Genomic DNA, 56,772 nt, shown 5'->3' on the forward strand with positions numbered 1-56,772 from the left:
GGCGACCGGCGAACGCGCTCCATTTTGCGACGTGAATGCGCGCGGCCAGCTCGCAGGCTTGAGCACTGCGACCACGCCGGCCGACCTCGTGATGGCGGTATGCGAATCCGTCGCCTATGCGGCCCGCCATTGCATCGAGGCCGCCGGCCTGTCGGGGCGGCTGGCGATCTGCGGCGGCGGCAGCAGTTCCGCCGCATGGACCCAAATGCTCGCCGACGTCTTGCAGAGGCCGCTGCACATCGCCCCAAGGCCCGAGGTGGGCGCGAGGGGCGCCTGCATCGCCGCGATGGATGCGTTGGGACTGCAATACGATGTCGGGGCTTGGACAAGCGCCGAGGGCCTGATCGAACCGCGGCGCAAGAGCGCCGAGCGTTACGCCGGCGGCTACGCCCACTATCTCGAAACGATCTCCGCCGCGCGCCCGCTCTGGCACAGCCCGCACCGCAGGCCGCGCGCCGTGGCATGACGCCGGCGAACGCTCAACCGAACAACGTGCATCGAGAGAAACCCGCCATGGCGAGAGACCTGACGATTCCCGAACAGCGCCACCCGGAAAAGGCGCATCGTCCGCACACCCCGGACCTGGAGAAACCGGCCTGGATCCGCGTGAAGGCGCGGGTCGGCGACAGCTACAGGGCGACACGCGACATCGTCCAGGCGCATGGCCTCACCACAGTCTGCGAGGAAGCCGGCTGCCCCAATATCAGCGAATGCTGGAACCAGCGCCATGCCACCATGATGATCATGGGCGACATCTGCACGCGCGGCTGCACCTTCTGCAACGTCGCAACCGGCCGCCCCGACGCGCTGGACCCTTTCGAGCCGGCACGGGTGGCCAACGCCGTCAGGAAGCTCGGCCTTGCGCATGTCGTCGTCACCAGCGTCGACCGCGACGACCTGGAAGACGGCGGCGCCGATCATTTCGCACGGACCATCCGCATGATCCATCGGCACGCACCGGGCACGACCGTCGAGATCCTCACCCCCGATTTCCGCCGGTGCGGGCCATCGGCGCTCGAAACCGTCGTGGCCGCGGGGCCGGACGTCTTCAACCACAATCTCGAAACCGTTCCCGGGCTCTATGCCGAGGTGCGCCCCGGCGCGCGCTACTTCACGTCACTGCGACTGCTGCAGCGCGTCAAGGAACTCGCCCCCGCAATGTTCACCAAATCCGGCATCATGGTCGGGCTGGGCGAAACGCGGCGGGAGGTCCTGCAGGTGATGGATGATATGCGCGCGGCCGACGTCGACTTCCTGACGATCGGCCAATACCTGCGCCCGACGCCGAAACACCACACGGTCGCCCGCTATGTCACGCCGGAAGAGTTCCGGGAATATGAGGCAATCGCCTTCGCGAAGGGTTTCCTGATGGTATCTGCGACACCCCTCACGCGGTCGAGCCATCACGCCGGCGACGATTTCGTAAAACTGAAAGCTATGAGAAGAGAACGTTCGGAGCATCTATGAGACCTATAGAATCGACGCCTCTGTGCTGTGAACCTATTACTTTGGTGTGATTCAGGCTCTCCCTTGATGCCGCAGGCAGGTTGCCATTCGGTTTTGCGACAGAGACAGCACGAGCAGGCGAAGCCGCACGGCGGCGTTCCTCCGGCGACAATCACCGTTGTGCGGAAACAGGTATCATCCGACGCTCTGGAGAACTTTTGCCGGGTCCTTGGCCTTCACGCGGAGGATGAAGTCGAGCGCCGCGTCGAGATCGGTGACGCCCGCCTGACTGCCGAGGCCGCTGGCATTGAGGGCGGAGGACGCCTGGGCCAGCCGCATTGTCTCTTCGGGATTCATGCCCCTGATCAGCCCGGTGGCAAAGCCGGCGTTGAAGGCATCGCCGCACCCGCAGGTGCACACGACGTTGATGTCGAAGGCAGGCATGTGAAAGCGTGTTCCGTCGCGGTGGTGGTAGTAGGCGCCTTCAGCGCCCATCGTCATGACAATGCAACCGACACCGAGGTCGACAAAGTGGCGGCCGATGTCCTCCTTGTCGGTTAGACCGGAAAGCGCCTGCGCCTCCTCGATGGAGGGAATGAAGTAATCGACATTCGGAAGAAGCCCGGCGACATTCGCCATATCCTTCTTGTCCGCGGCGAAGACATCGAGCGTGGTGATGCACCCGCGCCGGCGCGCTTCGGCCATCAGCGCGAAGCTCTTCTCGCCGTCCATCAGGTCCATGAGGCCAGTACCGCCCATATGAACGATCTTCGCGTCCAGCACCTGGTCGAGATGCTCCGGCCTGACGTCGAAGGCGCCAGTCGCCCCGCGCATGTGGAGCGCCGGGCGTTGCCCATCGGGTCTCGTTGTGACGATGGAGGAGGAAGTACCCACATTCTTGCAGAGTTCCATTCGAGAGGTGTCCACGCCGAAATGGTTGAGGCGGTCGATGACCCATGCCCCCATCAGGTCGTCGCCGATGCCGCCAACCGCGAGCACTTTTAGGCCGTACTTGGCGGCGACGATCGCCGCCGCGCCGGCCGCACCGGAGACGGCCATGGTGATTTCCTCGACGAAGTATGTGTTGCCGCCCGGCGGAATGGCCGTCACCGGCCTGCCGAGGCAATCAAAGGTGTAGAAACCGATGGAAGTGTAGTCGTATGTCGTCATGGTCTTCCTCCCGCACCGCCTTCCGACGGTGACCTCAAACTGACGGTATTAGGCGTTGCGCTTGCGGGCAAAAGCGACCGCAAGGATGATGATCGCGCCCGAGATCATCATCTGCTCGGAAACGTCGAGCCCCATGATGATGAGGCCGTTGTTGATCGTGCCGATCATCAGCGCGCCGGTGAAGGTGCCGATAATGGTCGCCCGGCCGCCGAACAGGCTGGTGCCGCCGAGGATCACCGCCGCGATGACCATCAGCTCGGCGCCCTCGCCGAAATTGTAGCGGGCCGTCTGCATCATGCCGGAATAAAGCAGGCCCGCGAGCGCGGCCGCCGACGCCGTCAGCAGGAAGGCGAGGAACTTGATGCGACGCGTCTTTACGCCGGAATATTCCGCCGCCAGGCGATTGCCGCCGGTGGCGAGGATCTGCCGGCCGAAGGAGGTATAGCGCAGAACCACATGGCCGAGCGCCGCCACGATCACCGACCAGAAGAGCAGCGAGGGAACGCCCCAGAGGCTTCCCGACCCGAACAGGCTGTTGAAGGTCGCGTTGGAGATCGAGATCGGGTTGGTGTAGGTGACGCGCATGTCGAAGCCGCGAATGAACTGCATCATGCCAAGCGTCACCAGGAAGGACGGAATGCCGACCACCGTGACGAAGAAGCCGTTGAGGCAGCCGACGACGAGGCCGGCGCCGAGCGCCGCCGCCACCGCAAGTCCCCAGCCATAGCCCGCCTGCATGACGAGCGCGCAGACGAGGGCGGAGAGCGCCGCGGTGGAGCCGACCGACAGATCGAGCTCGCCCGCGCCGATGACGAAGGTCATGGCGGTCGCCATGACGACGATCATGGCGGTGGTCCGCGCGATGTTGAACATGTTGCGGACGGTCAGGAAGCCGCTGTCGCCGATCATGATCGCGAAGTAGAGGAAGACCGCCGCGAAGACGATATAGACGATGTAGTCCTGCAGGGCGCGAATCTTGAACATGCCGTCAAGCCGCGGCGCCTGCAGGGGCCGCTCCGAGACGATGGCCTTGGATTGCATGATGAAGCTCCTCCTCCGAGCCGATATCCTGACGCCGCACGTCCTGGAATATGCGCCCGTTGTGCAGGACGAGCAGCCGGTCGCTGACGGCCAGCAGCTCCTCCAGTTCCGATGAGATGATGACGACCGCGACGCCTTCGTCGGCCATTTCGCGGACGACGCGGGCGATCTCCGACTTCGCGCCGATATCGACGCCAATGGTGGGCTCGTCGAGGACGAGCAGGCGCGGCCGGCGCGCCAGCCACTTGCCGAGAACGATCTTCTGTTGGTTGCCGCCCGACAAAAGCCGGGCCGGCTTGTCGGCGCTTTCCGTCTTGATGTTGAGCGCATCGATCATCCGGCGGATCATGCGGGCCGCGCCGCGGTCGTTGACGAAAGCTCCGGCGGTAAAAAGGCCGAGGCTCGGCAGAAGCATGTTCTGGCCGACGGAATGCTCCAGCACGAGGCCCAGACGGCGGCGATCCTCCGGCACGAGCGCGATGCCCTCGGCGATCGCCTGCGCCTGGCTGGTGACCGGCTTCCCGTCGATCAGGATTTCTCCAGCGGCCAGCGGCCGGCGCCCGAAGATCGCCTCGGCGATCTCGGTGCGTCCCGAACCCATCAGCCCGGCAATGCCGACGATCTCGCCCGCGCCTACGTCGAAGCTGACATCGTTGATGCGGGGCGGCAGGCTGACGCCGCGAAGCGTGAGAAGCGGTGGGCCGGAGCTCCGGTAACCGCGGTCGTGCCACTTGAAGCCTTCCACCTCGTCGGATCCCAGCATGGTCTCGACCAGCTCGGCCATGCTCACCTCGCTGCAGGGCGCCGTCAGGCGCACCCCGCCGTCGCGCATGACGGTGACGCGGTCGCACACGCTGAATATCTCCGCCATGCGGTGCGAGATATAGATGATGGAAATGCCGCTCGCCTTCAGCCGCCCGACGAGTGCGAAGAGCGCTTCGGTCTCGGCTTCGGACAGCGAGGCGGTCGGCTCGTCCATCACGAGGATCTGTGCCTGGCGCGACAGCGCCTTGGCGATTTCAACCATCTGGCACTGGCCGACGCTTAGTTCGCTGACGGGCACGCGCGGATCGATGTCGACGCCGAGCTCGTCCAGGATTCGGCGCGCGCGGCGCACGGCTTCCCCGTCACGGATGAAGATTCCCTTCTTCGGCTCACCGTTGAGAAAGATGTTCTGCGCCACGGAGAGCGTGGGCACGAGGCTGAATTCCTGGAAGATCATGGCGATCCCGGCGCGCCGGGCGCTGATGGCGTCGCCGAAGGCGACCTCCTCGCCCTCGATCCGGATGGTCCCGCCATCCTTTTCGTAGACGCCGGACAGGATCTTCATCAGCGACGACTTGCCGGCGCCGTTGCCGCCCATCAGGGCATGGACTTCGCCGCGGTTCAGCGTGAAGTCGACCTTGTTCAGCACCTTGTTTTGCGCAAAGGACTTCTCGATGTCGCGCATTTCGAGAACGGCTCGATCTTGCGGCATTGGATCGTTCTCCGGTTCGGGCGAGGCTGGAGAGGAGCGCTACCAGCCAGCGCCCCTTTGCTTTATCGGTTCTTTTACTGCGAGAGCGCCGAGCTCATTTCCTGCGGCAGATCGATCCGGTAGATCGTCTTGTAGGAGTCCGGCAGGTTGGCGCGCTTCACAGCGAGCGGCGGCACGACCACATAGGGCGGAACCTTCTCGCCGATCAGCGTCAGCGCGCCGATCCTGGCTTCCGCGGTACCCTGGTCATAAGGGCGCTGCGAGGAAATGCCGGCGATGAAGCCGTTCTGGGCCATGTTGAGCGCGACGATCTGGTCGAAGTTCTCGTTGACGATCTTGAAGTCGGACGGCGTGCGGCCGTTGACGTTGGCAGCCGTCACCGCGCCCATGGCCGGAATCGACCAGCTGGCATACATGCCGTCGATATCGGGGTAGCGGGCAAGCACGCCCTGCGCCACTTCCTGGCCCTTGTTCGGGTCGTCGTGGCCCGCGGCGGCGACGAGCTTGACGTCCGGATACTTGGCGCGCAGGCGGGCGATGAAGCCTTCATAGCGCAGGTTCGTCACGTAGAAGTCGTTGGCGAAGTAGAGCGCCGCGACATTGCCCTTGTAGTTGATCGATTCGGCCAGAAGGTCGGCGAGATACATGCCGAGCGCCAGATTGTCGGACGAGATGATCGCCGCATAGTCCTTGCCGGGATCCATGCCTTCCACGGCCTGGTCGATAAAGACCACCTTGGTGCCGGCTTCCGAAAGGCGCTTGTAGGCGCTGGCCGTCGTCTTGCCGTTGAGCGGTATGGAGACCAGAAGGTCGGGCTTCAGGACGGAGATGGCCTCCAGGTCGGCGATCTGCTTGGCGTCGTCCCAGTTGGCATTGGTCTCGGCAACGACCTTGATGCCGAGCTTCTCGAAATTTTCCTTGAGGCCGATGAGCTGCTGGGAGGCCCAGTCGTCGCCGAGCCAGCCCATGGAGATGGCGACGGTGAAGTTACCGGCCTTGATCTTGGCGAGCTGCTCGTCGGTGATGGCGATCTTGGAGGCCGGGAAGCCTTCCTCGCCGCGCTGGCCGTCGGAGACCACCACGTCGGTGAGGTCGTCGATCTGGGCGAGCTTCATCGTCTTTTCCGACGGCTCCTTGTACCAGAGCGGGTGCTTGACGCCCTCGGTGTTGTCGGCGAGCGCCGCCATCGGCAGGGACGCAACCACCATGGTCGCGAGGGCTCTCTTCAGGACATGCAGGGACATTGCTTGGCTCTCCTCCCAAGGTTACAGCCGCCTCTCATTGAGACAGCAGAAAGAATGCTGGCATGGGGCCGGCTTGCCGGCCCTTCGTCATCCGTGTTCGCGGATGAAATCGAGCAGCGCGGCCGCCAGGCGGTCAGGCGCCTCGAGCGCAAGACTGTGGCCGCATTCCTCGAACACGTCGGATTTGACGACGCGCTCGGCGACGCGCTCCATCTGGTCCTTGACCAGCTCGCCGAAGAATTCCGGGGCGCCGATGGTCATGACCGGCATCTTCAGCTTCGTCTTGATCAGTTCGTCGTTGATGCGGGCGTTCTTGAGGCCGGCCCGGTAGGTCTCCAGGCAGCCGCGAAGGCCGCCGGGCGCCGAAAGGCGGGCGATCCATTCGGTGATCGCCTCGTCGGCGATGGCATTCGGGTTCCAAGTCTCCGCCTTGATCCAGAATTCCCAGAACTCGCGCTCGCGGCCGGAGATCAGCATTTCCGGCAGATGGGGGATCCAGAAGAACGGGATGTGCCAGAGCCAGACGCCCGCCATGCGGAACTGGGACGACACCTTCTCCGGCGTGAAGTTCGACCATTCCTCCAAGCCCTGCCCCGACAGGAGCATCTCGGCGAAGGAGAGCGTGCGGACGCGATCCGGCTCGCTGGCGGCCAGCGCATAGGCGAATTCCGCGCCGCGGTCCTCGCCGTGCAGGTGGAAGGTCTCGTGCCCGAGCTGCGTCATCAGCTCGGCCATGTCGCGGGCGTTGGTGCGGCTGTCGTAGCCCTCCTCCGCTGGCGGCTTGTCCGTATCGCCGAAGCCGCGCAGGTCGGGCGCCACGATGCGGAAATACGGGGTCAGGAGCGGGATGAGGCGGTACCAGTAGAAATGCGTCTTGGGCGTACCGTGCAGAAGAAGCAGCGGCTCACCCTCCCCCGCCGTCACATAGTGCATACGGATACCGTTGACGCGGGCGCGCCCGTGCTTCACCGCCTTGCCATCATGATCATAGATCTCGACCAAGCCACCACCCTCCCGATCTGCTTGAACATTCATGAGTTATCATTTACAACTGTACAAACAGATTGTCAATGGCTTGCAGGAAAAGTTCGCCCTGACGGCAGGAATTGCCTGAAACCGGAAACCGCCGAATCCAAGGGGAAGAAAGATGTATTTCGTTAAATTCAATAGGGAATTTTAAAACTTAGAGCTACTACGGCACGCAAAGCGGCGGCGCACGAAAGCAATCAAATACGTACTTTTGATTACAGTTATTAGTTTTTGTTCGTTCATATGAAAACATACGGAAAGCGGGAAATGGTTTGCCATGAGACACCAGAACTCTTCATCTTCGACTGTGACGGCGTGCTCGTGGACAGCGAGATCCTGTCGGTGCGGGCCTATGTGCGGGCCTATGCCCGCCACGGGCTCGCCATTGCCGAGAGCGACGTTGCCCGTTGCTTCGGGATGAAGCAGGCCGATATCTTCCAGTCTATCGGCGCGGCGACCCGGCAGGTTTTTCCGCCCGAGCATGCGGGCGACCTGTGGGAGGAAATCCGCACGCTCCTCGAAGCGGAGCTCGTCGCGATCGAAGGGATCGACAGGCTTCTCGATACGCTGCCGGCAAAGCGCTGCGTTGCCTCCTCGTCGGCGCCGGAGCGCATCGCGCTCAGCCTTTCCCTACGGGCCTGGCGCAGCGCTTCGGCGAGGCGGTGTTCAGCTCGACGATGGTCAGGGCGGGAAAGCCGGCACCGGACCTTTTCCTCCACGCGGCCGCCTGCATGGGCGCAGCGCCGGACCAATGCATGGTTTTTGAGGATTCCATCTACGGGATCGTCGCGGCCCGGGCGACCGGCATGCACGCCATCGGCTTCACGGGCGGACGCCATCTTCCACCCGACCATGGCGCGCGGCTGCTGGAAGCCGGCGCCCATCGCGTCTTCGGAAGTTGGCAGGAGGCGGGCGAAGCACTCGGCCTTGGCGCCGTGATGGAGCGCGTCACTCCTCGATGAGGCGCTGGGCGATCTCGATATCGGTCAGGACCACATGTGGCGACAGCAGCTTCAGCGCGCCGCGGAAGGCCGCATATTTATGCCAGCCGCCGGAGGCGAGCACGACCTTGCGCGCCGTGCGCAGCGAGCGCGGGTCGACGGCTACGACGCGGCGGTTGACCTCGTGGTCGATGATCTCGCCATCGGCATCGATGAAGCGGCAGAGTATGTCGCCGACCGCACCCGCCTTCTGCAGCGAAATCAGCTCGTCGCGCTCAAGCAGGCCGTAGCGGCTGAAGGTGGAGCCGGGCGAGAGGTCTCCGACGCTGACGATGGCGACGTCGAGGTTTTCCGAGCGGCGGAAGACCTCGCGGATGCCGGGATGGGTTAGCAGCGCATCGCGGGTGCGTTCGTCCGGGGCGAAGACTGGCGCGGCGATGAGGTAGGCTTCCGCGGCGAGACGGTCGCCGAGGCGCCAGGCGAACTCGGAAGGATTGAAGGCGCTGACGCGGGTCAGCCCACCCAACAGCGACACGACGGAGATATGCGCATCCGTCTGCTGAGGGATCGCCGGAAGGCAGGAGCTCAGCGTCTTGCCCCAGCCAAGGCCGATGATCATGTTCTCCTTGAGCAGATCGGTGACATATTCGCCGAGCACGCCGCCGATGATCTCGGGAAGCTGCTCCGTCTGCTTGGGAACGGGCACGACGATCGCCCGCTCCAGATTATATTTCTTCTCCAGCTCTCGTTCCAGCGCGACGCAATTGCTCTGCTTGGACAGGACGCGGATCTGCACCGTGCCGTCGAGGCGGGAGGCGGCCAGCATGCGCAGCACCTTGGCGCGGTTGAGGCCGAGCTCCTGCGCCACCTGGTCCTGCGTCATGCCTTCTTTGTAGTAGAGCCAGGCCGCCCTCGTGCGCAGATCATCGGACAGGTCGGACACCAGCGTCGCTTCTCCAAGACATCAGATGTCCCACCTATAGAGCAGGCCCGGACGTTTTTCCATGCGCCGCGAGGGCCGGTTGCCAACAACCCTCAGTTTTTACGCCGGAAGAGATCGACGAGGACGGCGATCAGTACTACGCAACCGACGATGACCCGCTGCCAGAAGCCGGAGACGTTCAGCAGAACCGTGCCGTTGGCAAGGACCGTCAGCAGCATGGCGCCGAGCATCGTGCCGACGATGGAACCCTGCCCGCCGCGCAGGCTCGTGCCACCCAGAATTGCGGCGGTGATGGCGCCCATCAGCCAGCCTTCGCCCACCGAGGGCTGGCCCGCATCCATGCGGCTTGCAAAGAGAATGCCGGCGAGCGCGGCAAACATGCCGGCAAGCCCGAAGACCAGGAACTCGACCAGCTTGACGCGGATGCCGACGAGCACGGCCGCTTCGCGGTTTCCGCCGACGGCGAAGATGTTGCGGCCGAACCGCGTCTGGGTCAGCATCCAGATGAGGACCGCGCCGGCGAAGAGAAAGACGAGAACAGGCACCGGGACGCCGAGGATCTCGCCCTTGCCGAAGAATCCGAACTGTTCGCCGAGCGGCCGGATCGGGTAGCCCTTGGTCAGCACCATTGTCATGCCGGCGAAGATTTCCCAGGTCGCGAGCGTGACGATGAAGGGATTGAGCCTCAGGCCCGCGACGAAGAAGCCGTTGATGAAGCCGAGCGATAGGCCGAAGAGCATCGTCAGGGGAATGACGAAATAGGGATGGATGCCCAGCATGTTGAGCATCATCGCGCCGACGATGGCTGAAAGCCCGGCCGCCGCGCCGACGGAAAGGTCGATGCCGCCGACCAGCAGCACCAGCGTCTGCCCGAGCGCCACGAGGCCGACGAAGGCCGCCTGCCGCGCGACGACGGACATGTTGTAGGACGAGAAGAAGTTGTCGGTCGCCAGCGACAGGACCACCATCAGCGCGATCAGCGCCACGGTGATGCCGCTCGCCTCCCAGCGCCAGAAGCGTGCGACAAGGCTCGGCCGGCGGTCGTTCTTGCGGATCGCACCATCGGACATCGTGTTCTCACTCATGGTCGTCAACCTTTTCTGTGTGCTGTCGCGCCGGCTCAGCTCATCGCAAGCTGGAGCAGGGATTCCTGGGTGGCCTCGGCAGCCGTGGGCATCCCCTTCACGCGGCCCTCATGCATGACGAGGATGCGGTCCGAGACATCCAGGACCTCCTCGAGCTCGGAGGAAATGAAGATGATGGACAGGTTCTCCCGGTCGGTGAACCGGCGGAGCTCCTGCTGGATCTCGAACTTGGCGGCGACGTCGATCCCGCGCGTCGGCTCGTCCATGATCAGCACGCGGGCGTTCTTCATCAGCCAGCGGCCGATGATCACCTTCTGCTGATTGCCGCCCGAAAGCGACGTGATCGGATCGCGCGTGGACCCGAGCTTGATGCGCAGGCGGCTGACGAAACCGTCGACCTCCTTCATCATGTCGCCGTTGCGCAGGCGCAGGAGACCGCCATAGCGCCCGAGCGAGGGCATCGCCATGTTCTCCGAGATGGACAGCAGCGGGAAGATCCCCTCCTGCTTGCGTTCCTCCGGCAGGTAGACCAGGCCCTTGGCGATGGACGCCAGCGGGCTGCGGTTGTCGAGCCGCTCGCCGAACAGGTCGACGCTGCCCGCATCCGCCCGGGTGAGGCCGAAGATGCATTTGGCGACCTCGGTGCGCCCGGCGCCCACGAGGCCCGAGACCCCGAGGATCTCGCCACGGTGCAGGTCGAAGGACACGTCCTCGAACTCGCCCTGGCGCGTCAGTCCGCGCACGGAGAGCACGACCTCGCGGTTTTCCAGGTGGACATGCGGCGCCGGGTTGCCCTTGCCGATCGCCCGGCCGGCCATGGCCTGCACCATCTCCTCCTTGGTCGTCGTCTTCGGGTCGAGCTCACAGACGAAGGCGCCGTCGCGCAGAACGCTGATGCGGTCGGAAAGCTCGAGGATCTCGTCCAGCCGGTGGGAGATGTAGAAGATCGAGCCGCCGGCGGCGCGGAAGGCGCGGATATAGGCGAACAGCTTCTCGGTCTCGCGCGAGGTGAGTGTCGCGGTGGGTTCGTCGAGGATGAGGATATCGGCCGAGGTCGCCGCCGCGCGCGCGATCTGCACGAGCTGCTGCTGCGCCTTGCTGAGCGCGGAAACCCGCGTGGCCGGGTCGATGGAATGATCGATCTTGAGCAGGTGCTCGGTCGCCAGCGCGCGCGTCGCCTTCCAGTCGATGCCGAGCGGGCCGCGCCTGTGCGCGCCGAGCATGATGTTTTCGGCCGCGGTGAGGTCGGGAACGAGGTTGATTTCCTGCGGGGCGATGGAAATGCCGGCCTGCTGCGCATCCAGCGGCCGGTGGAACTGGACAGGCTTGCCGTTGCGCCGCAGCTCGCCCGCGGTCGGCGGGGCCTTGCCGCAGAAGATGCTCATCAGCGTGGACTTGCCCGCGCCGTTCTCGCCGATGATGGCGTGCACCTCGCCGGCCCTGATGCCGACGGAGACGCCCGTCAGCGCCTTGATGACGCCGAATGACTTGGCAACGTCTACGGCCTCGAAAATAGCTATGCTCACAGCCGTTCCTCCCAAAGCGGAAAATGCGGGGCCGAAGGCGGCCCCGCATGATCGCCTGCATGCTTACTTGCAGTCGTCCTTCGTGATGAAGCGCGAGCCGGTGTCGTGGAACATCGGATAGGTGTGGTTCTCGTTCATCGCCACGAGATACTTCACCGTCCAGTAGCCCATGTCCCACTGGCGCTGGGCTTTGAGGGCGGTGATCGTCCCGTCGCATACCGCATCAACGGCTTCCGGCAGGTCGTCCATGCCGACGATGGCGACCTTGCCGGCCAGCCCGGCATTCTTCACGGCGCGGGCCGCGCCGATCGGGTTGGAGGCGTTCGAGCCGAAGATGCCGGCGATGTCGGGATTGGCCTGCAACGCGTTCTCCGTCAGCGTGACGGCATCCTCGAGCACGTCGTTGTCGGGCTGCTCGAAGACGATCTGCATGTCTGGATGGCTTTCCAGCGCCTTCTTGAAGCCCTCGATGCGCTGGACGTGGTCGGAGGCCGTCAGGCTGCCGGCCAGAATCCCGATCTTGCCCTTGCCGTCGAGCGTCTTGGCAAGGAACTCGCCGAGGTCAAAGCCGTCCTGGTAGCTGCTCTTCGGGCCTACGAAGGGGAAGGCGTCGTCGCAGAACGAGTTGAAGGTGATGACATTGACGCCGGCCTTGCGCGCTTCGCCGAGGAGCTGCACGTTCGTCGCCTGGTCGAGGCAGGCCACGGCCAGGCCGTCGGGCTTGCGGCCGATATTGGTCTCGATGCGCTGGTTCTGGTCCGCCACGTCCGCCTGCGGCGGCTGGTCCCAGATGACGTTGACCTTGATGCCGGACTTCGCAAGCTCCTCGGCGGCGAATTTCGCGCCTTCGGCCACGACGTCGTACCAAGGATGGATGACCTTCGGGATGTAGACGAAGGTCAGTTCCTTGTCGATCGGCTTGATCAGGTCCTGCTGGCTCTGCGCCTGCGCGGCACCCGAGGCCGCGAGCGAGAAGAGGGCAGCGCCCATCAGCATTCGGTTCAGTTTCATCGATAATCCTCCCAATCTCGATTCGCCGGCCGACAGGGCGTCCGGCACCCGTAAACCACGTTTGCACGGAACGTCGCCGAGAACCCCGAACGGATTCGCCCGCATGCCCGTCGAGCCCGAAGGTCGAATTCGAACATTTATTCCGATATTTTTATCTTTGTGCATTTCCTTTTGTCTGTCAACGGCGAAGCGTGCGGCTAAAAGGCTTCGCATTTAAAAGGTTGTTTTTCCTTCAGCTTATTTGCTGCTCCCGTCAAACTAGCCGCCCAGCGGAACGCCCAACTGCAACATTTCCCCTCACAGGGCTGGACAAATAGTTCTGTATTTTTGTAATTATAATTTTATTATTGTGCATTCACGGAGCGGAAACGATGAAGGCTGGACTATTGAAGGCGCCGAACCGGCTGGATTTCGAAACGGTCGGCGATCCGGCCCTGAAGCCGGGCGATCTGCTGATCCGCGTGAAGGCCGCGACCGTCTGCGGCACCGACATCCGCATCTTCCGGGGCCGGAAGACGGCCGGCATCCGCTACCCCTCGATCCTCGGCCATGAATTCTCCGGCGAAGTGGTGGAGAACGGCGGGCACGGCGGGTTTTCCTGCGGTGATGCGGTCGCTGTCTGTCCGGCCATACCCTGCGGGCATTGCGCCCATTGCATCCGGGGCTACGAGAACATCTGCAAGAACCAGATCGCGATCGGCTACGAGATCGACGGCGCCTTCGCCGAATATATCCGCATTCCCGAGCAGGCGGTCCTGTCGGGCAACGTATTCAAGCTGCCGGCGGGGCTGTCGTGGGAAAAGGCGGCGCTCATCGAACCGCTGTCCTGCGTGCTGAACGGGCAGGAGCGCATCGGCGTCGGCATTGCCGACCGCGTCGTCATCCTCGGCTGCGGGCCGATCGGCCTGCTGCATGTGAAGCTCGCCCGCCTTTCCGGCGCCGCGCGCATCATCGTTTCCGAGCCGAGCGCCGGGCGGCGGGCGGCAGCGCTGGCGGCCGGCGCGGATGTCGTCGTCGATCCGGCATCGGAAGACCTGAAAGCCATCGTGATGCGCGAGACGGACGGGCTCGGCGCGGACAAGGCCATCGTCGCGATCGGCGTGCCGCGGCTTGCCAACGACGCGATCGGCCTCGTGCGCCACCGCGGCGCGGTCAGCCTGTTCGCCGGCTTCTCCGCGGGGGAAACGGCGACGCTCGACGTCAACGCCATCCACTACAACGAGATCATCATCACCGGCTCCTTCGGGCTCGACCGGCTGCAGTTCGAAAAGGCGCTGGCCATGATCGCCTCCGGGCGGCTCGAGGTGGAAAGCATGCTGACCCACCGCTTCGCGCTCGACGAGATAGCCACCGCGCTGGAGACGGCCGAACGCGGCGATGCCATCAAGGTCGCGATCCTCAATGCCTAACACCGCCGCGCGCCTTCTCAGCCTGCCGGAGCATGCCACGGTCCTCATTCTCGGCGGCGGTATCAACGGCTGCGGCCTTTTCCGCGATCTGTGCGAGCAAGGCGTCGACGTCCTGCTGGTGGAGAAGGGCGATTTCTGCTCGGGAGCGAGCGCGGCCTCCTCCCGGCTGATGCATGGCGGCATCAAATATCTGGAGACCGGAGAGTTCCGGCTCGTCGCGCAGTCGGCGCGCGAGCGCAACCTGCTGCTCTCCAACGCCGCCCATTACGTCAAGCCTCTCGAAACCGTGCTGCCCGTCAGCTCGCTGTTCGGCGGCATCATTCCCTCCGTCCGGCGCTTCCTCGGCCTCAAGGCGAAGCTTGCCGACCGCGGCACGCTGATCACCCGGGCGGGGCTGCTGCTCTACGACCTCTTCGGGCGGCATTTCCGCACCATGCCCAACCATCGCATGCTGGGGCGGCGCAAGGCGCTCACCCTCATGCCCGAGCTCAACCCCTCCTTCCGCGCCGTGGGGCTCTATTACGAGGCGCACATCACCCATGCCGAGCGGCTGGGCCTGGAACTGATCCTCGACGGCGAGGCCGCCAATCCCGCGGCGCGGGCGCTGAACTATGCCGAAGTGGCGCTCGTCGACGGCCGGCTGCGGGTCAGGGACCGCATCAGCGGGCTTTCCCGCGACGTGAGCGCCGACATCGTCGTCAATGCCGGCGGCGCGTGGATCGATAAGGTCAATGCCGCCCTCGGCATCCGGTCCCGGCACATGGGCGGCAACAAGGGCTCGCATCTGGTGGTGCGCAACCGCCGCCTGCACGATGCCCTGCGCGGCCGCATGGTCTATTTCGGCTCGGCCGACGGGCGGGTGAACCTGCTCTATCCCTTCATGGGCAATGTGCTGATCGGCTCGACCGACATTCCCGAACCGGACCCGGACGCGGCGCGCTGCAGCGAGACGGAGATGGCCTACATGGCCACCGTCATCTCCGAGGTCTTCCCGGACATTGCCGTCACGCCCGACCAGATCGCGCTCACCTGGTGCGGCGTGCGCCCGCTGCCGCGCTCGGAAGGGCTCGCTCCCGGCGAGGTCAGCCGCGACCATTCCATCGCCGAAGACCGCATTCCCGGCCTCGGCCTGCCCGTCCTGTCGCTGATCGGCGGAAAATGGACTACCTTCCGCGGCTTTGCGGAGGAGGTCGCAGACCGGATCCTCGCCATGACCGGGCAGGAACGGCGGATCGGCACCGAGCGGCTCGCCATCGGCGGGGGACGCGGCTTCCCTGCGCAACCGGACGCCTTCGAGGCGGAGGCGGCAGAGCTTTCGGCCCGGTTTTCCGCGCCGCTGGAAACCTGCCGGAGACTACTCGTCCGCTACGGCACCGGCGCGCGCGCCGTCCTCGTGGAGACCGGCGGGCGCCTGACACCGCTCGCCTCGCTTCCCGCCTATGCCGTCGAGGAAATCGCCTTCCTTTGCCGCCGCGAGAAGGTCGAGACACTGGAGGACGTGCTCTTCCGCCGGACCGATATGGCCCTTTCGGGCGCGCTGACGGGCGAGGTTCTCGACGAGGTGGCGCATGTCGCCGGGCAGGCCCTCGGCTGGGACGATGCCCGCATCCTCAGGGAGGGTGAGGCCAGCCGCGCCGCCGCCGCCCGCAATCACATCGCCCTCTGATCCTCCGTCCCCGCCGGCCGTCATCGCAGCCGGCGGGGAACCGCGCCGTCAAGCGTTCAGTGCACGCCCATAGGCATCGAGCACGCTTTCCTTCAGCGTTTCCGAAATGGTCGGGTGCGGGAAGATCGTGTGCATCAGCTCCTCCTCGGTCGTCTCGAGGTTCATGGCGATGACGAAGCCCTGGATGAGCTCGGTCACCTCGGCGCCGACGAGGTGGGCGCCCAGAAGTTCGCCCGTCTTCTTGTCGAAGATCGTCTTGACGAGGCCCTGGTCCTCGCCGAGCGCGATGGCCTTGCCGTTGGCGACGAAGGGGAAGCGGCCGACGCGGATGTCGCGGCCCTGCTCCTTGGCCTTCGCTTCCGTCAGGCCCACGGAGGCGACCTGCGGATGGCAATAGGTGCAGCCCGGGATCTTCGCCTTGTCCATCGGATGCACGTTCGGCAGGCCGGCGATCTTCTCGATGCAGATGACGGCCTCGTGCTCGGCCTTGTGGGCGAGCATCGGGGGACCTGCGACGTCGCCGATCGCATAGATGCCCGGCACGTTCGTCTTGCCGTAGCCGTCGATGGCGATGAAGCCGCGGTCGGTCTTCACGCCGAGCGCCTTGAGGCCGATATTCTCGATGTTCGCCTGCACGCCGACGGCCGAGATCATGCGGTCGGCGGTGATCTTCTCCACCTTGCCGTCCTTCATCTCGACATGGGCGGTGACAGAGTTGGCGCCCTTCTCCACCTTGGCGACCTTGGCCTCCAGATGGATCTTCATGCCCTGCTTCTCGAACTGCTTCTTGGCGAGCGCGGAGATTTCCGCGTCCTCGACCGGCATCACCGTCTTCATCACCTCGACCACCGTCACGTCGACGCCGAGCGTGCGGTAGAAGGAGGCGAACTCGATGCCGATGGCGCCCGAGCCCATGACGAGCAGCGACTTCGGCATTTCCTCCGGCTTCATCGCTTCAAAGTAGGTCCAGATCAGCTTGCCGTCCGGCTCGATGCCAGGCAGCGCGCGCGGGCGGGCGCCGGTGGCAATCACGATATGCTTGGCCTTGTAGGTGCCCTCGGGCAGGACGTTCTTCGGCAGCGGCGCCTGCGGCTGCTGGATCGCCTTGCTCGTCTTGGAGACGACGATCTCGCCGGGCTTGGTGATCTTGGCCTCGCCCCAGATGATGTCGACCTTGTTCTTCTTCATCAGGAAGCCGACGCCGCCGTTCATGCGGCTTGCGATGCCGCGCGAGCGGGCGACGATCGCCTTCAGGTCCGGCGTCACCGTGCCCTCGATCTTCACGCCGTAATCGCCCGGATGCTGGGCATAGTGGAAGATCTCGGCCGAGCGCAGCAGCGCCTTGGTCGGGATGCAGCCCCAGTTGGAGCAGATGCCGGCGAGATGCTCGCGCTCGACGATGGCCGTCTTCAGGCCCAATTGCGCCGCGCGGATCGCGGCGATGTACCCGCCCGGACCCGAACCGATAACGATGACGTCGTAGGAAGAAGCCATGGATGTTCCTTCAAAAAAGAAGGGGAAGCGTCACCGCCTTCAGGCGCATGGCCACTTCCCCAAGTCACGGGAGGAAACGCTGTCCGAAGGTCGAAACGGCTAGACCAGCATCGACATCGGGTTTTCGACGAAGGCACGGAAGCGGCCGATCAGTTCGGCGCCGAGCGCGCCGTCGACCGCCCGGTGGTCGGTCGAAAGCGTCACGCTCATCACGATGGCGGCGGCGATGCTGCCGTCCTCCGCAACGACCGGCCGGCGCTCGCCCGCGCCGACGGCGAGGATCGTGGCGTGCGGCGGGTTTATGATCGCCGCGAATTCCCTGACGCCGAACATGCCGAGATTGGAGACGGCGCCCGTGCCGCCCTGATATTCCTCCGGCTTGAGCTTGCCGGCGCGCGCACGGGCGGCGAGATCCTTCATCTCGTTCGAGATGGCCGAGAGGGACTTGGCCTGCGAATGGCGGATGATCGGCGTGATCAGCCCGCCCGGCACGGAGACCGCGACGCCGACATCGACGAAGCGATGGCGGACCAACTGCTCCTCCGTCCAGGAGACGTTGGCGTCGGGCGTTGCGGCAAGCGCCAGCGCATAGGCCTTGATGACCATGTCGTTGACGGAGAGCCTGTAGGCGGGGGCCTCGTCCACCGACGGCGCAGCCGCGTTCAGCTCCGTGCGCAGCTTCAGGAGCGCATCGAGCCGGCAGTCCGCCGTGAGATAGAAATGCGGGACCGTGCTCTTGGCCTCCACCAGGCGGCGCGCGATGGTGCGGCGCATGCCCGTATGGGCCTGAAGCGTATAGGACTCGTCCGGGAAATGCTTGAGCGCGGCGTCCGGGCCGGGCGCGGGCGTGGCGGCCGGCGCCGGAGCGCTTCGAGCGGCAGGCGCTGCGCCCGCGGCGAGCACGTCGGCACCGACGATGCGGCCATGCGGACCGGAACCGGAAAGGCCCGCAAGATCGACGCCCTTGTCCCGGGCGAGCCGGCGGGCGAGCGGCGTCGCCCTGACGGCACTGTCGGCCTTGGCCGCGACGGGGGCGGCGGATGGGGCATCAACCGGAGCGGCGGCAGGTTCCGCCTTCGCCTCCGCCGGGGGCGACGCGGCTGCATCCGGCACGTCCTCGCCGGTGGCGACGATCCACGCGACGAGGGAGCCGACGGGTATGTCGATCCCCTCCCTGCCCGTCACGTTGCGCAGCGTGCCATCGGCCTGTGCGTCGATCTCCATCGCCGCCTTGTCCGTCTCGATCTCGAAGAGCACGTCGCCCTTCTTCACCTCATCCCCTTCGGAGAAGAACCATTTGGAGATCTTTCCGGTCGCCATGTCCATGTCGACCTTAGGCATGATCACTTCGCTCGCCATGTCAGCGCACTCCCCTGACGAGGTCGCGCGCGGCTGCGAGGATATCCGGCATCTGCGGCACGGCGGCCTTTTCCAGCTCCGGATTGTAGGGAATGGGCGTTTCCGAGCCGCCGAGGCGCACGATCGGCGCATCGAGATAGTCGAAGGCCTCGCTCTCGGCGATCATGGCGGAGATTTCCGCCCCGACGCCGAGCGTCTTCACGCCCTCGTAGACGCAGATCAGGCGGGACGTCTTCTTCACCGAGGCGATGACCGTCTCGCGGTCGATGGGGCGGATCGAGCGGAGGTCGACGACCTCGACGCCTATGCCCTCTTCGGCAAGCTTTTCCGCCGCCTCGAGCGCCTTGTGCACCATGATGGACGTCGCCACGATGGTCACGTCGCCGCCCGCGCGGCGCACCTCCGCCTTGTTCAGCGGAACGGTGTAATAGCCCTCGGGGACCGGGCCCTTCATCTTGTAGAGCAACTTGTGCTCGAAGATCATCACCGGGTCGGGATCGGCGACCGCGGCCAGCAGCATGCCCTTCACATCGTGCGGCGTCGCGGGCTGGATGACCTTGAGGCCGGGCACATGGCCGAGCCAAGCCTCGATGCTCTGGCTGTGCTGGGCCGCCGCGCCCGTGCCGGACCCGGCCGGAAAGCGCATGACGACCGGCACGGAGACCGCGCCGCCCAGCATGTAGCGCATCTTGGCCGCCTGATTGACGATCTGTTCCATGGCGAGCGCCGCGAAATCCGAGAACTGGAATTCGAAGATCGGCCGCAGGCCCGTCACCGCCGCGCCCACCGCGACGCCGGCGCCGCCGAGCTCGGAGATCGGCGTGTCCATGACCCGGTCCGGCCCGAAACGCTCGATCAGGTCGCCCGTCACCTGGAAGGCGCCGCCATAGACGCCGATGTCCTCACCCATCAGGATAACGCGCTCGTCCGCCTCCATGGCGAGCGCCATGGCCTCCTGGATCGCCTGCGAGTAGCTCAGTTCCCTCGGCACCGCGTTCATCTCACGCCCCTTCGGTGTAAACATTGTCGGCGAGGCCGGAGATTTCCGGCATCGGGCTTTCCTTGGCGAATTCGATGCCGGCGGCGATTTCCTGCCGGACCGATACGCGCACCGCCTCGATCTCCTCGGGCGAGGCGACGCCGAACTCCTGGAGCTGCGCCTCGTAGCGGGCGATCGGATCGCGGTTGGTCATCCAGTCCTCGATCTCGTCCTTGGTGCGGTAGCGGTTGCGGTCGCTCTTGGAATGGCCGCGATAGCGATAGGTCTTGGTCTCGATCAGCGTCGGCCCCTCGCCCCGGCGGGCGCGCTGGACGGCGTTGTGCGTCGCTTCCGCGACGTCGGAGAGCACGTTGCCGTCGACGATCACGCCCGGCATCCCGTAGGCCGGCGCGCGGTCGGCGATGTTGGCGACCGCCGTGGAGCGGGCGGTCGAGGTCGACATGCCGTAGCCGTTGTTCTCGCAAACGAAGATGACCGGCAGCGACCAGACCGCCGCCATATTCAGCGATTCGTGGAAGGCGCCCTCGTTGTTGGCGCCGTCGCCGAAGAAGCAGACGACGACCTTGCCGGTCTTCAGCCGCTTGGCGGTCAGCGCCGCCCCGACGGCGATCGGCAGGCCGCCGCCGACGATGCCGTTGGCGCCGAGATTGCCGGTCGTCACGTCGGCGATGTGCATGGAGCCGCCGCGGCCGGCGCAATAGCCCGTGGTCTTGCCGAAGAACTCGGCGAACATGCGCGCCACGTCGGCGCCCTTGGCGATGCAATGGCCATGGCCGCGATGGGTAGAGGTGATCTGGTCCTCCACGGTGAGCGGCATGCAGATGCCCATGGCGCTCGCCTCCTGCCCGATGGACAGGTGCATGGTGCCGTGGATGAGGCCACGCATGTAGCTTTCCTCGGCGCCTTCTTCGAACTGGCGGATGAGATGCATCTTGCGCAGCGTATCCATCAGCTGCTCACGGCCGTATTCACGATAGATGAAGGGCAGATTGCTGCTGTCGGGTTCAGCCTTCAGTGCACGGGCGTGGTCCGCCATGATCAAGCCTCCTTGCCGTAGACGAGCGCATCCTGCCGGGCGCGGAGCGCCGCGATGCGCGAGCCCGGCGCCACGGAGGCGTTCTGGTAGGTGATGAGGTCGCCCTTGCGGATCGGCGCGGTGACGACTCCGCCCTGCAGCAGGCCGCAGGGAATGGCGTTCGCGCCGCGGGCTTCCGGCGCGGTCATGATCCAGGCGCGGTAGCAATATTCGCCGATGGCATCGAGGCTTTCGCCGGGGGCCATGTCCTTCTTGGCGACCGCGCAAACCTCCGCAACGGGCTTTGAGAGTGGCACCATGTCCGGCTTGCCGTAGAGCACCACGCGGGCGCAGGTGAGCGGCACCTCGAGCGAGGTGAGATGGTAGGGCCGGTGGAAGGTGAAGTACGGGCCCTTGCCCATCTTCAGGTCCTCCATGCGCTCGGAAATGCGCGGATGCGACATGTCGGCAACGACGAACACGCCTGGCGCGACGCCCTTGCCGATGGAGTAGTCGACGACACCGACCTTCGAAAGGACGCCCCCGTCCTTCTGCGGAACAAGGGTTGAGGAGAGCTGGTCGAGCGTGGCCGCCGGGCCGTGCATGCCGGGCTTGTCGGGCACGAGGCCGGTCGCATTGGCGATCGCCGCCATCTCGACCATGGTCTTCGAACCATCGACGAATTCGACCAGCATGCGGACATTCATGTTCCGGCGGTCCGCCTCCTCGGCATACCCGTCCGGCGTCGCGTCGACATTCAGCGGATTGTTCTTGCCCTTGCCGGCGGCGACGATGGTATGGCCCATCGCCGTCACGAATTCGATCAGCTCCATGCAGGAGGACGGTTCGTCGCCCGCGCCGAGCGAATAGGTCACGCCGAGGCGCTCGGCCTCGCTCTTGAGATAAGCGCCGATGGTGACGTCCGCCTCCACGTTCATCATCACCAGATGCTTGCCGTGCTCCATCGCCGACAGGCCGATCTCCGCACCGACGGCCGGCACGCCCGTCGCGTCGATCACCACGTCGATCAGGCCGCTGTTGAGGATCGCGCCGGAATCCGAGGTGATCGCGACCTTGCCCTGCTCCATGGCCGCGTTGAGCTCGTCGGCGCCGGAAGCGTCGCGGTGATGGCCCTGCGAACGGTAGGCGATATCCACCGCGCCGCGGGCGCGGGCGACATTGAGGTCGCAGATCGCACCGATCTCGATGCCCGGCATGTGGGCGACGCGCGTGACGATGTCGGTGCCCATCTCGCCGCTGCCGATGAGGCCGATCCGGATTGGCTTGCCGGTATCCGCGCGCGCCAGCAGATCGCGCGCAAGACCCGTGGGTGCGACATTAATGGACATTCCATTCCTCCCGATTGACTTTGCTCTCATGTACTGCACATTTGTGATGCTGTCAATATTAATGTTCTGAATATAGCGGCAGACGAAGAGCTGCTCCGCATTGCCAGCTCCCGGAAATTTCTCTATTTATTCAACGTGAATCCACATAGGTGGCGCTTCCGGCAACGATGTAACTCCGGGACGGTCCTCTCAAATTCGTTTGCACAAGGCTGATTTTATATTTCTTTTTGTTCAAGCTGCGATACAAAAAATCGGCGCGTCCGGGAAGGCCGCGCCGGCTTGGGGATTTACAGGGTCGGATCGGAACGGCCTATCCCGCCAGCAGGGCGCTGGCCGTCTGCTCGTCCGTGATGAGGGTGGTCGGCGCGACGGTGCGCAGCGCGGCGCGAATGGCGACGCGCTTTTCCCTGCCGCCGGAGACGAGGATGCGCTCCGGCGTCCGCCGCAGGCGCGGCAGCGCGACGGAGATCACCCGCTGGTTCACCTCGTGATCGAGCACGTTCCCCTCGGCATCGATGAAATTATAAAGGACGTCGCCGACGGCGCCGGCCTCGACCAGAGACCGGCGGTCGGCCTCCGTAAGGTAGCCGGTGCGATAGCTGGTGGTGAGATTCGCGATCCCGCCGACGGAGAGCAGCGCCACGTCGAGCTTGTCCGCCATCTCGAAGATCGCCGCAAGGCCGCACCGTTCCAGCAGGGCATGCTTGGTCTCCGGGCTGTCGACAACGGCGGGCGCGGGCACGAGATAGCCCTCACCGCGGAAGAGCTCGGCGAACTGCCAGGCGAATTCCGCCGGGTTGAAGCGCCGCGCGGCGGAGATGCCGCCGAGCAGCGAGATCACGCGGAATTCCTCGAGCGCGCCGCCGGTAATGAAAGGAAGCGTGTTGTAGAGGGTCGTTCCCCAGCCCACCCCGACGCTCATGCCGGGCGCCATCAAGCCGGCGATATGCGCGCCCGCCGCAGCGGCGATCACCTGTGCAGGATCGCCGTCCTCCTCCGCGAAGGGCGCGATGACCACCCGGCGGATGTCGAAAGCCGCCTCGAGGGCCCGCTCGAGCGCGACGAGCTCGGAAAGCGGGGATGTGATCGAAATCCGCACCTCGTTTCGCCGCCGCGCCTCCGCGAGCATGCGCACGACCATGACGCGGTTGATGCCGAGACGGTTGGCGATCTCGTTCTGGGTGTGGCCCTCCACATGATAAAGCCAGGCGACGCGCGCGCGCAGCCGGTCGGCCTCGCTCTGCACAACCGGTCCGCCGACGATCTGGTTCATGTCACCTCCATGACGGCGGGGATCCAATAATTCAACCTACAAGGCCCGCAGACACCATGCCAAGCCGCTAGCCATTCGCGGGTTTTTCCGCACCCAACGATGCACATTATGCATTTCAATACCACGATTGTTCTGATTAGTTCAACGCAGAACGCCGTTGTAAATGCCTTGACACCACAGCGCTCTCAAACATATGATCTTATTTGTATAATTTTGTTCATTCTCAATGCGGCAAACGCCTTTCAACCGGCTTGAACGGCGGCGAAAAGGTAAACCTCCATGGATCAGACGCGATCGCCCTTTTCCGACATCCCGCCGCTTCGCGCCGCGTTTCGCAGCGTGAAGAACGCGCTGCGCGACAAGCATGGCCGGCTGGAAGCGGAAGTGGCGACCACGCTGCCCGGCCCGCTATCCCGTCCGGCACTCCACATGCTGCGTCACATCACGACTGTGGCGAGCGGCATCGACGGGCTTCTGTCGGGCGTCGCCGACCGCGTGTTCGGCGACGATCCGCACCGCGGCGGAACATATGCGCCGCACAGGCAGGCACCCTCGCAGGCCGAGGCGGAAGCGGCCTCTCCGCTCTCCCTCACCGCGCTACGTCTTGGCGTCGCGGAGCCTTCCAGGCTGCTCGCATTGGCCACTCCGGCCTTCGCCGCGCAAGGCGAAGCGATCGATGCGGATCGGGCATCGGCGATCCTTCTTGGCCTTCTCGATCGTGTCGGCGAACCCAAGGAGCGGCTTGCACTTTTCTCGGCCCTTTTGGCGAAGCTTGCGGCCTGCAGGCAGGTCGCCCTGCCGGAGACGCTTGCGGAGAGTGCGGCCGACCTCTGCACCGCGCTTGAGAGCGAGCTCCTTGCCGCGCTTACGGCCGGGGACCCGGACCGGACGGCGCTTCTGCTCGAGAAGTATGCCGCCCATGTTTGACCTTGTCGAACTCGTCGCGACGTTGCCGCCGTCGAACCAGCCGTTGCGGCAGGCCGTGCGCCAGCTGCACTGGTTCCGCGCCGCCTTTGAGGCGACTGCGCGCCACTGCGGCGAGGCGATGGGCTGCACATTCGCCGTCGACGAGCACAAGCTCGCCGGTATCTTCGTTCGCTGGCTGAAGTCGATCGAACTGCAGAAACCCAGCACGCGTTCGGAGCGCGAGGAATTCTTCAATTTCGTGCCGTCGCTCGTGCTGCGCGAACTCATCGGCGACATGCCGCTAAAGGCGCTTTGCCCGCCCGACAACGTCGCCAGCAATCCACCAGCGGAATTCTGGCCGGAAGGCTATGCCTGTACGATGTTCTGTCTTGCCGTACATGCCAAGGCGCTGGACGAGGAATTTCATACCCGTCGCGAAATCGACCGCATGGTCGACGACCTGCGCAGTTGGTACTCGTTCAAGGAAAACGCCGCTGAAGACACGACGTTCGCCGCAGGCTTCTTCCAGAAGCTACTGGGGCATGAGCCAAACTGGACCATGCCGGCCACGTTCCGCGCCCGCAACCGTGCGCCGCAATAGCGCCGCGGGTGGCTCTGGCTTTGCTCCTGGAAGGCGCGCTGGGAATGAGTGGAGCGATCTTCCAGTCGCTGACCCGCAATCCGCCGGGCTCACCCGATATCACCGGTCTTGCGGCAGCTCCCATTAGATCTCATCTTGTTCGACCCTTAGCGGGCGACCGGGAAGAGTTCTATTCCGACCCCAGATAGACCGAATCCTGCAGGTGGATCGGCTGGTCTTCCTCGTGGTTGGTGTTCGACAGGAACACCGAGGAGAGACGGCCGAAGGTGAGTACGTCGTCCGGTTTGGGATAGTCAATCTTGCTGTGCTTGGCCGCCGGCTCGACGCCCAGCGTGAGAGAGTGCTGACGGGCGCCGACGCCGCGACGGCATTCTCGCCGAGCAGTTTTTCGATGACCGCATCTGCGCCCTTGGTCCGGACTTTTGGTGCGGCAGCGAGTAACGTCTCGGCACGGCGCGCAATCTCGCCGGCGGTGCGCAGGGCCGCGCTTGTTCCCTCGACCAGGGCGAGGCAGACGGCATGGGCAAAGGCCGGCTCGCCCGGGCGCACGCGGCCCTGCCTCCAAGCGTCTTAAGGGCCGGCCCATACCGCTCGCCCATCAGCAGCGGCACGGCAAAATCCCATTTCAGTAGGGCGGCGATCAGCATATCGGCCAGCGCCCAGGCGAGTAGTTCGGCATCCGGGCGTGCAGCATAGATGGTGCTCACCAGATTCGCCGCGGCGATCGGCGCTGGGCGGCCGGATTGCAGCGCATCGTCCGCGAGGTCGACGCCCGCAGTCAGCCGATCATCCCAGCCCAGCCCCAACAGATCAGCAAGCTCAGCCACCGCCTTCGAGGAAAAGGCGGGTTTTCGGGCGCAAACCCTTTTGTAGGCGAAAAACATCTTTCCGGCCGGGCCGGGATCGTCACCGGCGGCGGTGAGCAAAAGCGCAACGCGGCCTCGTCCTCGCTGCGCCCCATCAGCCGGACCGCGACGGCGGCATATTTGAGGGCCTGGCGAGCGCGCCAGCAGCCCGCCCAGGCGGGGGTAGAGTGGACAAGATCGTCCAGCGATTTCACGGCGATGCCGTCGGCGAAGGCGACAAGCGCGTTCGGTTCGCGGCCGCGTGGCAGCCGGGCAAGGCAGCGGAGAGAACCAGGGCGGAAACGGGCGAGGTGACGGGCGAATCCATAACCGGCATCCTAGACCAAATGTGCGGGTTATATCAGTGTTTGGCGCATAACCGCACAGATTGTCTTTCCTATATAATGATGAATAAGCTTGCCTTATCGCTCATTGTGGTCATTATTGAGAAAAGAGCCGAATCGATGCCGAAAACAGCGAGTTCCCTCCCGAAACGCGCCTGCGCTGCCATACGGCCCGCCAGCCGCAGCCGTCGCTGCAACACACTTGCACTTGCTATCCCGCCCTCCTCACCTTGAGGACTCCAGCCGGAAGGTACAGTCTCACCGGCAGAATGCCTCGTGATGTTGTTATAACGTCCTGACTGCCTCCACCGGCGTCGTCTCACTTAGGAGTGCGCTTCGGAGTTCAAGAAGTGGCGACACGGCCGTACGAACTTTGACTTCCGCCTGCGGAGGCGAGCGTAAAAGGATCCGGCTGGGTCACATCCGATGGCCGGGTCTGCACGCGGTAGGCCTCGTGACGGTATCAAGACCGAAACTATTCTCCGCCACGGCTAACCTTTCCTCCCGCCACCAGATCATCACAATGGAAGCTGCCCGTATCCTGGTGCAGACGGGCGCCCAGCAAGCAAGAGCACTCGGCTGAACAGGGGGTCTGCAGCCGAAAAAGCTAACGATCAGCCCGTGCGTTTCTCCGCTGCGCCATTCGCCCGCAATGCCGCCATCAGCATCGGGCCAAGCCCGAATTCGCCGCGCGCGGCTTTTCGTGTCAGGTCGCGCAGGTAACCGCCGGCGGAGTTGATGTGCCCTGCCCGCTCGAGGATACAGGCCATTGCCACCGCCGCGTTCTCCGGTCCCATGATCTCGCATGCCTCCTGGTAGGCCGAAGGGCTGACGCCCAGCATCGAACGGACCGTCACGGCCGCCGACAGCAGGTCGCGCCAATGCGTGATGCGACCATCCGGGGCATAGTCGCAAATCTGGGGGCAAGCCTTCAGCACCATCGCCAGTGGGAAGGCCTTCGGCTGCACCGCAACCGGTTTCACCTCTTGTCTCGGCATCTCGCCCTGCTCGTTTTTAGAGCTAGGTTCAAATTCATGGATGGAGTCGGGTTTTGAATTCTGTATATGCTGTCCATATTGGACAGCATTGCCGTTCATTTTTTCTGTTTTTACCTGCATTTCCAGACGGTTGATGATCTCCTCGCGCAGCAGCTCCATTTCTTCCAGCACGGCGTCGACCTGGTCGCGCCGCGGCAGGCGCGGAAGCCGGGTGATCAGGGCGAGATAAAGGTCCTCGATCGCCGCCCAATCGCCGTCGGCCCCCTCTTCCATCGCCGCGGAAATCAACTTGCGCACGTCGCGCCGGCACAGCGTCAGGGCCTCCCTGGCGCGCTTGAAACGCAGCTTCTCCTCGGCCACCTGTTGAGCGATCCCCGCCAGTTCGGCCGCACGGGCAAGCAGTGGCGCCAGGTTGAAGCCGAAAGCCTCCTCGATCTCCCCTCCCCTGTTGCGATGGGCATATCGCTTGCCGTTCGGGCTGTCGCGGCGCTGGATCAGCCCGGCATCGACCAGGGCCGCCAGATGGCGCCGCAGCGTCGTTCCGGCAATGCCATGCGCACGGATGGCCAATTGGGCGTTCGAGGGAAAGACCACCAGACCGCGCGCGTCGGAGAGATCCGGCTCGGGATAAAAGCTCAGCAGTGCGTGAAGCACAGCCAGCGCGCGATCCTGAAGCCCGAAGATATCCTTCGCCTCGCAGACATCCCGGAAGACCTTCCACTTGTCGACCGCCTTGTTCGGGTTGCGGCCGGCCGTCTCCAGCTGGCCCTTCACCAGGGCAAGCGTCATCGGCCGCCGCCCGAAGGGCGTCGTCACATTTCCATTTCGCATTTTCCTTCACCTCTCTTCAGGCAAAAGAAATCCGCTCACCAAACGGTGCCAAAGACTCTTGACTAGGATTCGTGGAAATGCGATTCTTGATCTTGCTAGAAATCAGGAGAAGGCTTCCACGGCTTTGGTCGTTTGGGGGCCTTTTTCTTTTACGGTTCAAGCTCCTCGTTTTCCTTCAGGAATTCCTCGTAGAGCCGGTCAAGCCGCTTCTCGACGAAAGCACCGAACTTCGGCACGGCAGCCTTGTTGAAATTCAAGGTGAGCTGCCCTTCGGTCTCCGTGACCTTCACGGCCCTGGAACCGTCCGCGCGCCACTCCCCGCTTCTGGGCTTCGGCTTTGCCGCCCGCAGCTGTTCGAAGAGATGCTCGAAGCGGCCATCGGAAGACAGCGCCTTGAATTCATCGGCATGAATGAGTTTCAATGCCCTGGCTTTCTTCAGGGCATTGTCGAGCAGGTCGGCCACCTCGGCCCATCGCGTGCGGCCAAAGCTCGGCGCCGGGCCGATCGCCTCGATCAGCGCATCGGGAAGCCGGCTCGCCAGGGCGATCATCCGCGACAGGGCGGCCTTGTCCACGCCGAGCGACGACATGATGATGTCGCGTGAAAAACCGCGCCGCTCGAGGCGAAGGGCAAAGAATGTCCGCTCGATATAGGAAAGATCGGTACGGGCGTTGTTTTCCTGCCCCTGGCTGACGACGAGCTGCTCATCCGTGAGTGGCCGGATGACCGCCTTGATCGCTCCACCGATCTTGCGGATGGCGGCAAGCCGCCGATGGCCATAGGCGACTTGGTAGCGACCCTCGGCATCCGGATGGGGGCGGACCAGGATCGGGACCTGCTGGCCGTGTTCACGGATCTGCCCGACAAGGCTGTTGAGACCTTCGGGATCGATCTCGAGCCTGTCCGGCACGAAGGAACTGTCGATGAGGGACGGATCCAGCTCGACGACGGTCTGGCCATGGGCGAGCTGCTTTTCGAGGTCGGCCGCGCGCTGCGCCTTTTCCGAGATGCTGCCCAGGGACTGCGAGAAGGCACCGACCGGACCGGAGCGCCGCAGGGGCCGTTCGAGATTGGCCAGCGGACGGATGTCGGCCAGCGAGCCGGTTTCGGCGCCTGCGCCTGCCGGTGCATCAGTGTCCGCGCCGAAGATGTTCTTTCTGGCCATCGCTTACTTCCGCCCCCAGGTCTGCTTGACGAGCTCTTCGATCTCCGTGTTCACCGCGGTCAGGGATTCGAGGGCGCGATCATAGGTTCCGCGCGTGAACTGCGCCCGGTCGATCTCATAGAGGGTCTGCTTGGTCAGCCCCGCGTCGGAAATCGCTGTCGACTTCAGCATCGCGTTGGAAAGAACGCGGTTGCCGAAAATCGAGCGCATGAAGCCGGCCATCTGGGCCTGCGGCCCGTCATTCGGCTCGAAGCGGGTGACCAGATACCGCATCCAGTCGTAGTTCATCGCCCCGCCGGCATTCTCCACGACCTGCAGCAGGTCACCGGTCATCTGGAGGAACTGGCTCATCGACATGACGTCGAGCATCTGTGGGTGGACGGTGATCAGCACGGCGGTCGCGGCGCAGAGGGCGGACAGGGTAAGGAAACCGAGCTGCGGCGGGCAGTCGATCACCACGACGTCGTAGGCGCTCTCGATATCCGCAAGGCATTCGCCGATGCGCGCGAAGAACATGGAATTGGTATCTGTGCGCGCCATCAGCGCCTTCGGCGTCTCATGCTCGAACTCCATGAGCTCGAGATTGCCGGGAATGATATGGAGGTTGGGCGTGTAGGTCGCCCGGACGATCTCGGTCACGTCGCGGCGGGCGTCGTCATACCGGATGGCGCCATAGAGCGTCTCGTTGTCGCCGACATCCAGTTCCGGCTGGTGGCCGAATAGCGCCGACAGCGAAGCCTGCGGATCGAGGTCGATCGCCAGCGTGCGATAGCCGCGAAGGGCGAGGAACTGTGCGAGATGGGCGGAGGTCGTGGTCTTGCCGCTGCCGCCCTTGAAGTTCATCACGGAGATGACCTGCAGCTTTTCGCCATCACGCCGATGCCGGATATATTTGCGCGGCCCCTTCCCGCCTTCGTCGAGAAGCTTGCGCAAAGCCTCGATATCGTCGACGGAATAGGTGCGGCGCCCGTTGGCGGACGGCTCCGGCCCGTGGCCTTCCGCCACGATCTGGCGCAGATAGCCCTGGTGGATTCCGATGAACTCGGCAGCCTCGGCCGAGGAGAAATGCCGGATGCTCTTCCTGGCGGTCGGCGGAAAGCTCCGCTGCTGATGGGCCTGGAGCTGGCGCATCAGTTCTTCTGCGTCAGAGACGATCAGCGAACGCAGATTTCCGCTCTGGTCGGTCGCGGCTTGTTTCAACATCGTGGCCCCGGATTTAACTTCTGCGCTTTTTCTTCTAAAATCGATGAATAAGCGCTGATGAAGCTAGTCCGATTCCCCGAGTCGGGCAAACCCTTTTTGGATAGGACTGCGGCGGCGCCCACAGGGCTCAAGTTGTACATGTACAACCGCGTCGGCGGCTTTACACTTCCGCCCTGCCCCGCCGGACCTCACATCCGCCATTGCCCAATCACGGCGTCGACTCAACGGCACATACCGAAGTCCCGCAGTTGTACATGTACAACGCCCGCCAACTCAATCGAAGCGGCCGACGAGTCGCGCGGCAGCCGGAATGCGGCGCGACTCGTCTTTACGCAATCAGGGCGCCCTAAACGATCCTGTGTCGAGGAATGTCTCGATCGTCTCGCACCACGGGGCGATGTCGATGCCGTTTTTCGCCAGCCAGTCCGGATTGAAATAGGTGCTGGAATAGCGGTCGCCGCTGTCGCAGATGAGAGTGACGAGGGAGCCTTCGCGCCCTTCCCTCATCAGGCTGTCGGCGATGGAGAGCAGGCCGAAGAAGTTCGTGCCAGTCGAGGCGCCCACCCGGCGGAACAGTCGATCGGAGAGAACATGCGCCGCGGCGATGGAGGCGGCGTCCGGCACCTTGATCATGTGGTCGATGACCGTGGGAATGAAGGATGGCTCGACGCGCGGCCGCCCGACCCCTTCGATGCGCGACGGCGCGGTGCAGGTAACCTGCATGTCGCTCGCCTTCCAGGCGTCGTAGAACACCGAATGCTCGACGTCCGTCACGCATAGCCGCGTCGACAGGTTGCGGTAGCGGATGTAGCGGCCGATCGTCGCCGACGTGCCGCCGGTTCCAGCGCCCATGATCACCCAGCTCGGCACCGGATGGGCTTCCCGTTCCATCTGGCCGAAGATGCTCTCGGCGATGTTGTTGTTGCCCCGCCAATCGGTGGCCCGTTCGGCATTGGTGAACTGGTCGAGATAGTGGCCGCCGGTCTCCGCCGCGATGCGTGCTGCGGTTTCATAGACCTCCGACGGGCTGTCGACGAAGGCGCAGCGGCCGCCGAAACGTTCGATGACGTCGATCTTCGTCCGGCTGGTGCTACGCGGCATGACGGCAATGAACGGAAGTTCGAGCAGATTGGCGAAATAGGCCTCGGACACCGCGGTCGATCCCGACGAGGCCTCGACCAGGGTTGTGCCCTTGCTGATCCTTCCGTTGCAGATGCCGTAGAGGAACAGCGAGCGGGCGAGCCGATGCTTCAGGCTTCCAGTCGGGTGCGTGCTCTCATCCTTGAGATAGATGGCTATGCCCTTCAACCCCTTGAACACCGGATTGACCAGATGCGTATCAGCCGAACGGCGCGCATCGCCCTCCAGGATGCCGATCGCATTGCGCGCCCAGGCCCGGTCGGCACAGTCGAGAGAGGGGACGGCTTCCGTCTGGAACCGGGTCGAATTCGTGTTCATGTGTCAATCCTTCGCAAGGCGTTGCCCACGTCGATCGTTCCTGCACGAAGCTGGATTCGTGCAGGCGGCTCGGACGGGGTAGGGGGGACGTGGTGCTATCAGCACGCTCTTCCAGGTCCGGAAGAACGGCAGACATCCTTCAGGTCCGCGCCCGTCTTGATAGCAAAAGTTCATCGGCGCGCAAAACACTTCGCAGCAGGACATTCGCGCCGTCGGCGCATTGCTGCGGAGAGGAGAATTCGCGCGCATTGTGCGACAGCCCATCGCGCGAGGGTATGAAAACCATCGCCGTCGGCACCTGGCCGGCAAGATGTGCCGCGTCATGACCCGCACCCGACACGATGTCCATAGCCGGGAGGGCTAGGTCCGCCGCGGCTTGCGCGACCACACCGCGCAACGTCGCATCGAAGGCGACCGGAGCCTTGCGCCATACGGCGGAGACCGCCGCCCCGGACACCAGCCGGGCCACCTCGTCGCGGATACCAGCCTCCAACGCCATAAGACCCACTTCGTCCGGGTGCCGCAGGTCCACTTCGAGGCAGACCTCGCCCGGAACGACATTTCGGGAATTCGGGGCGACATGGACATATCCCACCGTGCCGACGCCCGGGGGATGTTTCAGGGCGACGGCCTCGACGGCCTGGATGACCTTCGCAGCCGAAACCAGCGCATCCTGGCGCAAGGTCATCGGAAAGGCCCCCGCATGCGCCTCCGTACCCTTGATGCGGATGTCCAGCCAGCGGAGCCCCTGCACGCCCGTGACGATGCCGATGGCGCGCCCGGCCGCTTCCAGCACAGGCCCCTGCTCGATATGCAGTTCCAGATAAGCCGCCATCGGCAAATGCCCGGGCGGATGCTCGCCCCTGTAGCCGATCGCTTCTAGCGCCTCTCCCAGCGAGATACCATCCTTGTCGGTGCGGGCGGACATGACATCAAGCGCATGGACGCCGCAGAACACTCCGGATCCCATCATGGCTGGGGCGAAACGGGAGCCCTCCTCATTGGTCCAGTTGACCACGGTGAAAGGATGCGCCAGCCGCCGGCCGGATGCGCACAGGATGCGGAGGATTTCAACGCCGGCCAGCACGCCGAGAATGCCGTCGAAGCGACCGCCAGCCGGCTGGGTGTCGAGATGGCTTCCGACGGCAATGGAGGGGAGACAAGGATCCGTACCGGGATAGGTCGCGAACATGTTGCCGATGCGATCGACCTCGACCGTACAGCCAAGCGCCCGGCATTCCGCCTCGAACCAGCGGCGCACGTCGCCATCGGCCACGCTGCCGGCAAGGCGGTTCATGCCGGTCTCGCCGGCAGCGCCGAAGCGCGCGGTCGCGAGGATATCGGACCATAACCGCTCCGCATCGACGAGAAGCGGGGGCAGGGCGGCGGGTGACGGGATGGCGTTCATTCTCCCTGCCCCTGCGCATTCGCATGGAAACGGTATTTGAAGTCGCAGTGGGAGGCTCCCTCCATCACCGTCTGGCTGCGCTCCAGCGTGATGCGCGGATCATAGCCCGTACAGAAGACACCGTCCCGGTTGCACGACAGGAGGTGCCCGATATGGCCGAGACCCATTTCCCGATAGGTCTCGGCGTAGCGACAGCGCTTGACGTTATAGTGGAATTCCGCATCGGTCGCCTTCGTGACCTCGATCACCAGGGCATCATCCTGCGTCCAGAGATCCTGCAGCTCTTGGAAGGTGCGCAGCGTCGTGCCGCCGGGGGTCTTCGCGGCGAAGGCCTGCCCGGCCTTGATCGCGGCCTGCCGGATGGCGGCATCGAGAATGGCCTCCGCCTTTTCCACGCCGATCTGCCGGCACATTTCCTCGTAGATCGGCGCGATGATGCCGGCCTCGATCCTGCGCCTGGCGAGGATGCCGATCTCGCCATCCATGGCGGCCCGGAAATCATTGCTTTCGCTTGTCGTCATCATGGTGATCCTTCTGATTGGGACGTGGATTTGCCGCTATGCCGCCCAAAGACGGCCAGCACGGGGGAGGGGGCGTTGCGCCCCGCCTTTCGAAGCGCATCCCAGGCAAGCGCCGGATTGCGGGCGGCGACCGGCTTGCCCGTCGCCGCGCGGCGGCAGCGGCAGTTAACGGTCCGGGGCAGGGCCTCGGCCATGGCCGCAAGGCTTCGCCGGCGCCAGGTCCCGCACCATCGGGACGCGGCTGGAATAGACCACGACGCCGGGCAGCGGCAGAAAACGCCGTATTTCCCGCTTGACCACCGTATCATTCGCCGGCACGAGGAGACCGACCGCCGCCGGTTTGTCTGTTTCATCCGCCACGTCGGCATCTCCACCGCTGCTTCGTCGGCCGCATTGATGACTGCAAAGGTTAATCGACGGAAGCGATGTTTCGTCATGGATTAAGCGATAATCTTCATATATTCTTTTTCCATGGACACCTCTCTTCTCCAGTGCTTCCTCACGGTGGCGGACACCCAGAGCTTTTCGGCGGCGGCAGAACGGCTGAACATCACGCAGTCGACCGTCAGCCACAAGATCGCCCGACTCGAGAGCCACCTCGGCAAACAGGTGTTCGAGCGCACCACCCGCTCCTGCGTGCTGACCTCCGACGGGCGGGAGCTGATCGCCCACGCCAGGCGCGTGGTGCAATCGATCGAGGAGATGGAGCAAAGCTTCAAGCCCGATCTTCTCAGCGGCACGCTGGTGGTCGGCGTTCCCGACGACCATTACCTCTTCGTTCCGCTCACCGTGGCGCTGAAGAATTTCATGCGTGAAAAGCCGCGGGTTGGCGTGGAGATCCGGGGCGGACTGTCGAGCGACCTACTGCGGGACCTGCGCCAGCGTAACATCGACCTCGCCGTCATCCGCGCCGTACCCGCAATGCAGGACGGCGACGTACTATGCACGGAGAACCTCGTCTGGATCACCGCCCCCAACTGGGTGCCTCCGCCGGATGGCACCGTGCCGCTGGCGCTGGTTCGCGGGCCTTGCGCCTATCGCGGCGCGGCAATTTCCGCCCTGGAGCAAAACGGCATGCGCTGGAAATGCGTGGTGACCTGCACCAGCCTGCAAGGCGTCTTCTCCGTCGTGCGTGCCGGCCTGGCGGTGGCCGTGGTGACCGAGGGCGATATCGGCAGCGGCATCCGCGCAGCTCCCACAGGCGGCCCGCTGCCGCCACTTCCCGCTTCCTCCCTCAGCATCCGCTACGCCGACAGGCAGCCGACCCTCGCCGCCCGCGCGCTTGCCCGCACCATGGCCGACGTCCTCACGCAGAAGGCCGCCGTCCCTGCCGGCTGACATTCGTCAATCCGACTTCTCCAGCATTGCGACGCTTTGTCCGCACCCGCGGGATGACAGGCCGGCATACAGGCAATATACCGTCAATCTGTATTGGCTTGGAACCCGCAGGCATGAAGAACTGGCATCCTGATCTCGGCCGCAGCAGCAGCCCCCTCTACATGGCGATCGCCGACCTGATCGAGATGGACCTGCGCGGCGGGCAGCTCTCGGCCGGCGACAAACTGCCGACGCACCGGGACCTTGCCCGGCGGCTCGCCATCGACGTCACAACCGTCGCCCGCGGCTATCTCGAAGCGCAGAAGCGCGGGCTCGTGCAGTCGCATGTCGGCCGCGGCACCTTCGTGACGGGCAGCACGGGCGCGGCGCGCGGCACCTTCACCGTGGACGCATCGCCCGACAGCCGCCGCGCCGCCATGGTCGATCCCTCCATGAACATGCCGCCGGAACCGGACGACCTGGCCCTGCTTGCCCGCATGCGCGAGGGCCTTTCCGCGCTCGCCGCCGATCTCGTTCCCCTGCTGCGCTACCAGAGTTTCGGCGGCGCGGCCATGGACAAGGAGGCCGCCGCGCTTTGGCTCGGCCGGCGCGGCCTCACGCCGCCGCAGGAACGCATCTTCGTGGCGCCCGGCGCCCATCCCGCGCTGCTGGCGATCTTCGGCATGCTTACCAAGCCGGGCGATACCGTGCTTGCCGAAACCATCACCTATCCGGGCATGCGCTCGATCGCGGCGCAGCTGCGCCTGCGGCTTGTCGGCCTGCCGGTGGACGATCACGGCGTCCTGCCGGATGCCTTCGCGGATGCCTGCGAACGCGAAAAGCCGAAGGCGATCTATCTCAATCCGACGCTGCAGAATCCGTTGACGCTGACCATGCCCGCCGACCGGCGCGCGGCGATCGCCGCCGTGGCGCAGACATACCGCCTGCCGATCGTCGAGGACGATGCCTATGGCTTCATTCCGGCAGATGGCCCCGCGCCGCTTGCCGCCCTCGCGCCACAGCTCACATGGTATATCGGCGGCCTGTCGAAATGCATCGGTGCGGGCCTGCGCCTTGCCTATGTGGCCGCGCCCGACGACAGCCGGGCCCTCTGGTCCTTCGCCGGAGCCATGCGGGCGGGCAATGTCATGGCCTCGCCCCTGACGACGGCGCTCGCCACACGCTGGATCGAGGATGGCACGGCCGACGCCATTCTCGGATTCCTCCGCACGGAGGCGCCGGCCCGCCAGGCACTGGCCGCCAGCCTCCTGCCCGCCGGCTACCGCGGCGATCCCTTGAGCTTCAACATCTGGCTGCCGCTGCCGCAGGGCTGGACACGATCCACCTTCGGCACCCACATGCGGGCCTGCGGCCTCGGCGTGATGGCCAGCGATGCCTTTGCGGTCGACGGCACGCCGCCCGAGGCCGTGCGGGTCAGTCTCGGCGGCCCGGTAACACGGCCGCAGCTTCAGACCGCCCTCGAATTCATGGCGCATGCGCTCGAAGGGCCGCCGGAAATGGCCGGCTCCTTCTTCTGATTTCACACGTCTCCCGATTGAATGAACTCGCCCCGCCGGCGGCAGGCGCCCGCGCGCCTGCGTCAGTATGTCTGATCGACATATTGACAGTATAATTACATCTATATGAACGCATAAAATGATCGGATTGAATGGATAAGGAAAGATGCAGCCATGAATGAGACCTATCCTCAACTGCCGCCCATGCAGACCGGCATCCGGGGCCGTTGCCCACGTTGCGGCCAGGGCCATCTCTTCAAGGGGTTCCTGACCCTGGCGCCCAAATGCGAGGCCTGCGGTCTCGACTACTCCTTCGCCGACCCGGCCGATGGCCCTGCCTTTTTCGTCATCTGCTTTGCCTGCGTGCCGAGCGTGCTGCTCGCCGTCTGGCTGGAGATCGCCTTCAGCGCCTCGCTGCTGACGCAGGTGCTGGTCACCGGGCCCTTCATGCTGTTGACCTGCATTCCCCCGCTGCGGCCGCTCAAGGGATGGCTGGTCGCGAGCCAATATTTCTACAAGGCCGAAGAGGGCAAGGTCGTCCGACGACAGGCAGGCACGTAACACGCGGGGAGGGGCTACCAGGTAACGTTCGACAGGCGCAGCCAGGGCGGGTTCTCCGCATACATTTCGCGGATCAGCCCCTTGATCTCCTCGATCCGGCCCGAGCCGTCGTTCCGCCGGTAGCTCATGATGACGGGCGAGGTCGCCCGCTCGTCGGAAAGCACGCGGTAGCAGACATCGTCCATGCGCTGGCGCTGGGCCGCCGCGGGCAGGATACACACGCCGATGGCGGCGGCGACAAGGCCGAGCGCCGTCTGGATTTCCCGCACCTCCTCGACAGTGCCCGGTTCGACATTGAGATCGGCGCAGAGGGCCAGCACCTCGTCGGCAAAGCTCGGCCGCGGCTTGGAGGGATAAATCACCAGCGTCTCGCCGGCGACCTCGCTCAATGCAACAGGCTCCGACGACAGCGATTTCGGGTGCTCCCTGGGAAAGGCGACGACCAACCGCTCCTCCCGCAGCGTGATCCGCTCGATATCCGGATCGCTGAGCCGCACGCGGCCGAAACCGAGATCGATGCGCCCGTCCTTCAGCGCCGCGATCTGCTCCACCGACATCATCTCGCGGATCTCGATGCCGAGCGCCGGCCAGCGGGCCCGCATGCGGCGCACCAGATCCGGGATGCCGCTGTAGAGCGTCGAACCGACACAGCCGATGATGAAGATCTCCCGGCGCGAGGCGGCGATGCGCCGCGTCTGCTCGCGCACATGATCGATGCGGGAAAGGATCTGCCGCGCCTGATCATAGAAGAAGCGGCCCGCATCGGTAAGCGCCAGCGGGCGGATGGACCGATCGATCAGGGTGACCCCGAGTGTTTCCTCCAGTTGCTGGATCTGCCGGCTGAGCGGCGGCTGGGCGATGTGCAACAGTTCCGCAGCCCTCGAGAAATTGCGTTCGCGGGCGACGGCGACGAAGTAGCGAAGTTGGCGCAGCTCCATGGCACTATACCTTCCCGGTATCGAAATCGACCACGATAGTCTTGGACGCTTTGCGCCTCCAAAGCTAGCCTTGCAGCAAGAATTTCGCAGGAGCTTCTGTGCAGGCCCGATTTGCGGCCGGAAACCCGGCCGGCAGGGCCACGCGCGTGTTCCAGCCACATCAGCGCGAGCGACCGCCATGCCGTTCAGCCGATCCAACGACATCGTGCTTTCCTATCGCCGCGCCGGCCGGCGCGGCGCACCGCGGATCGCCTTCGCCAATTCGCTCGGATCGGACATGGCGATCTGGGACGATGTCATCGATGAGCTCGCCGCCGATTTCGATCTCCTGCTCTACGACAAGCGCGGCCATGGATTGAGCGAAGTCGCGCCGGCGCCGCGCGGGATCCGCGACCACAGCGACGACCTCATCGGCCTTCTCGACCATGTCGGCTGGCAGGATACGATGCTCTGCGGCCTCTCGGTCGGTGGAGTGATTGCCATGGATCTCGCCGTGCGGGCGCCGGCGCGCGTCACCCGTCTCGTGCTGATGGACACGGCGGCGAAGATCGGCACGCCGGACGCCTGGAACGCACGGATAAATGCCGTCCTGGACGGCGGCGTTGCATCGATCGGCGAGGCGATCATGGCCCGATGGTTTTCGCCGGATTATCGCGCGGGGCAGCCGGAAGCCTTTTCCGGCTGGCGCCGGATGCTGGAGCGCACGCCGGCGGCGGGCTATGCCGAAACCTGCAAGGCCTTGCGCGATGCAGACCTGACCGACGCCATCACCGGCATAACGGCGCCCACGCTGGTGATCGCCGGCGAAGACGACCTTTCGACGCCGCCCGCGCTGGTCGAGGCGACGGCGCGCCGGATTCCGGGCGCCATTTTCCACATCATCAAGGGCGCCGGCCATTTGCCCTGCATCGAGCGTCCCGCCGACGTGGCCGCGCTGCTGCGCGGCTTCGCCAATGGCTGAGTGTCAAGAACACCACCCCGGCCGATCCATTCCGACGACCAAGCCTGGAAATTACGCGGCGACAGGCGGACCTCGACGCTCCCCGAATCGCCGACCTGATCGCGGAGCCATCCAGCCGGCAACCTGAAAAACCAGCCCGCGAGCACGGCATGCATGCCCTCGCCCGCCGTCCTGCTGCATAACTGCGGCTGGCGCTGCTTCTCCCCACGCCCGCAACGCCGGACTTGCCGGGACAATCGGCCCGTTCGGGCCGTCCCATGCCCTCATGGCCGCAGGGCTGCCAATCGTTTGGCGCATCGCTGACCTGATCTCCTTGCCTGTCGACGCTTTGTCAGACACCCGGAAGCCGGATACGGCTGCGCCGTGCCGCGGGCCGAACCGCGTCACATATCCTGACATTATACCTCTCAGGTATCATTGGAGACGCAATCGGTCTTGGACGGGCAGGGGCGGCCGGGCGCATAGTTCTCCCATGAGCACGATCCCTGCACCGCATTTCCCGGCCGCCGCATCCTCTCCCGTCGTCGAACGGGTCGAGACACTGCTGGTCGACGTGCCGACCATCCGCCCGCACAGGCTGTCGGTGGCGACGATGAACGGCCAGAGCATGACGCTGGTAAAGGTATATTGCAGCGATGGCACCATCGGTATCGGCGAGGGTAGCACGATCGGCGGCCTTGCCTATGGCGGGGAAAGCCCCGAGGGCATGAAGCTTGCCATCGACACCTATTTCGCCCCGGCGCTGCTGGGCGAGGATGCGGCCCGCGTGCCGACACTGATGGCGCGCGTTGCCAAGCGGATAAAGGAAAACCGCTTCGCCAGGAGCGCCGTGGAAACGGCCCTCTTCGACGCGCAGGGCAAGCGCCTCGGCCTGCCGGTCAGCGAACTTCTCGGCGGCCGCCGCCGCGATCGCCTGCCGGTCGCCTGGACGCTGGCCTCGGGCGATACGGCTCGTGACATCGCCGAGGCCGAAAGCATGCTGGACCTCCGCCGCCACCGGATCTTCAAGCTGAAAATCGGCGCGAGGACCCTGCGGGAGGACATCGCCCATGTGGCCGCGATCAAGCGTGCGCTGGGCGAGCGGGCCGCAGTGCGCGTCGATGTCAACATGGCTTGGAGCGAGACCGAGGCCGCCTGTGGCATGGCCGCCCTTGCCGATGCAGGCTGCGAACTGGTCGAGCAGCCGGTGGCCTCGACGGCTGCGCTGGCCCGGCTAATGCGCCGTTTCCCCGTCGCGCTGATGGCGGACGAGGCGCTGACCGGGCCAGAATCGGCTTTCGAACTGGCAAGGATCGGCGGCGCCGATGTCTTCGCCGTCAAGATCGAGCAGAGCGGTGGTCTCTCCAATGCCCAACGCGTGGCGGCGATCGCCGATGCGGCCGGCATCGAACTCTATGGCGGCACCATGCTGGAAGGCCCGGTCGGGACGATCGCCTCCGCACAGGTCTTTGCCACCTTCGCCAATCTGCAACGGGGCACGGAACTGTTCGGCCCGTTGCTCCTGACCGAGAACATTCTCTCAACGCCGCTCGATTACAGCGATTTCGCGCTGACCGTGCCCGACGCGCCGGGCCTCGGCATCGAACTGGATGAGGACCGCGTCGCGTTCTTCACCCGCAACGCCCCGCGCAAGACCATCAGCCTCGCCGAGTAGGAGGACAAGGCCATGCTTTTCCAGGTGCGAATGGACGTCCACATGCCCCACGACCTGCCGCAGGAGGAAGCGGCAGACATCCTCGCGCGGGAAAAGGCCTATTCGCAGGCGCTGCAGGACAGCGGCACCTGGCGGCACATTTGGCGCATCGCCGGGCAATACGCGAATGTCAGCATTTTCGACGTCAAGGACAATGCCGAGCTGCATGCGGTCCTGACGGGGCTGCCCTTGTTCAAGTTCATGACCATCAAGGTGACGCCGCTGCTGCGCCACCCGTCGTCGATCCGCGAGGACGATACCTGAGCGGACCCGAAACCGTTTGACGCAACCGAGACCCGGAGGAGGGCTATCATGAGTGTGAGGATTTTCGACAAGCCGGAAATACAGGATTTTCTGAAGGTCGTCAGCGGCCTCGACAAACAGGGCGGCAGCCCGCGCATGAAGGAGATCACCCATCGCCTGCTGTCCGATCTCTTCAAGGCGATCGACGATCTCGACATCACGCCCGATGAATACTGGGCTGGCATCGCCTGGCTCAACGAGATCGGCGCCGCCGGACAGGCGGGCCTCATCTCGCCCGGCCTCGGCCTCGACCATTTCCTCGATGAACGCCTCGATGCCATCGACGAGGAGCTCGGCATCAAGAACGGCACGCCGCGGACCATCGAAGGCCCGCTCTATGTCGCCGGCGCGCCGGTGGCGCATGGTTTCGCCCGGCTCGACGACGGCACGGACACCGAGGGCCACACGCTGATCATGCACGGCACGGTTCGCGATGCCGACGGCACACCGCTGCCGGGTGCGACGGTGGAGGTCTGGCACTGCGACACGCGCGGCTTCTATTCCCACTTCGACCCGACCGGCAGGCAGGCGCCGTTCAACATGCGCCGCACGATCATCACCGACGAGAAGGGCTGTTACAGGTTCCGGAGCATCGTGCCCAAGGGCTACGGCGTTCCCCCGGGCAGCCCGACGGAGCAGCTTCTTTCCGCACTCGGCCGCCATGGCCAGCGTCCGGCGCACATCCATTTCTTCATCAGCGCCGATGGCCACCGCAAGCTGACCACCCAGATCAACATTGCCGGCGATCCGCTGGTCAACGACGACTTCGCCTATGCCACCCGCGACGGTCTCGTCCCGGCCCTCGTCGAGCGGACCGACGAAGCGAGCATCAAGGCCAATGGCCTGGAGGGGCCCTTCGCCGAGATCGTGTTCGACATCGACCTGACCGCGCTGGTGAACGGCGTCGACAACCAGGTCAACCTGCAGCGCAAGCGGGCGGCCGCGTAAAGCCGCCCCAGCCTTTCTTCAACCGACATCGTTGCAATGGCGCCGCCGCGAGGCGGCCGCCATGAGAGGAGGAGCCATGCCTACGATCCTGGACAAGGCGCAGGAACTCGACGAACTGCTCGCCAATGCGGTGCAGGATGACCATGAGGCCGGCGTGTTCCGCTGCCGCCGCGACATCTTCACCAATGCCGACCTGTTCGAGCTGGAGATGAAGCACATCTTCGAGAGCAACTGGGTCTATCTCGCCCACGAAAGCCAGATCCCCGACAACAACGACTATTACACCACCAATATCGGCCGCCAGCCCGTGGTCGTCACCCGCGACAAGACCGGCGCCCTGCATGCGATGATCAATGCCTGCGCCCACCGCGGCGCGATGCTCTGCCGGCGCAAGCACGGCAACAAGGGCAGCTTCACCTGTCCCTTCCACGGCTGGACGTTTTCCAACAATGGCAGGCTGCTGAAGGTCAAGGACGGCAAGACCACGCAATATCCGCCGCAGTTCGACACGGATGGCTCGCACGACCTGAAGCGCGTGCCGCGCTTCGAGAACTATCGTGGCTTCCTCTTCGGCAGCCTCAATGCGGACGTGCTGCCGCTCGCCGATTTCCTCGGCGAGACCAGGGCGATCATCGACCAGATCGTCGACCAGGCGCCCGATGGGCTGGAAGTCATCCGCGGCAATTCCTCCTACATCTATGATGGGAACTGGAAGCTGCAGATGGAGAACGGCTGCGACGGCTACCATGTCAGCAGCGTGCACTGGAACTATGCCGCCACCATGGGCCGCCGTGCCGAGGAAGGCACCAAGGCGGTCGATGCCAACAGCTGGAGCAAGTCGGTCGCCGGCGTCTACGGCTTCGATCACGGCCATATCCTGCTCTGGACGACCACGATGAACCCGGAGGTGCGGCCTGTCTACGGCAACCGCGCGGAGATCGAGGCCCGCGTCGGCGTGGACAGGGCGGATGTCATCGTCAACCAGACCCGCAATCTCTGCCTCTATCCGAACGTCTTCCTGATGGACCAGTTCTCCACGCAGATCCGCGTGACGCGCCCGATCAGCGTCGACAAGACGGAGATCAGCATCTTCTGCTTCGCGCCGAAGGGCGAGAGCGCCGAAAACCGCGCGCTGCGCATCCGCCAGTACGAGGATTTCTTCAACGTCTCCGGCATGGGCACGGCCGACGACCTGGAGGAATTCCGCGCCTGCCAGGCGGGCTACGCGGGCATTTCCGCGCTGTGGAACGACATGTCGCGCGGCGCGCCGCTCTGGATCGACGGGCCCGACGACAATGCCAGGCGCATGGGCATCACGCCGCTGCTCTCGGGCGAGCGCAGCGAGGACGAGGGCCTGTTCGTTCGCCAGCATGAATATTGGGCGAAGGTGATGCGCAAGGCGCTCGCCGCGGAAGCGCACGGAGCGGCGGCATGACGGTCCCCTACGACGCCATCTGCGCCTTCCTCTACAAGGAGGCGCGCCTTCTCGACGATCGCCAGTGGGACGAGTGGCTCACCTGCTATGCACCCGACGTCACCTACTGGATGCCCACCTGGGACGACGACGACCAGATCACCGAGGATCCGCACTCGCAGATCTCGCTGATCTACTATCCGAGCCGCGACGGCCTGGAGGACCGCGTCTTCCGCATCAAGACCGAGCGCTCCGGCGCCTCCACGCCCGAGCCGCGCACCTGCCACATGATCGCCAATGTCGAGGTGGTGGCCGAGCGCGGCGAGGAGGTCGACCTGCGCTACAACTTCCACACCCTCAACCATCGCTACAAGGTCACCGACCACTTCTTCGGCACCGTGTTCGCCACGCTGCGCAAGGGCGGCGAGGGTCTCGTCATCTCCAGCAAGAAGATCGTGCTGAAGGACGATTACATCCGCCAGGTCATCGACGTCTACCACATCTGACGACCGGGCGGTCAGGCACCCTGAGGAGGAGGAGCCATGTGCTACAAGATCGCATTGAACTTCGAGGACGGCGTTACCCGCTTCATCGGCTGCAACAGCGGCGAGAAGGTTCTCGACGCCGCCTATCGCGCCAAGATCAACCTGCCGATGGACTGTTCCGACGGCGTGTGCGGCACCTGCAAGTGCCGCGCCGAAAGCGGCAGCTACGACCTTGGTGACGACTATATCGAGGAAGCCCTGAGCGCCGACGAGGCGGAGGGCGGCCTGGTGCTGACCTGCCAGATGAAGCCGACGTCGGACTGCGTGCTTTCGGTGCCGACGACCTCGCTCGCCTGCAAGACGGGCCAGCAGCGTTTCGCCGCGACGGTGGCGACGATCGCTCCGCACAACGACGCGGCGATCGTGCTGGAACTCGACGTGGACGAGGGAGGGGCGGCGCCCGTCTTCCTCTCCGGCCAATATGTCAACATCGCCGTTCCGGGCAGCGGGCAGAGCCGGTCCTATTCCTTCAGCACGGCGCCGGGCGCCGGGCGTATCGGCTTCCTGATCAAGAAGATCCCCGGCGGCGTGATGAGCACCTGGCTGGAACGCGCCGAGATCGGCGAGCGGCTCGACATCACCGGCCCCCTCGGCAGCTTCTATCTCCGCGAGGTCAAGCGCCCGCTGCTGCTCATTGCCGGCGGCACCGGCCTCGCGCCGTTCCTCTCGATGCTGGAGGGGCTGGCGCAGGGCAAGTCCGGCGAGCGCATCCACCTCATATACGGCGTGACGCGCGATCTCGATCTGGTGCTCGTCGAGGAAATCGAGGCCTATGCCCGCCGCCTGCCGAATTTCAGCTACAGCACGGTGGTGGCCGAGGAGGCCTCCAGCCATCCACGCAAGGGCTGGGTAACGCAACACATGCCGGCAGAGCTTTTGAACGGCGGCGATGTCGACGTCTATCTCTGCGGCCCGCCGCCGATGGTCGATGCCGTGCGCCGGCATTTCGACGAGACCGGCGTGAAACCGAACAGCTTCCACTACGAAAAGTTCACGCCCAATACGGCGACGGGAGCGGGCGCATGAGCGCGCGCCATTTTCCGGGCCGCTTTGCCGGCAAGGTGCTGGTGGTGACCGGCGCGGCCCAGGGCATCGGCCGGGCGGTGGCGCTGCGTGCAGCGGCGGAGGGCGGCAAGGTGTTGTTCGTCGACCGTGCCGACTTCGTCGCGGATGTCGCCGGCAAGGCGAGGGGCGGGGAGGCAGCAGCCTTCACCGCCGATCTCGAATCCTATGAAGGGGCGGCGGCGGCGATGCAGGCCACCGCCGAAAAATTCGGCGGCATCGACATCCTGATCAACAATGTCGGCGGCGCGATCCGCATGCGGCCCTATGCCGAATTCGAGCCGCCACAGATCGACGCGGAAATCCGCCGCTCGCTGATGCCGACGCTCTATTGCTGCCATGCGGTACTGCCGTTCCTGAGGGCGCGGGGCGGCGGCACCATCGTCAACGTCTCGTCGAACGCCACGCGCGGCATCCACCGTGTGCCCTATTCGGCGGCCAAGGGCGGGGTGAACGCCATCACGCAATCTCTGGCGATGGAGGTCGCCGATCTCGGCATCCGCGTCGTCGCCACCGCCCCAGGGGGCACCGAGGCACCGCCCCGCCGCATCCCGCGCAACGCGGAAGGCGACACCGCGCGCGAAAAGGCCTGGATGGCCGAGGTCGTGGAACAGGTGAAGGGTTCGAGCTTCCTGAAGCGCTACGGCAGCATCGACGAACAGGTCGCACCGATCCTGTTCCTGGCCTCCGACGAGGCCGCCTACATCACCGGGAACATCCTGCCGGTCGCCGGCGGCGATCTCGGCTGAAGTCTTTTCAACCACACTCTGGGAGGGGTGACCATGCGCAAGATCGATGTGAGCGAGGTGATCGACAAGGCTCGCTTTGGCCGTTTCCAATGGACGGTGGTGGTGCTCTGCGCGCTGCTCCTGATCGCCGACGGCTATGACGTCTTCATCGCCGGCACGGTGCTGCCGACGCTGATCAGGGAATGGGGGCTGAGCAAGCCCGAAGCCGGCGCGCTGCAGGCCTGGGCGCTGTTCGGCATGATGTTCGGCGCGCTGGTCTTCGGCCCGCTCGCCGACAAGATCGGACGCAAGAAGGGCATTGCGATCAGCTTCGTGCTGTTCACCGTCTCGACGCTGCTGACGGGCTTTGCCACCGCGCCGGGCGAGTTCACCATCTACCGCTTCTTCGCCGGCCTCGGCTGCGGCGGCCTGATGCCGAATGTCGTCGCCCTGATGAACGAATATGCGCCGAAGCGGCTGCGCAGCACGATGGTCGCGCTGATGTTCTCCGGCTACTCGGTCGGCGGCATGGTCGCGGCAAGCCTCGGCATCTGGATGATCCCGCAATATGGCTGGCAGCCGATGTTCTTCGTCGCCGCCATTCCCCTCGTGATCCTGCCGTTCATCCTGTGGACGCTGCCGGAATCGCTTGGCTTCCTGCTGCGCCAGGGACGGCAGGAAGAGGCGCGGCGCATCTATGCCCGCATCGAGACGAACGAGCGCCTGACAGGCGACGACATGCTCGTCTTCACGGAGACCAGGGGCGCCGCCGCGTCGGTTGCCGAGCTCTTCCGCCACCAGCGGGCAGCGCGCACGGTTCTGCTCTGGGTCGCCTTCTTCTGCTGCCTGCTGCTCGTCTATCTGCTGTCGTCCTGGCTGCCGAAGGTCATGCAGGAAGCCGGCTATGCGGAAAAGGCCAGCCTGATGACGCTCTTCTCGCTGAATTTCGGGGGCATGGCCGGGGCGATCGCCGGCGGCTGGCTCGGCGACCGGTTCGGCCTGCCGAAGGTGGTAATCAGTTATTTCGCCGCCGCCACGCTGTCGATCGCGCTCGTCGGCTTCGGCCTGCCGGTCACGCTCCTGTTCCTGATGGTCTTCGTCGCCGGCGCCACCACGATCGGTACGCAGATCCTGCTCTATGCCAGCGTCGCCCAACTCTACAACCTCTCGGTCCGCTCCACCGGCCTTGGCTGGGCATCCGGGGTCGGCCGCATCGGCGCCATCGTCGGGCCGACGCTTGGCGGCATGCTGCTGGCGAAGGAACTGCCCCTTCAGCAGAACTTCCTGATCTTCGCCGTGCCGGCGGCGGTTTCCACCCTCGCCATGCTGGCCTTCGCGGTCAGCCATGCACGCCGCACGGAGGTTGCCGCACCAGTGGCGGCCTGAACGGCCGTGACTGGAGTGGCGCAGCGGGCCACAGCGGTAGAGGCACGGCGGCGTTTCCATGCCGCCGTGCCTGTGTTAGGGAGCGCAGCACATCGACCGGAAATTCAAGGGTGAGCCTTCCATGAATGCAGCGCTGTACGCGGACTATGTCGCGGACCTGAGGGTCCAGTTCGCGGAGCTGGATCGCCATCCCGAACGCTTTCAGACCTTCGGCGCCCATCTGGAACTGGCCGTGGCAGGCGGCCTCGTCGTCTACGAGACGACGCGCCGCAAGGGCCAGACCGACAGCCTCTATTACGGCCGTCCCGCCGGCGCCGGCGCAAACCAGCAGATGTCGCAGGCCTCGGCCTTTGCCGCCATCGACCGGTTCTTCGCCCTCGGCCAGTTCGTCGCGCTCACCGGCGACCGCAAGGAGGGCGACGGCACGCTGGATGCGCAATATCCGCATTGCGCCGTCCGCTTTTCCTATCGCCGGAAGGGCCATCCGGCCGCCCGCGCCATGCTGATGGTGTTCGTCGGCTTCAACGACGATGCGGATGCCCTGCATTACGTTGATGGCAACGATCCGTCCCTCTTCGCGGCCGAGCGGCCTTACCGTACGGAACGGGCCTACGAGTGGACCTGACCTAAGCGACGCCAGTCCGTGCCTGCAGACGGCTGATCCGCGAGCTGATGACAGACATCCAGGACGACAGCGCGGCGCCGATGCTCGGCGCCGCTCACGTTCCCGAATCCCTGCCGCCAACCTTTCGAATGCAACGTTCCGCTTCAGCCGCCGGTTCGGAAGGAGCGTGCCGCGTCCACGATGGCATGCGTATCGATGCCGAAATGGGCGTAGAGATCGGCAATCGTGCCGGTCTGGCCAAAGTGCTCGACACCGAGCGAGACCGTGCGGTTCCCTTCCACTGCGCCGAGCCAGCCGAGCGTCGCCGGATGGCCGTCGGTGGCGGTGATGAGGCCCGCATCGCGCGGAGCCGCGGAGAGCAGCGTCTCGATATGGCTGCGGGCGCTGACATCCCCCTGGCGGCGGGCGCGTTGCGCCGCCGTCCAGCCGGCATTCAGCCGATCGGCGGAGGTGACCGCCAGCACCGAGACGTCGCCATGCGTTTCGGCGAGCCGCCCGGCCGCCATCAGCACTTCCGGCGCGATGCAGCCCTGATAGGCGAGCACGATGCGGGTGCGCGCCGAAGGCGGACGCAGCCAGTAGGCGCCGTCTATAACGCCTTGCCGGAAGGCCGGATCCTCGCGGCGAAGCGCGATCTGCTCCAGCGGCCGCGTCGTCAGGCGCAGATAGACCGAGCCGCCGGTCTCGTCCCGCAGCCAGGTGCGCCTGTCATGCGTGCCGTCGCCGTCACGCTGCATATAGTCGAAGGACCAGTCCATGATGACGGACAGCTCGTCGAGGAAGGCGGGCTCGAAGCTGGCCAGCCCGTCCTGGCTCATGCCGATGAGCTGCGAGCCGATCGACTGGTGCGCCCCGCCTTCCGGCGCCAGCGTCACGCCGGAAGGCGTGCCGACGATCATGAAGCGCGCATCCTGGTAGCAGGCATAGTTCAGCGCATCGAGGCCGCGTGCCACGAAGGGATCGTAGACCGTGCCGATGGGCAGCAGCCGCTCGCCGAACAGCGAATGCGACAGGCCGGCGGCGCCGAGCAGCAGGAACAGGTTCATCTCGGCGATGCCGAGCTCGATATGCTGGCCCGCCGGGCCGAACTCCCATTTCTGCGCCGAGGGCACGCGCTCGTCGCGGAACGTATCGGCCATCCGCTCGCGGGCGAAAAGGCCGCGGCGGTTGACCCAGGGCCCGAGATTCGTCGAGACGGTCACATCCGGCGCCGTGGTGACGATGCGCGCCGACAGGGCGTCGTCGCGCCTGGCGATCGCATCGAGGATCTTGCCGAAACCGGCCTGCGTCGACAGCTCGCGATCCTCGAGGAAGACCGGGCCGGAGGAGGGCACGGCAGGGGAGGTGAAGCGTCGCGTGCCCTTGGCGAAGAAAGGCACCGTCTTCAGGAACGCGCGCACCGGGGCAGGGGAGGGGATCGCACCGAACGTCTCCCATTCCGTACCCGGCGCGACGCCGATGCGCTCCTGGAACGTCTCCATCTGGGCCTTGGTCATCAGGCCGGCATGGTTGTCCTTGTGGCCGGCGAGCGGCGTGCCCCAGCCCTTGATCGTATAGGCGAGGAAGACGGTCGGCCGGTCGTGATCAATGCTCCCGAACGTCTCGATCAGCGTTTCGAGACAATGGCCACCGAGATTGCCCATGAGGTCGGAAAGCGCGTCGTCGCTGCGCGCCGCCAAGAGGTCGGCGACGCCTTCCTGCGTGCCGATCTCGTCGGTGAGCCGCTTGCGCCAAGCGGCCCCGCCCTGGAAGGTCAGCGCGGAATAGAGCTGGTTCGGGCATCGGTCGATCCAGCCGCGCAGCGCCTCGCCGCCCGGCTCCCGGAAGGCGGCCCGCTGGAGCGCACCGTATTTCAGCACCTTCACGTCCCAGCCGAAAGCCGTGAAAATACCTTCGATGCGCTGCCACAGGCCCTCATGCACGACGCCGTCAAGGCTCTGCCTGTTGTAGTCGATCACCCACCAGGTGTTGCGCAGGTCGTGTTTCCAGCCCTCCTGCAGGCATTCATAGATATTGCCCTCGTCGAGCTCCGCATCGCCGACCAGCGCGATCATGCGCCCGCCCGGTCGCGTCGCGGCCCAGGGCTTGGCGGCAATATAGTCCTGCACGATCGAGGCAAAGGCAGTGATCGCCACGCCAAGCCCGACGGATCCGGTGGAAAAATCGACGTCGTCGATGTCCTTGGTACGGCTCGGATAGGATTGCGCACCGCCGAAACCACGGAAATTCTCGAGCTTTTCGCGTGTCTGGTTACCCATCAGGTACTGGATGGCATGGAAGACCGGCGAGGCATGCGGCTTGACCGCAACGCGGTCCTCCGGCCGCAGCACATGGAAATAGAGCGCCGTCATGATCGAGGCGAGCGAGGCCGAGGAGGCCTGGTGCCCACCGACCTTCACCTCGCCCTTCTCGCGCAGGTGGTTGGCGTTGTGGATCATCCAGCAGGCATGCCACAGCACCTGCCGCTCCAGGTCCTTCAGGCATGCCAGCTGCGCTGGCGTCAAGGCCGCCTCATTCATGCTCGTCTCACTCCCGTCCTCCAATGATGAGGAATGCTACACCGGCACGAGCGGGAAAACTGATCGCAGTTGACCGAGGATAACGAAATTGCGAAATGGAATTTCGATAATTCCTCTTTCAGCGGTCAACTATGCCGATTTCCAAGCCAGGCCTCGATGCCGCCTCCATCCGCATCCTCGACCTCCTGCAGCAGAATGCCGAATTGAGCGTTTCGGAACTGGCGGAGGCGACGGGCCTGTCGGCCTCGCCCTGCTGGCGGCGGGTCAACGACCTCAAGGAAAACGGCGTCATCAAGGGGTCGGTCGCGCTGGTCGACGCGCAGGCGCTGGGGCTGGCGGTCAATGTCTTCGTGCAGGTCTCGCTGAAGCAGCAGGACCGGGAATCGCTCGACGTCTTCAATGCCGCCATCCGCACCAAGCCCGAGATCGTCGAATGCTACCTGATGACCGGGGAGGCGGACTACATGCTGCGCGTGGTGGTCGAGGACCTGATGAAATTCCAGGCCCTCGTCGTCGACTTCCTCACGCTCATCCCGGGCGTCGCCAACATTCGCTCGAGCTTCGCCCTCAGCCAGATCAAGTACACGACCGCGCTTCCGACCGGGCACCTGAAGGGCCGCCCCTGAACGGCATAGCCGCCGAGCTCAAGAGGGGATGATATCGTGGGTCTGCTGCGCCTCGGTCAGCAGCGCGACCATCTCCGCCTCGGCCGAGGCCTCATCGCGCGCGAAGACCGCGTCGGCCACCCGCTTGTGGCGCGTGATCCAGCGGTCGTCCTCCTCGCTCGTGGCCCGCAGGCCCGCATGGAAGAGATGGCGCAGGCCGACGGAGATCAGTTCGCCGAGCGAGAAGAACAGCCGGTTGCCCGATGCACGCAGGATGGCGATGTGGAAGGCGACGTCCTGCTCCACCCGGTCGTTCTCGTCGAGATAGGTCGCCATTCCACGCAGCGCGCGCCGGACCGCCGTTTCGTCGGCCCCACCATGGTTGCGCGCGGCCATGCGCGCCGCCTTCGGCTCGATCGCCATGCGCAGGGCATAAAGGTCCGAAATCGCCCTTCCCGCCTGGTTTGCATCCTGCAGCGCCCAGTCGAGCACCAGGGAATCCATCATGTTCCAGCGCTCGGTGGGCCGCACGACGACGCCGATCTTCGGCTTGCCTTCGATCAGGCCCTTTGAACTCAGGATCTTCAAGGCCTCGCGCGTCGCGGTGCGCGAGGCGCTGAAGGTCTGGCCGATTTCCGTCTCGCTGCCGATCACCGCGCCCGGCCTGTAGTGTCCGGAAACGATGCGTTTTCCCATCGTCGTGACGATCGTCTCGTGGATGCCGGCCGATGCCGTGTCCTGCGTCTCCATCGCGTCCTGCTGCTGCGTCAAGCACTGCCCCTATCGTCTCTTTTTCCCGCTGGCATAGCGGAAATGATCCCGGCAGGCAAACAGTCTCACACAAAGCCAAATAATACTACACTTGACATCAATAATAGTATCGATATGTTCGCCCAACATGAAAGAAGCCGGGAAACCCGATCCCTGCCCCGCAGGGATCGGGCCATCGCGACAACATCGATCTGAAGAGGAGGAGAGCATGAACAGAGAGATACGCCTGAGCCGGCGCCAACTGATGGCCGGCACGGCGGCCACAGCCTTCGGGCTGGCAGTCGCGCCCCGGCTGAGTTTCGCCCAGACGGCGGAAGAGGCCCGCGCGGGTTTCGCCGGCGCCGATGTCGACTGGATGGCCTTCAAGGGCGAGAGCCTGACGATCGAGGCGATGACGCATCCGTGGAGCGCGGCGATCGAACCGATCCTGCCGCTCTTCACGGAGCTCACCGGCATCTCCGTCAAGCTGAACACCCAGTCCGAGACGGAATACACCTCGCAGATGCCGATCAAGCTCGGCGCCAAGGCGGCCGAGCCCGACGTGATGATGATCCACGCGCTCGGCCAGTTCGTTTCCGCCGGCTGGGCGGAGCCGCTCGATGCCTACTATGCCGACAAGGCGCTGTTCGATGCCGCCTGGTACGACCAGGACGACATCTTCGCCATGGCGCGCGACTTCCCCGCCCAGGCGGACGGGCAGAACTATTCGATGTCGATCACCGCCGAGGCGCAGACGCTGTTCGCCAACAAGGCGATGCTCGGCGAAGCCGGCCTTGCCGTCCCGACGACGATGGACGAGCTGCTCGCCACGGCGCTGAAGCTGAAGACGGACACGGTCGCGGGCATCGCCATGCGCGCCAAGTCCGACAGTTCCGCCGGTCCCTGGACCTGCGGCGGCTTCGTCTTCTCCTATGGCGGCGAGATCATCGACGGGGAGGGGCGCTGCGTGCTCGACAGCGATGCGGCCGTTGCCGGCGTGGAGATGTACGGCCGCCTGCTGCGCGAGGCGGGGCCGATCGGCGTCGGCAACTACCATTGGTACGAAGCCCTCAACGACTTTTCCAGCGGCGCGGCGGCGCTCGGCTGCGACAGCTCCAACTTCGCCACCGACATCTCCAACCCGGCAAAGAGCCTGGTGGCGGCCGATGCCGTCTATGCCGCCCTGCCGCGGGCCGGCGAACACCCGATCAAGCCGAACATCTGGGCCTGGCAGGCCGGCATCAACGCCTATTCAAAGAAGAAGAAGGCGGCCTTCCTGCTCCTGAGCTTCCTCAACTCCGGGCCTGGCTGTCTGCTCAGCGCCGCCAGCGGTCTTGCCACCGTGCGCAATTCCGCCTGGAAAAGCGAAGCGTTCCAGAAACGGTTCGGTGCGGAGGCTTCGGCGGCGGCGCTCCTCAACCTCAATTCCGGCGACGCCAGGATCTTCAAGGCGGCGTGGTTCCACAGGAAGTCCAGCGAGATCCTCGATCCCTTCGCCGTGGCGATCAACCAGGTCGTCACCGGCCAGGCCGATGCACGGGCCGCGCTCGCTGCGGCCACGACGAAGATCAACGCCGCCCTCAAGGGCTGACACGGATTTAAAGCCCCCCGAGCGTTCCGGTCGGGGGGCACCCGATCAGAAAGGCAGGCCCGTGCCCCTCCGCCAGACCACAATCCAACGCGCCGAGCGCAGCTTCATCCTGTGGATGCTTGCGCCGGCGACGATCCTCATGCTGTCGCTGACGCTCGTTCCCTTTCTCGTCAGTGTCTATCTCTCCTTCACCGACTATTCGCTGACCGCGCCGGAGACGATCAACTGGGTCGGCCTCAAGAACTATTCCGACCTGCTCTCCTCCGCCGATTTCTGGGATGCCGCGCGCATAACGGCGATCTTCACCATCGTCGCGGTCGGCATCGAGACGGTGCTGGGCGTTGGCATCGCGGCCCTGCTGTATCACGAGGTGCGGCAGGCGCCGTGGCTGCGCGTCATCTATCTCCTGCCGATGGCCATCACGCCGATCGCCGCCACCTTCACCTTCCGGCTGATGTTCAACCCCACGCAGGGCGTGCTGAACCACCTGCTCGGCCTCGCGGGCGTTTCTCCCAGCGCCTGGACGGCCGCGCCCGAGACCGCACTCCTGTCGCTCATCCTCGTCGACGTCTGGCAATGGACGCCCTTCATCCTGCTCATTGTGATGGGCGGCATGGCGGCGCTGCCGCCGGAGCCGGAAGAGGCGAGCCAGATGGACGGCGCCGGCCCGTTCCGCACCTTCTTTCTCGTGACGCTGCCGCGGCTGAAGCCCTATCTCGCGCTCGCGCTGCTGTTCCGGCTGATCGACGCCTTCAAGACCTTCGACATCATCTTCGTTTTGACCGGCGGCGGACCCGGCGTCGCCACGCGCACGCTGAACCTGCTCGCCTACAAGTACGGCATCGAGTTCCTGTCGATGGGCTACGCCTCGGCACTGGCGATCGTCATGCTCGTCTTCACCCTCGTCGCGGGGCAGGTTTTCCTTCGCCGGCTCGGCCTGTTCGACCTGAAGGATTAAGCGCCATGAAAGTGTTCACCTCCGTCTGGCTGCGCCGCCTGATCCTTTACGTCTTCGCTGTCTGGTGCATCTTTCCGCTCTACTGGATCTTCCTCACCGCACTGAAGACGCCGATCCAGGCCATGGCCCGGCCGCCGCTCTTCCTGTTCGAGCCGACCTTCACCAATTTCGCCAAGGTCATCGGCAATCCCGATATCTGGGCCTATTTCGCCTCCTCGACGATCGTGGCGGCCGGCTCCAGCCTGCTGACGCTCGCGCTCGGCGCACCGGCCGCCTATATCCTCGCGCGTTATTCCTTCCGGGGACGCGGCGATTTCGGCTTCTGGCTGCTTTCCTCGCGCATGACGCCGCCGGTCGCCATGCTGATCCCTTTCTTCGTGCTCTATTACCAGCTCGGCCTGCTCGACACGCATCTCGGCCTGATCCTCGCCCATGTCACGCTCAACCTGTCGATCGTGGTCTGGCTGCTCCGCGGCTTCTTCTCCGAACTGCCGCGCGAGATCGAGGAGGCGGCAAGCCTCGACGGCGACAACCATTTCCAGGTCTTCGCCCGCATCACCCTGCCGCTCGCCATGCCCGGGCTCATCTCTGTCGGCATCCTGATCTTCCTCCTGTCGTGGAACGAGTTCCTGTTCGCGCTGGTGCTGGGGGATTCGGCGGTGCGCACCGTGCCGGTCGGCCTCTACGGCTTCATCGGCTACCAGACGATCGCCTGGGCAGAGCTGTCGGCCTCCGCCAGCCTGCTGATCATCCCCGTCATCCTCTTCATCCTTGTCTTCCAGCGCCACCTCATCCGTGGCCTGACCATGGGGGCCTATCGCTGACATGACCGAAATCACGCTTCAATCCGTCACCAAGAGCTGGGGCGCGCTGACCGCGCTGAAGCCCATCGACCTCCACATCCCCCACGGCGAGTTCCTGGTCCTGCTCGGCCCCTCCGGCTGCGGCAAGACGACGACCATGCGCATCATCGCCGGGCTGGAGACGGCCTCCAGCGGCGCGGTGCTGAAGGACGGCGCCGACATCACCAACCGGCTGCCGCGCGAGCGCAACATGGCGATGGTGTTCCAGAACTACGCGCTCTATCCGCACATGAAGGTGCTGGACAATGTCGCCTATCCGCTGCGCGCCCGCGGCATGGCGAGGGCCGATCGGGAGAAGACGGCGCTCGCCGCGCTGGAGAAGGTGGGCCTTGCGCCCTATGCCGACCGGCTGCCGAAGAACCTCTCGGGCGGCCAGCGCCAGCGCGTGGCGCTGGCCCGTGCACTCGTCCGCTCGCCGGATGTCTTCCTGATGGACGAGCCGCTGTCGAACCTGGACGCCAAGCTGCGCGGCGCCATGCGGGCGGAGATCAAGCACATCCAGCGCGAGACCGGCATCACGACCATCTATGTCACCCACGACCAGATCGAGGCGATGACGCTCGCCGACCGCGTGATCATCATGGAGGCAGGCGAAATCCGCCAGGTCGGCACACCGGACCAGATCTACGACGACCCCGACAACCTGTTCGTCGCGGGCTTCCTCGGCTCCCCGCCGATGAACTTCATTCCCGGCGACATCCAGGACGGCGCCTTCCGCTCCGGCAATGCCCGCATCGCGGCAGCAGGCATAACCGACGCGAAGGAGGCCCAGCTCGGCATCCGCGCCGAGGACATCGCGGTCGCCGCCGAGGGCGAGGCGGGAGACCTGGCGGTCACGGTCTACTCGGTCGAGCCGACGGGCGATGCGACGCTCGTCGTCGCCGACCATGGCAAGGGCCGGCTGGTGCTCAAGGCCGACAAGCATTTCCGGCCGGAGATCGGCGCCACCGTCAATCTCCGGCTTTCCCCCAATGGCATCCGTTACTTCGACAGCGCATCCGGCGCCCGGCTGAGGACTTCCCAATGAAAATCACGAAACTCGAAACCTTCGTCGTCGCCCCGCGCTGGCTGTTCCTCAAGGTCTCGACGGACGAGGGCATTTCCGGCTGGGGCGAGCCGGTGCTCGAGGGCCATGCCGAAACGCTGGCGGCGAAGATCCGCGAGCTGGAAACCCTGCTCATCGGCCGCGATCCGCTGCTGATCGAGGATACCTGGCAGATGATCTACCGCAACGGCTGCTATCGCGGCGGCCCCGTGCTGATGAGCGCCATGTCGGGCGTCGACATGGCGCTGTGGGACATCAAGGGCAAGGCCTTCGGCCAGCCGGTGCATGCGCTGATGGGCGGCAAGGTGCGCGACAAGGTCCGCACCTATCGCTGGATCGGCGGCGACCGACCCGGCAACCTCGTCGCCGACGCAAACGCCCTCATCGAGGCCGGCTACGACGCCTGCAAGCTGAATGCCACCGAGGAGGTCCAGTTCCTCGACGGCTACGCCAAGATCGACCGGATCGTCGCGAAGCTCGGCGAGCTGCGCGATGCGGTCGGCACCCGCATGGATCTCGCCTTCGATTTCCACGGCCGCCTGCATGCGCCGATGGCGAAGATCCTGCTGAAGGAGATCGAGCCGCTCAGGCCCATGTTCATCGAGGATGCCGTCGTCTCGGCCCAGGTCGACCACATGGCCGATCTTGCCCGCACCACGTCCATTCCGCTCGCCATCGGCGAGC

At 65.0% G+C, this 56,772-nt stretch carries 50 protein-coding genes and 4 pseudogenes (2 of these 54 running past the window's edge); 28 read left to right on the top strand and 26 right to left on the bottom strand.

Annotation, left to right across the window (positions count from 1 at the left end):
• Together AABF56_RS29790 and lipA are read left to right on the top strand one after the other, a co-directional pair.
• Positions 1-466 carry the final stretch of an FGGY-family carbohydrate kinase gene (locus AABF56_RS29790; protein ID WP_272808485.1) on the top strand. Its footprint begins 1,007 nt before the window's first position, so 466 of the gene's 1,473 nt are visible here — the last part of the coding sequence; its start codon lies off the left edge, out of view; it ends in the stop codon at positions 464-466.
• A gap of 47 nt (positions 467-513) precedes the next feature.
• Complete coding sequence (lipA, locus tag AABF56_RS29795) at positions 514-1,467, top strand: lipoyl synthase (RefSeq protein WP_272808484.1); 954 nt, start codon at positions 514-516, stop codon at positions 1,465-1,467.
• Between the two features lie 174 nt (positions 1,468-1,641).
• Here the strand turns inward: lipA and AABF56_RS29800 are convergent, their stop codons facing one another.
• From AABF56_RS29800 to AABF56_RS29820, 5 genes are all read right to left on the bottom strand, one after another.
• Positions 1,642-2,616 carry a carbohydrate kinase family protein gene (locus AABF56_RS29800; protein ID WP_272808483.1) on the bottom strand — a complete coding sequence of 325 codons (975 nt, stop codon included), beginning with the start codon at positions 2,614-2,616 and terminating at the stop codon, positions 1,642-1,644.
• Positions 2,617-2,664: 48 nt separating this feature from the next.
• On the bottom strand, positions 2,665-3,657 hold the full coding sequence (locus AABF56_RS29805) for an ABC transporter permease (protein WP_272808482.1): 993 nt from the start codon (positions 3,655-3,657) through the stop codon (positions 2,665-2,667).
• Positions 3,605-5,134, bottom strand: a complete 1,530-nt coding sequence (locus AABF56_RS29810; RefSeq protein ID WP_272808481.1) for a sugar ABC transporter ATP-binding protein — start codon at positions 5,132-5,134, stop codon at positions 3,605-3,607. The genes AABF56_RS29805 and AABF56_RS29810 overlap by 53 nt, the downstream gene beginning before the upstream one ends.
• A 74-nt stretch (positions 5,135-5,208) precedes the next feature.
• On the bottom strand, positions 5,209-6,378 hold the full coding sequence (locus tag AABF56_RS29815) for a substrate-binding domain-containing protein (RefSeq protein ID WP_272808480.1): 1,170 nt from the start codon (positions 6,376-6,378) through the stop codon (positions 5,209-5,211).
• Positions 6,379-6,465: 87 nt separating this feature from the next.
• Complete coding sequence (locus AABF56_RS29820) at positions 6,466-7,380, bottom strand: alpha/beta fold hydrolase (RefSeq protein WP_272808479.1); 915 nt, start codon at positions 7,378-7,380, stop codon at positions 6,466-6,468.
• 294 nt (positions 7,381-7,674) lie between these two features.
• Between AABF56_RS29820 and AABF56_RS29825 the strand changes: the two are divergent.
• Positions 7,675-8,369 (top strand): annotated as a pseudogene (locus tag AABF56_RS29825) (HAD family hydrolase).
• On the opposite strand, the gene AABF56_RS29830 reads toward AABF56_RS29825, so the two are convergent.
• The 4 genes from AABF56_RS29830 to AABF56_RS29845 all read right to left on the bottom strand — a co-directional run bounded on the left by AABF56_RS29830 (position 8,356) and on the right by AABF56_RS29845 (position 12,913).
• The gene (locus tag AABF56_RS29830; RefSeq protein ID WP_272808478.1) at positions 8,356-9,291 is read right to left on the bottom strand and encodes a sugar-binding transcriptional regulator; all 936 of its coding nucleotides are present in this window, start codon (positions 9,289-9,291) and stop codon (positions 8,356-8,358) included. The pseudogene AABF56_RS29825 and the gene AABF56_RS29830 sit on opposite strands and share 14 nt — an antisense overlap.
• Before the next feature lie 92 nt (positions 9,292-9,383).
• On the bottom strand, positions 9,384-10,376 hold the full coding sequence (locus AABF56_RS29835; RefSeq protein WP_272808477.1) for an ABC transporter permease: 993 nt from the start codon (positions 10,374-10,376) through the stop codon (positions 9,384-9,386).
• 35 nt (positions 10,377-10,411) lie between these two features.
• Positions 10,412-11,902 carry a sugar ABC transporter ATP-binding protein gene (locus AABF56_RS29840; RefSeq protein WP_272808476.1) on the bottom strand — a complete coding sequence of 497 codons (1,491 nt, stop codon included), beginning with the start codon at positions 11,900-11,902 and terminating at the stop codon, positions 10,412-10,414.
• Positions 11,903-11,965: 63 nt separating this feature from the next.
• The gene (locus tag AABF56_RS29845; RefSeq protein ID WP_272808475.1) at positions 11,966-12,913 is read right to left on the bottom strand and encodes a substrate-binding domain-containing protein; all 948 of its coding nucleotides are present in this window, start codon (positions 12,911-12,913) and stop codon (positions 11,966-11,968) included.
• Positions 12,914-13,284: 371 nt separating this feature from the next.
• Here AABF56_RS29845 and AABF56_RS29850 point away from each other — a divergent pair, with 371 nt between their 5' ends.
• A complete protein-coding gene (locus AABF56_RS29850; RefSeq protein ID WP_272808474.1) occupies positions 13,285-14,322 on the top strand; it encodes an alcohol dehydrogenase catalytic domain-containing protein in 1,038 nt (345 codons plus the stop codon).
• Complete coding sequence (locus AABF56_RS29855) at positions 14,315-15,988, top strand: glycerol-3-phosphate dehydrogenase/oxidase (protein ID WP_272808473.1); 1,674 nt, start codon at positions 14,315-14,317, stop codon at positions 15,986-15,988. Before AABF56_RS29850 ends, AABF56_RS29855 begins: the two co-directional genes overlap by 8 nt.
• A 48-nt stretch (positions 15,989-16,036) precedes the next feature.
• On the opposite strand, the gene lpdA is transcribed toward AABF56_RS29855, so the two are convergent.
• The 6 genes from lpdA to AABF56_RS29885 form a co-directional block, all read right to left on the bottom strand.
• Positions 16,037-17,482 carry a dihydrolipoyl dehydrogenase gene (gene lpdA / locus AABF56_RS29860; RefSeq protein WP_272808472.1) on the bottom strand — a complete coding sequence of 482 codons (1,446 nt, stop codon included), beginning with the start codon at positions 17,480-17,482 and terminating at the stop codon, positions 16,037-16,039.
• Between the two features lie 99 nt (positions 17,483-17,581).
• A complete protein-coding gene (locus AABF56_RS29865; protein ID WP_272808471.1) occupies positions 17,582-18,841 on the bottom strand; it encodes a pyruvate dehydrogenase complex dihydrolipoamide acetyltransferase in 1,260 nt (419 codons plus the stop codon).
• A gap of 1 nt (position 18,842) precedes the next feature.
• Positions 18,843-19,841, bottom strand: coding sequence for an alpha-ketoacid dehydrogenase subunit beta (locus AABF56_RS29870; protein WP_272808470.1), 999 nt, complete (start codon positions 19,839-19,841; stop codon positions 18,843-18,845).
• A gap of 1 nt (position 19,842) precedes the next feature.
• Positions 19,843-20,877: a thiamine pyrophosphate-dependent dehydrogenase E1 component subunit alpha gene (locus AABF56_RS29875; RefSeq protein ID WP_272808469.1), complete on the bottom strand. Its 1,035-nt coding sequence runs from the start codon at positions 20,875-20,877 to the stop codon at positions 19,843-19,845.
• Between the two features lie 2 nt (positions 20,878-20,879).
• Positions 20,880-22,205: an NAD(P)H-dependent oxidoreductase gene (locus AABF56_RS29880; RefSeq protein WP_272808468.1), complete on the bottom strand. Its 1,326-nt coding sequence runs from the start codon at positions 22,203-22,205 to the stop codon at positions 20,880-20,882.
• A 310-nt stretch (positions 22,206-22,515) separates the two neighbouring features.
• Positions 22,516-23,478, bottom strand: a complete 963-nt coding sequence (locus AABF56_RS29885) for a sugar-binding transcriptional regulator (RefSeq protein ID WP_272808467.1) — start codon at positions 23,476-23,478, stop codon at positions 22,516-22,518.
• A gap of 279 nt (positions 23,479-23,757) precedes the next feature.
• Between AABF56_RS29885 and AABF56_RS29890 the strand changes: the two genes are divergently transcribed.
• The 3 genes and pseudogenes from AABF56_RS29890 to AABF56_RS29900 all read left to right on the top strand — a co-directional run.
• A complete protein-coding gene (locus tag AABF56_RS29890; protein WP_272808466.1) occupies positions 23,758-24,405 on the top strand; it encodes a hypothetical protein in 648 nt (215 codons plus the stop codon).
• Positions 24,398-24,985, top strand: coding sequence for a hypothetical protein (locus tag AABF56_RS29895; RefSeq protein ID WP_272808465.1), 588 nt, complete (start codon positions 24,398-24,400; stop codon positions 24,983-24,985). The genes AABF56_RS29890 and AABF56_RS29895 overlap by 8 nt, the downstream gene beginning before the upstream one ends.
• A 2-nt stretch (positions 24,986-24,987) precedes the next feature.
• Positions 24,988-25,101, top strand: a pseudogene (locus AABF56_RS29900) (iron chelate uptake ABC transporter family permease subunit); the annotation flags it as partial.
• Positions 25,102-25,181: 80 nt separating this feature from the next.
• Here AABF56_RS29900 and AABF56_RS29905 read toward each other — a convergent pair.
• Positions 25,182-25,310: pseudogene (locus AABF56_RS29905) on the bottom strand (4Fe-4S dicluster domain-containing protein); the annotation flags it as partial.
• Between the two features lie 50 nt (positions 25,311-25,360).
• Positions 25,361-26,045: pseudogene (locus AABF56_RS37825) on the bottom strand (DUF1403 family protein); the annotation flags it as partial.
• Here AABF56_RS37825 and AABF56_RS29925 point away from each other — a divergent pair.
• A complete protein-coding gene (locus AABF56_RS29925; protein ID WP_336314406.1) occupies positions 26,019-26,408 on the top strand; it encodes a hypothetical protein in 390 nt (129 codons plus the stop codon). The pseudogene AABF56_RS37825 and the gene AABF56_RS29925 sit on opposite strands and share 27 nt — an antisense overlap.
• A gap of 380 nt (positions 26,409-26,788) precedes the next feature.
• Here the strand turns inward: AABF56_RS29925 and repC are convergent, their stop codons facing one another.
• From repC to AABF56_RS29955, 6 genes are all read right to left on the bottom strand, one after another.
• Positions 26,789-28,003, bottom strand: a complete 1,215-nt coding sequence (gene repC / locus AABF56_RS29930; protein ID WP_272808463.1) for a plasmid replication protein RepC — start codon at positions 28,001-28,003, stop codon at positions 26,789-26,791.
• Between the two features lie 149 nt (positions 28,004-28,152).
• Complete coding sequence (repB, locus tag AABF56_RS29935) at positions 28,153-29,169, bottom strand: plasmid partitioning protein RepB (RefSeq protein ID WP_272808462.1); 1,017 nt, start codon at positions 29,167-29,169, stop codon at positions 28,153-28,155.
• 3 nt (positions 29,170-29,172) lie between these two features.
• Positions 29,173-30,372 carry a plasmid partitioning protein RepA gene (gene repA, locus AABF56_RS29940; protein ID WP_272808461.1) on the bottom strand — a complete coding sequence of 400 codons (1,200 nt, stop codon included), beginning with the start codon at positions 30,370-30,372 and terminating at the stop codon, positions 29,173-29,175.
• Between the two features lie 336 nt (positions 30,373-30,708).
• Positions 30,709-31,830 carry a PLP-dependent cysteine synthase family protein gene (locus AABF56_RS29945; protein ID WP_272808761.1) on the bottom strand — a complete coding sequence of 374 codons (1,122 nt, stop codon included), beginning with the start codon at positions 31,828-31,830 and terminating at the stop codon, positions 30,709-30,711.
• 139 nt (positions 31,831-31,969) lie between these two features.
• Positions 31,970-33,238, bottom strand: a complete 1,269-nt coding sequence (locus AABF56_RS29950; protein ID WP_272808760.1) for a M20 family metallo-hydrolase — start codon at positions 33,236-33,238, stop codon at positions 31,970-31,972.
• Positions 33,235-33,759, bottom strand: coding sequence for an L-2-amino-thiazoline-4-carboxylic acid hydrolase (locus tag AABF56_RS29955; protein WP_443021265.1), 525 nt, complete (start codon positions 33,757-33,759; stop codon positions 33,235-33,237). Before AABF56_RS29955 ends, AABF56_RS29950 begins: the two co-directional genes overlap by 4 nt.
• Before the next feature lie 471 nt (positions 33,760-34,230).
• Between AABF56_RS29955 and AABF56_RS29960 the strand changes: the two genes are divergently transcribed.
• The 3 genes from AABF56_RS29960 (at position 34,231) to AABF56_RS29970 (ending at position 37,154) form a co-directional block, all read left to right on the top strand.
• On the top strand, positions 34,231-35,097 hold the full coding sequence (locus tag AABF56_RS29960; protein WP_272808758.1) for a LysR family transcriptional regulator: 867 nt from the start codon (positions 34,231-34,233) through the stop codon (positions 35,095-35,097).
• Between the two features lie 113 nt (positions 35,098-35,210).
• The gene (locus AABF56_RS29965) at positions 35,211-36,614 is read left to right on the top strand and encodes an aminotransferase-like domain-containing protein (protein WP_272808757.1); all 1,404 of its coding nucleotides are present in this window, start codon (positions 35,211-35,213) and stop codon (positions 36,612-36,614) included.
• Between the two features lie 153 nt (positions 36,615-36,767).
• Positions 36,768-37,154 (top strand): DUF983 domain-containing protein, encoded by a 387-nt coding sequence (locus AABF56_RS29970; RefSeq protein ID WP_272808756.1) that lies wholly within the window; start codon positions 36,768-36,770, stop codon positions 37,152-37,154.
• Positions 37,155-37,168: 14 nt separating this feature from the next.
• Here the strand turns inward: AABF56_RS29970 and AABF56_RS29975 are convergent, their stop codons facing one another.
• Positions 37,169-38,092, bottom strand: a complete 924-nt coding sequence (locus tag AABF56_RS29975; protein WP_272808755.1) for a LysR family transcriptional regulator — start codon at positions 38,090-38,092, stop codon at positions 37,169-37,171.
• A 178-nt stretch (positions 38,093-38,270) separates the two neighbouring features.
• Here AABF56_RS29975 and pcaD point away from each other — a divergent pair, with 178 nt between their 5' ends.
• From pcaD to AABF56_RS30025, 10 genes are all read left to right on the top strand, one after another.
• Positions 38,271-39,053 carry a 3-oxoadipate enol-lactonase gene (pcaD, locus tag AABF56_RS29980; protein ID WP_272808754.1) on the top strand — a complete coding sequence of 261 codons (783 nt, stop codon included), beginning with the start codon at positions 38,271-38,273 and terminating at the stop codon, positions 39,051-39,053.
• Positions 39,054-39,525: 472 nt separating this feature from the next.
• Positions 39,526-40,707, top strand: coding sequence for a muconate/chloromuconate family cycloisomerase (locus AABF56_RS29985; RefSeq protein WP_272808753.1), 1,182 nt, complete (start codon positions 39,526-39,528; stop codon positions 40,705-40,707).
• A 12-nt stretch (positions 40,708-40,719) separates the two neighbouring features.
• On the top strand, positions 40,720-41,010 hold the full coding sequence (gene catC, locus AABF56_RS29990) for a muconolactone Delta-isomerase (protein ID WP_244768804.1): 291 nt from the start codon (positions 40,720-40,722) through the stop codon (positions 41,008-41,010).
• A gap of 48 nt (positions 41,011-41,058) precedes the next feature.
• The gene (catA, locus tag AABF56_RS29995; protein WP_272808752.1) at positions 41,059-41,997 is read left to right on the top strand and encodes a catechol 1,2-dioxygenase; all 939 of its coding nucleotides are present in this window, start codon (positions 41,059-41,061) and stop codon (positions 41,995-41,997) included.
• A 76-nt stretch (positions 41,998-42,073) separates the two neighbouring features.
• Positions 42,074-43,432: a Rieske 2Fe-2S domain-containing protein gene (locus AABF56_RS30000; protein WP_272808751.1), complete on the top strand. Its 1,359-nt coding sequence runs from the start codon at positions 42,074-42,076 to the stop codon at positions 43,430-43,432.
• A complete protein-coding gene (gene benB / locus AABF56_RS30005; protein ID WP_272808750.1) occupies positions 43,429-43,917 on the top strand; it encodes a benzoate 1,2-dioxygenase small subunit in 489 nt (162 codons plus the stop codon). Before AABF56_RS30000 ends, benB begins: the two co-directional genes overlap by 4 nt.
• Positions 43,918-43,953: 36 nt before the next feature.
• Positions 43,954-44,982, top strand: coding sequence for a benzoate 1,2-dioxygenase electron transfer component BenC (gene benC / locus AABF56_RS30010; RefSeq protein ID WP_272808749.1), 1,029 nt, complete (start codon positions 43,954-43,956; stop codon positions 44,980-44,982).
• On the top strand, positions 44,979-45,767 hold the full coding sequence (benD, locus tag AABF56_RS30015; RefSeq protein ID WP_272808748.1) for a benzoate diol dehydrogenase BenD: 789 nt from the start codon (positions 44,979-44,981) through the stop codon (positions 45,765-45,767). Before benC ends, benD begins: the two co-directional genes overlap by 4 nt.
• Positions 45,768-45,800: 33 nt before the next feature.
• Entirely contained in the window at positions 45,801-47,132 is a 1,332-nt protein-coding gene (locus AABF56_RS30020; RefSeq protein WP_272808747.1) for an MFS transporter, read from the top strand.
• 121 nt (positions 47,133-47,253) lie between these two features.
• On the top strand, positions 47,254-47,757 hold the full coding sequence (locus AABF56_RS30025) for a hypothetical protein (RefSeq protein WP_272808746.1): 504 nt from the start codon (positions 47,254-47,256) through the stop codon (positions 47,755-47,757).
• Positions 47,758-47,900: 143 nt separating this feature from the next.
• On the opposite strand, the gene AABF56_RS30030 is transcribed toward AABF56_RS30025, so the two are convergent.
• Positions 47,901-50,276: a transketolase-like TK C-terminal-containing protein gene (locus tag AABF56_RS30030; protein ID WP_272808745.1), complete on the bottom strand. Its 2,376-nt coding sequence runs from the start codon at positions 50,274-50,276 to the stop codon at positions 47,901-47,903.
• A 131-nt stretch (positions 50,277-50,407) separates the two neighbouring features.
• Here AABF56_RS30030 and AABF56_RS30035 point away from each other — a divergent pair, with 131 nt between their 5' ends.
• Positions 50,408-50,902: an Lrp/AsnC family transcriptional regulator gene (locus AABF56_RS30035; RefSeq protein ID WP_272808744.1), complete on the top strand. Its 495-nt coding sequence runs from the start codon at positions 50,408-50,410 to the stop codon at positions 50,900-50,902.
• Between the two features lie 18 nt (positions 50,903-50,920).
• Here the strand turns inward: AABF56_RS30035 and AABF56_RS30040 are convergent, their stop codons facing one another.
• Positions 50,921-51,652, bottom strand: a complete 732-nt coding sequence (locus AABF56_RS30040; protein ID WP_244768794.1) for a FadR/GntR family transcriptional regulator — start codon at positions 51,650-51,652, stop codon at positions 50,921-50,923.
• Between the two features lie 208 nt (positions 51,653-51,860).
• On the opposite strand from AABF56_RS30040, the gene AABF56_RS30045 reads away from it, so the two are divergent.
• From AABF56_RS30045 to dgoD, 5 genes are all read left to right on the top strand, one after another.
• Positions 51,861-53,222, top strand: coding sequence for an ABC transporter substrate-binding protein (locus AABF56_RS30045; RefSeq protein ID WP_272808743.1), 1,362 nt, complete (start codon positions 51,861-51,863; stop codon positions 53,220-53,222).
• 61 nt (positions 53,223-53,283) lie between these two features.
• Positions 53,284-54,180, top strand: a complete 897-nt coding sequence (locus tag AABF56_RS30050) for a carbohydrate ABC transporter permease (protein ID WP_272808742.1) — start codon at positions 53,284-53,286, stop codon at positions 54,178-54,180.
• Between the two features lie 5 nt (positions 54,181-54,185).
• Positions 54,186-55,004 (top strand): carbohydrate ABC transporter permease, encoded by an 819-nt coding sequence (locus AABF56_RS30055; protein WP_272808741.1) that lies wholly within the window; start codon positions 54,186-54,188, stop codon positions 55,002-55,004.
• 1 nt (position 55,005) lies between these two features.
• The gene (locus tag AABF56_RS30060) at positions 55,006-56,070 is read left to right on the top strand and encodes an ABC transporter ATP-binding protein (protein ID WP_272808740.1); all 1,065 of its coding nucleotides are present in this window, start codon (positions 55,006-55,008) and stop codon (positions 56,068-56,070) included.
• Positions 56,067-56,772, top strand: partial view of a galactonate dehydratase gene (gene dgoD / locus AABF56_RS30065; protein WP_272808739.1) — the 5' portion only. 443 nt of this gene lie beyond the right edge of the window; 706 of the gene's 1,149 nt are visible here — the first part of the coding sequence; its start codon is at positions 56,067-56,069; the stop codon falls past the right edge of the window. Before AABF56_RS30060 ends, dgoD begins: the two co-directional genes overlap by 4 nt.

Origin of the sequence: Shinella sp. WSC3-e (assembly GCF_945994535.1) — a bacterium.
GTDB classification, from domain to species: Bacteria; Pseudomonadota; Alphaproteobacteria; order Rhizobiales; family Rhizobiaceae; genus Shinella; species Shinella yambaruensis.

Bases quoted from the DNA above. Each gene is read 5' to 3' on its own strand.
- lipA (WP_272808484.1), top strand. From the start codon at position 514: ATGGCGAGAGACCTGACGATTCCCGAACAGCGCCACCCGGAAAAGGCG.
- AABF56_RS29800 (WP_272808483.1), bottom strand. From the start codon at position 2,616: ATGACGACATACGACTACACTTCCATCGGTTTCTACACCTTTGATTGC.
- AABF56_RS29805 (WP_272808482.1), bottom strand. From the start codon at position 3,657: ATGCAATCCAAGGCCATCGTCTCGGAGCGGCCCCTGCAGGCGCCGCGG.
- AABF56_RS29810 (WP_272808481.1), bottom strand. From the start codon at position 5,134: ATGCCGCAAGATCGAGCCGTTCTCGAAATGCGCGACATCGAGAAGTCC.
- AABF56_RS29815 (WP_272808480.1), bottom strand. From the start codon at position 6,378: ATGTCCCTGCATGTCCTGAAGAGAGCCCTCGCGACCATGGTGGTTGCG.
- AABF56_RS29835 (WP_272808477.1), bottom strand. From the start codon at position 10,376: ATGAGTGAGAACACGATGTCCGATGGTGCGATCCGCAAGAACGACCGC.
- AABF56_RS29845 (WP_272808475.1), bottom strand. From the start codon at position 12,913: ATGAAACTGAACCGAATGCTGATGGGCGCTGCCCTCTTCTCGCTCGCG.
- AABF56_RS29850 (WP_272808474.1), top strand. From the start codon at position 13,285: ATGAAGGCTGGACTATTGAAGGCGCCGAACCGGCTGGATTTCGAAACG.
- AABF56_RS29855 (WP_272808473.1), top strand. From the start codon at position 14,315: ATGCCTAACACCGCCGCGCGCCTTCTCAGCCTGCCGGAGCATGCCACG.
- lpdA (WP_272808472.1), bottom strand. From the start codon at position 17,482: ATGGCTTCTTCCTACGACGTCATCGTTATCGGTTCGGGTCCGGGCGGG.
- AABF56_RS29865 (WP_272808471.1), bottom strand. From the start codon at position 18,841: ATGGCGAGCGAAGTGATCATGCCTAAGGTCGACATGGACATGGCGACC.
- AABF56_RS29870 (WP_272808470.1), bottom strand. From the start codon at position 19,841: ATGAACGCGGTGCCGAGGGAACTGAGCTACTCGCAGGCGATCCAGGAG.
- AABF56_RS29875 (WP_272808469.1), bottom strand. From the start codon at position 20,877: ATGGCGGACCACGCCCGTGCACTGAAGGCTGAACCCGACAGCAGCAAT.
- AABF56_RS29880 (WP_272808468.1), bottom strand. From the start codon at position 22,205: ATGTCCATTAATGTCGCACCCACGGGTCTTGCGCGCGATCTGCTGGCG.
- AABF56_RS29885 (WP_272808467.1), bottom strand. From the start codon at position 23,478: ATGAACCAGATCGTCGGCGGACCGGTTGTGCAGAGCGAGGCCGACCGG.
- AABF56_RS29890 (WP_272808466.1), top strand. From the start codon at position 23,758: ATGGATCAGACGCGATCGCCCTTTTCCGACATCCCGCCGCTTCGCGCC.
- AABF56_RS29895 (WP_272808465.1), top strand. From the start codon at position 24,398: ATGTTTGACCTTGTCGAACTCGTCGCGACGTTGCCGCCGTCGAACCAG.
- repC (WP_272808463.1), bottom strand. From the start codon at position 28,003: ATGCGAAATGGAAATGTGACGACGCCCTTCGGGCGGCGGCCGATGACG.
- repB (WP_272808462.1), bottom strand. From the start codon at position 29,169: ATGGCCAGAAAGAACATCTTCGGCGCGGACACTGATGCACCGGCAGGC.
- repA (WP_272808461.1), bottom strand. From the start codon at position 30,372: ATGTTGAAACAAGCCGCGACCGACCAGAGCGGAAATCTGCGTTCGCTG.
- AABF56_RS29945 (WP_272808761.1), bottom strand. From the start codon at position 31,830: ATGAACACGAATTCGACCCGGTTCCAGACGGAAGCCGTCCCCTCTCTC.
- AABF56_RS29950 (WP_272808760.1), bottom strand. From the start codon at position 33,238: ATGAACGCCATCCCGTCACCCGCCGCCCTGCCCCCGCTTCTCGTCGAT.
- AABF56_RS29955 (WP_443021265.1), bottom strand. From the start codon at position 33,759: ATGACGACAAGCGAAAGCAATGATTTCCGGGCCGCCATGGATGGCGAG.
- AABF56_RS29960 (WP_272808758.1), top strand. From the start codon at position 34,231: ATGGACACCTCTCTTCTCCAGTGCTTCCTCACGGTGGCGGACACCCAG.
- AABF56_RS29965 (WP_272808757.1), top strand. From the start codon at position 35,211: ATGAAGAACTGGCATCCTGATCTCGGCCGCAGCAGCAGCCCCCTCTAC.
- AABF56_RS29970 (WP_272808756.1), top strand. From the start codon at position 36,768: ATGAATGAGACCTATCCTCAACTGCCGCCCATGCAGACCGGCATCCGG.
- AABF56_RS29975 (WP_272808755.1), bottom strand. From the start codon at position 38,092: ATGGAGCTGCGCCAACTTCGCTACTTCGTCGCCGTCGCCCGCGAACGC.
- pcaD (WP_272808754.1), top strand. From the start codon at position 38,271: ATGCCGTTCAGCCGATCCAACGACATCGTGCTTTCCTATCGCCGCGCC.
- AABF56_RS29985 (WP_272808753.1), top strand. From the start codon at position 39,526: ATGAGCACGATCCCTGCACCGCATTTCCCGGCCGCCGCATCCTCTCCC.
- catC (WP_244768804.1), top strand. From the start codon at position 40,720: ATGCTTTTCCAGGTGCGAATGGACGTCCACATGCCCCACGACCTGCCG.
- catA (WP_272808752.1), top strand. From the start codon at position 41,059: ATGAGTGTGAGGATTTTCGACAAGCCGGAAATACAGGATTTTCTGAAG.
- AABF56_RS30000 (WP_272808751.1), top strand. From the start codon at position 42,074: ATGCCTACGATCCTGGACAAGGCGCAGGAACTCGACGAACTGCTCGCC.
- benB (WP_272808750.1), top strand. From the start codon at position 43,429: ATGACGGTCCCCTACGACGCCATCTGCGCCTTCCTCTACAAGGAGGCG.
- benC (WP_272808749.1), top strand. From the start codon at position 43,954: ATGTGCTACAAGATCGCATTGAACTTCGAGGACGGCGTTACCCGCTTC.
- benD (WP_272808748.1), top strand. From the start codon at position 44,979: ATGAGCGCGCGCCATTTTCCGGGCCGCTTTGCCGGCAAGGTGCTGGTG.
- AABF56_RS30020 (WP_272808747.1), top strand. From the start codon at position 45,801: ATGCGCAAGATCGATGTGAGCGAGGTGATCGACAAGGCTCGCTTTGGC.
- AABF56_RS30025 (WP_272808746.1), top strand. From the start codon at position 47,254: ATGAATGCAGCGCTGTACGCGGACTATGTCGCGGACCTGAGGGTCCAG.
- AABF56_RS30030 (WP_272808745.1), bottom strand. From the start codon at position 50,276: ATGAATGAGGCGGCCTTGACGCCAGCGCAGCTGGCATGCCTGAAGGAC.
- AABF56_RS30035 (WP_272808744.1), top strand. From the start codon at position 50,408: ATGCCGATTTCCAAGCCAGGCCTCGATGCCGCCTCCATCCGCATCCTC.
- AABF56_RS30045 (WP_272808743.1), top strand. From the start codon at position 51,861: ATGAACAGAGAGATACGCCTGAGCCGGCGCCAACTGATGGCCGGCACG.
- AABF56_RS30055 (WP_272808741.1), top strand. From the start codon at position 54,186: ATGAAAGTGTTCACCTCCGTCTGGCTGCGCCGCCTGATCCTTTACGTC.
- AABF56_RS30060 (WP_272808740.1), top strand. From the start codon at position 55,006: ATGACCGAAATCACGCTTCAATCCGTCACCAAGAGCTGGGGCGCGCTG.